Annotated in this window: 59 protein-coding genes, 1 tRNA gene, 5 pseudogenes and 1 riboswitch (2 of these 66 cut by a window edge); of the genes and pseudogenes, 45 read left to right on the top strand and 20 right to left on the bottom strand. The window is 52.5% G+C overall.

The window, feature by feature from the left end; all coding sequences use genetic code 11:
* Positions 1–100, top strand: the 3' end of a protein-coding gene (locus tag L1889_RS07080; protein WP_238664547.1) for an ATP-dependent DNA helicase. The gene continues 1646 nt to the left of window position 1, outside the view; 100 of the gene's 1746 nt are visible here — the last part of the coding sequence; its start codon lies off the left edge, out of view; it ends in the stop codon at positions 98–100.
* 21 nt (positions 101–121) lie between these two features.
* On the opposite strand, the gene L1889_RS07075 is transcribed toward L1889_RS07080, so the two are convergent.
* The 9 genes and pseudogenes from L1889_RS07075 to L1889_RS07035 all read right to left on the bottom strand — a co-directional run bounded on the left by L1889_RS07075 (position 122) and on the right by L1889_RS07035 (position 9138).
* A complete protein-coding gene (locus tag L1889_RS07075; RefSeq protein WP_238664546.1) occupies positions 122–1189 on the bottom strand; it encodes an ABC transporter ATP-binding protein in 1068 nt (355 codons plus the stop codon).
* Positions 1186–2951, bottom strand: a pseudogene (locus tag L1889_RS07070) (ABC transporter permease). Before L1889_RS07070 ends, L1889_RS07075 begins: the two are co-directional and overlap by 4 nt.
* 64 nt (positions 2952–3015) lie before the next feature.
* Positions 3016–4098: an ABC transporter substrate-binding protein gene (locus L1889_RS07065; protein ID WP_372871295.1), complete on the bottom strand. Its 1083-nt coding sequence runs from the start codon at positions 4096–4098 to the stop codon at positions 3016–3018.
* A 77-nt stretch (positions 4099–4175) separates the two neighbouring features.
* Positions 4176–4511, bottom strand: a complete 336-nt coding sequence (locus tag L1889_RS07060) for a hypothetical protein (RefSeq protein ID WP_238664545.1) — start codon at positions 4509–4511, stop codon at positions 4176–4178.
* Positions 4508–5251: an ABC transporter substrate-binding protein gene (locus L1889_RS07055; RefSeq protein ID WP_238664544.1), complete on the bottom strand. Its 744-nt coding sequence runs from the start codon at positions 5249–5251 to the stop codon at positions 4508–4510. Before L1889_RS07055 ends, L1889_RS07060 begins: the two co-directional genes overlap by 4 nt.
* Before the next feature lie 71 nt (positions 5252–5322).
* Complete coding sequence (locus tag L1889_RS07050; protein WP_238664543.1) at positions 5323–6663, bottom strand: sensor histidine kinase; 1341 nt, start codon at positions 6661–6663, stop codon at positions 5323–5325.
* Positions 6660–7337 carry a response regulator transcription factor gene (locus L1889_RS07045; RefSeq protein WP_238664542.1) on the bottom strand — a complete coding sequence of 226 codons (678 nt, stop codon included), beginning with the start codon at positions 7335–7337 and terminating at the stop codon, positions 6660–6662. Before L1889_RS07045 ends, L1889_RS07050 begins: the two co-directional genes overlap by 4 nt.
* Before the next feature lie 220 nt (positions 7338–7557).
* A complete protein-coding gene (locus L1889_RS07040) occupies positions 7558–8607 on the bottom strand; it encodes an NADP(H)-dependent aldo-keto reductase (protein ID WP_238664541.1) in 1050 nt (349 codons plus the stop codon).
* 84 nt (positions 8608–8691) lie between these two features.
* Positions 8692–9138 carry a YkgJ family cysteine cluster protein gene (locus L1889_RS07035; RefSeq protein ID WP_238664540.1) on the bottom strand — a complete coding sequence of 149 codons (447 nt, stop codon included), beginning with the start codon at positions 9136–9138 and terminating at the stop codon, positions 8692–8694.
* 375 nt (positions 9139–9513) lie between these two features.
* Between L1889_RS07035 and nhaA the strand changes: the two genes are divergently transcribed.
* Both nhaA and L1889_RS07025 read left to right on the top strand, forming a co-directional pair.
* Positions 9514–10842, top strand: coding sequence for a Na+/H+ antiporter NhaA (gene nhaA, locus L1889_RS07030; RefSeq protein WP_238664539.1), 1329 nt, complete (start codon positions 9514–9516; stop codon positions 10840–10842).
* Positions 10843–10963: 121 nt separating this feature from the next.
* A tRNA-Val gene (locus L1889_RS07025) sits at positions 10964–11040 on the top strand.
* 146 nt (positions 11041–11186) lie between these two features.
* On the opposite strand, the gene L1889_RS07020 is transcribed toward L1889_RS07025, so the two are convergent.
* Positions 11187–11549 carry a pyrimidine dimer DNA glycosylase/endonuclease V gene (locus L1889_RS07020; protein ID WP_238664538.1) on the bottom strand — a complete coding sequence of 121 codons (363 nt, stop codon included), beginning with the start codon at positions 11547–11549 and terminating at the stop codon, positions 11187–11189.
* A gap of 739 nt (positions 11550–12288) precedes the next feature.
* On the opposite strand from L1889_RS07020, the gene L1889_RS07015 reads away from it, so the two are divergent.
* Positions 12289–12621 carry an isochorismatase family protein gene (locus L1889_RS07015; RefSeq protein ID WP_238664537.1) on the top strand — a complete coding sequence of 111 codons (333 nt, stop codon included), beginning with the start codon at positions 12289–12291 and terminating at the stop codon, positions 12619–12621.
* Between the two features lie 195 nt (positions 12622–12816).
* Here L1889_RS07015 and L1889_RS07010 read toward each other — a convergent pair whose 3' ends face one another.
* From L1889_RS07010 to L1889_RS07000, 3 genes are all read right to left on the bottom strand, one after another.
* Positions 12817–12990, bottom strand: coding sequence for a hypothetical protein (locus tag L1889_RS07010; RefSeq protein ID WP_238664536.1), 174 nt, complete (start codon positions 12988–12990; stop codon positions 12817–12819).
* Between the two features lie 1138 nt (positions 12991–14128).
* Positions 14129–14707 carry a TMEM165/GDT1 family protein gene (locus L1889_RS07005; RefSeq protein WP_238664535.1) on the bottom strand — a complete coding sequence of 193 codons (579 nt, stop codon included), beginning with the start codon at positions 14705–14707 and terminating at the stop codon, positions 14129–14131.
* Positions 14708–14886, bottom strand: a riboswitch (yybP-ykoY riboswitch).
* A 70-nt stretch (positions 14887–14956) separates the two neighbouring features.
* Positions 14957–15193, bottom strand: a complete 237-nt coding sequence (locus L1889_RS07000; protein ID WP_238664534.1) for a hypothetical protein — start codon at positions 15191–15193, stop codon at positions 14957–14959.
* A gap of 407 nt (positions 15194–15600) precedes the next feature.
* On the opposite strand from L1889_RS07000, the gene L1889_RS06995 reads away from it, so the two are divergent.
* The 3 genes from L1889_RS06995 to L1889_RS06985 all read left to right on the top strand — a co-directional run bounded on the left by L1889_RS06995 (position 15601) and on the right by L1889_RS06985 (position 17271).
* Positions 15601–16122: a phosphatase PAP2 family protein gene (locus L1889_RS06995; protein WP_238664533.1), complete on the top strand. Its 522-nt coding sequence runs from the start codon at positions 15601–15603 to the stop codon at positions 16120–16122.
* A gap of 346 nt (positions 16123–16468) precedes the next feature.
* A complete protein-coding gene (locus L1889_RS06990; protein ID WP_238664532.1) occupies positions 16469–16837 on the top strand; it encodes a hypothetical protein in 369 nt (122 codons plus the stop codon).
* A 113-nt stretch (positions 16838–16950) separates the two neighbouring features.
* Positions 16951–17271: a hypothetical protein gene (locus L1889_RS06985; RefSeq protein WP_238664531.1), complete on the top strand. Its 321-nt coding sequence runs from the start codon at positions 16951–16953 to the stop codon at positions 17269–17271.
* A 100-nt stretch (positions 17272–17371) separates the two neighbouring features.
* Here the strand turns inward: L1889_RS06985 and L1889_RS06980 are convergent, their stop codons facing one another.
* Positions 17372–17656, bottom strand: a complete 285-nt coding sequence (locus L1889_RS06980; protein ID WP_238664530.1) for a hypothetical protein — start codon at positions 17654–17656, stop codon at positions 17372–17374.
* Between the two features lie 167 nt (positions 17657–17823).
* Here L1889_RS06980 and L1889_RS06975 point away from each other — a divergent pair, with 167 nt between their 5' ends.
* From L1889_RS06975 to L1889_RS19140, 4 genes are all read left to right on the top strand, one after another.
* Entirely contained in the window at positions 17824–18072 is a 249-nt protein-coding gene (locus tag L1889_RS06975) for a hypothetical protein (protein ID WP_238664529.1), read from the top strand.
* A gap of 146 nt (positions 18073–18218) precedes the next feature.
* Positions 18219–19157 (top strand): DNA/RNA non-specific endonuclease, encoded by a 939-nt coding sequence (locus L1889_RS06970; protein WP_238664528.1) that lies wholly within the window; start codon positions 18219–18221, stop codon positions 19155–19157.
* Positions 19158–19250: 93 nt separating this feature from the next.
* Positions 19251–19472 (top strand): hypothetical protein, encoded by a 222-nt coding sequence (locus L1889_RS06965; protein WP_238664527.1) that lies wholly within the window; start codon positions 19251–19253, stop codon positions 19470–19472.
* A complete protein-coding gene (locus L1889_RS19140) occupies positions 19457–19744 on the top strand; it encodes a Fic family protein (RefSeq protein ID WP_372871290.1) in 288 nt (95 codons plus the stop codon). The genes L1889_RS06965 and L1889_RS19140 overlap by 16 nt, the downstream gene beginning before the upstream one ends.
* On the opposite strand, the gene L1889_RS06960 is transcribed toward L1889_RS19140, so the two are convergent.
* Positions 19678–20124, bottom strand: a complete 447-nt coding sequence (locus tag L1889_RS06960; RefSeq protein ID WP_238664526.1) for an SRPBCC family protein — start codon at positions 20122–20124, stop codon at positions 19678–19680. The genes L1889_RS19140 and L1889_RS06960 overlap by 67 nt on opposite strands.
* A gap of 329 nt (positions 20125–20453) precedes the next feature.
* On the opposite strand from L1889_RS06960, the gene L1889_RS06955 reads away from it, so the two are divergent.
* Positions 20454–21659, top strand: a complete 1206-nt coding sequence (locus L1889_RS06955; RefSeq protein WP_238664525.1) for a serine hydrolase domain-containing protein — start codon at positions 20454–20456, stop codon at positions 21657–21659.
* A 465-nt stretch (positions 21660–22124) separates the two neighbouring features.
* On the opposite strand, the gene L1889_RS18745 is transcribed toward L1889_RS06955, so the two are convergent.
* A complete protein-coding gene (locus L1889_RS18745) occupies positions 22125–22376 on the bottom strand; it encodes a helix-turn-helix domain-containing protein (protein WP_238664523.1) in 252 nt (83 codons plus the stop codon).
* A 550-nt stretch (positions 22377–22926) separates the two neighbouring features.
* On the opposite strand from L1889_RS18745, the gene L1889_RS06940 reads away from it, so the two are divergent.
* The gene (locus tag L1889_RS06940; RefSeq protein WP_238664522.1) at positions 22927–23274 is read left to right on the top strand and encodes a hypothetical protein; all 348 of its coding nucleotides are present in this window, start codon (positions 22927–22929) and stop codon (positions 23272–23274) included.
* Between the two features lie 40 nt (positions 23275–23314).
* On the opposite strand, the gene L1889_RS06935 is transcribed toward L1889_RS06940, so the two are convergent.
* The gene (locus L1889_RS06935; protein ID WP_238664521.1) at positions 23315–24688 is read right to left on the bottom strand and encodes a 3-deoxy-D-arabino-heptulosonate 7-phosphate synthase; all 1374 of its coding nucleotides are present in this window, start codon (positions 24686–24688) and stop codon (positions 23315–23317) included.
* A gap of 268 nt (positions 24689–24956) precedes the next feature.
* On the opposite strand from L1889_RS06935, the gene L1889_RS06930 reads away from it, so the two are divergent.
* From L1889_RS06930 to L1889_RS06890, 9 genes are all read left to right on the top strand, one after another.
* Entirely contained in the window at positions 24957–25130 is a 174-nt protein-coding gene (locus L1889_RS06930) for a hypothetical protein (RefSeq protein WP_238664520.1), read from the top strand.
* A 78-nt stretch (positions 25131–25208) separates the two neighbouring features.
* Positions 25209–25625 (top strand): J517_1871 family lipoprotein, encoded by a 417-nt coding sequence (locus L1889_RS06925; RefSeq protein WP_238664519.1) that lies wholly within the window; start codon positions 25209–25211, stop codon positions 25623–25625.
* Between the two features lie 118 nt (positions 25626–25743).
* Positions 25744–26283 (top strand): ureidoglycolate lyase, encoded by a 540-nt coding sequence (locus L1889_RS06920; RefSeq protein WP_238664518.1) that lies wholly within the window; start codon positions 25744–25746, stop codon positions 26281–26283.
* Positions 26284–26570: 287 nt separating this feature from the next.
* Positions 26571–27740, top strand: coding sequence for a sulfite dehydrogenase (gene soxC / locus L1889_RS06915; RefSeq protein ID WP_238664517.1), 1170 nt, complete (start codon positions 26571–26573; stop codon positions 27738–27740).
* A complete protein-coding gene (locus tag L1889_RS06910) occupies positions 27727–28293 on the top strand; it encodes a c-type cytochrome (protein WP_238664516.1) in 567 nt (188 codons plus the stop codon). The genes soxC and L1889_RS06910 overlap by 14 nt, the downstream gene beginning before the upstream one ends.
* Positions 28294–28450: 157 nt before the next feature.
* Positions 28451–28921 carry an MgtC/SapB family protein gene (locus tag L1889_RS06905; protein WP_238664515.1) on the top strand — a complete coding sequence of 157 codons (471 nt, stop codon included), beginning with the start codon at positions 28451–28453 and terminating at the stop codon, positions 28919–28921.
* Between the two features lie 47 nt (positions 28922–28968).
* The gene (locus tag L1889_RS06900; protein ID WP_238664514.1) at positions 28969–29178 is read left to right on the top strand and encodes a hypothetical protein; all 210 of its coding nucleotides are present in this window, start codon (positions 28969–28971) and stop codon (positions 29176–29178) included.
* Between the two features lie 90 nt (positions 29179–29268).
* Complete coding sequence (locus tag L1889_RS06895; protein WP_238664513.1) at positions 29269–29505, top strand: I78 family peptidase inhibitor; 237 nt, start codon at positions 29269–29271, stop codon at positions 29503–29505.
* A 587-nt stretch (positions 29506–30092) separates the two neighbouring features.
* The gene (locus L1889_RS06890) at positions 30093–30833 is read left to right on the top strand and encodes a hypothetical protein (RefSeq protein WP_308217607.1); all 741 of its coding nucleotides are present in this window, start codon (positions 30093–30095) and stop codon (positions 30831–30833) included.
* Positions 30834–30909: 76 nt separating this feature from the next.
* Here the strand turns inward: L1889_RS06890 and L1889_RS06885 are convergent, their stop codons facing one another.
* The gene (locus L1889_RS06885; protein ID WP_238664512.1) at positions 30910–31392 is read right to left on the bottom strand and encodes a CinA family protein; all 483 of its coding nucleotides are present in this window, start codon (positions 31390–31392) and stop codon (positions 30910–30912) included.
* 336 nt (positions 31393–31728) lie between these two features.
* On the opposite strand from L1889_RS06885, the gene thrS reads away from it, so the two are divergent.
* From thrS to L1889_RS06805, 16 genes and pseudogenes are all read left to right on the top strand, one after another.
* Positions 31729–33651 carry a threonine--tRNA ligase gene (thrS, locus tag L1889_RS06880; protein WP_238664511.1) on the top strand — a complete coding sequence of 641 codons (1923 nt, stop codon included), beginning with the start codon at positions 31729–31731 and terminating at the stop codon, positions 33649–33651.
* Positions 33652–33681: 30 nt separating this feature from the next.
* Positions 33682–34230, top strand: coding sequence for a translation initiation factor IF-3 (gene infC, locus L1889_RS06875; RefSeq protein WP_238665876.1), 549 nt, complete (start codon positions 33682–33684; stop codon positions 34228–34230).
* Between the two features lie 119 nt (positions 34231–34349).
* A pseudogene (gshB, locus tag L1889_RS06870) lies at positions 34350–35307 on the top strand (glutathione synthase).
* Positions 35291–35707 carry a PTS sugar transporter subunit IIA gene (locus L1889_RS06865; protein ID WP_238664510.1) on the top strand — a complete coding sequence of 139 codons (417 nt, stop codon included), beginning with the start codon at positions 35291–35293 and terminating at the stop codon, positions 35705–35707. The pseudogene gshB and the gene L1889_RS06865 overlap by 17 nt, the downstream one beginning before the upstream one ends.
* A 31-nt stretch (positions 35708–35738) precedes the next feature.
* Positions 35739–36008 (top strand): HPr family phosphocarrier protein, encoded by a 270-nt coding sequence (locus L1889_RS06860; RefSeq protein ID WP_238664509.1) that lies wholly within the window; start codon positions 35739–35741, stop codon positions 36006–36008.
* A gap of 130 nt (positions 36009–36138) precedes the next feature.
* Positions 36139–37796, top strand: a pseudogene (gene ptsP, locus L1889_RS06855) (phosphoenolpyruvate--protein phosphotransferase).
* Between the two features lie 347 nt (positions 37797–38143).
* Positions 38144–38671 carry a hypothetical protein gene (locus L1889_RS06850; protein ID WP_238664508.1) on the top strand — a complete coding sequence of 176 codons (528 nt, stop codon included), beginning with the start codon at positions 38144–38146 and terminating at the stop codon, positions 38669–38671.
* 91 nt (positions 38672–38762) lie between these two features.
* A complete protein-coding gene (locus L1889_RS06845; protein WP_238664507.1) occupies positions 38763–39047 on the top strand; it encodes an accessory factor UbiK family protein in 285 nt (94 codons plus the stop codon).
* A 157-nt stretch (positions 39048–39204) separates the two neighbouring features.
* Positions 39205–40719 (top strand): YifB family Mg chelatase-like AAA ATPase, encoded by a 1515-nt coding sequence (locus L1889_RS06840; protein WP_238664506.1) that lies wholly within the window; start codon positions 39205–39207, stop codon positions 40717–40719.
* A gap of 277 nt (positions 40720–40996) precedes the next feature.
* Complete coding sequence (gene rpmI / locus L1889_RS06835) at positions 40997–41194, top strand: 50S ribosomal protein L35 (protein WP_238664505.1); 198 nt, start codon at positions 40997–40999, stop codon at positions 41192–41194.
* 15 nt (positions 41195–41209) lie between these two features.
* Positions 41210–41568 (top strand): annotated as a pseudogene (gene rplT / locus L1889_RS06830) (50S ribosomal protein L20).
* Between the two features lie 76 nt (positions 41569–41644).
* Positions 41645–42666: pseudogene (gene pheS / locus L1889_RS06825) on the top strand (phenylalanine--tRNA ligase subunit alpha).
* Between the two features lie 84 nt (positions 42667–42750).
* Entirely contained in the window at positions 42751–45156 is a 2406-nt protein-coding gene (gene pheT, locus L1889_RS06820; protein WP_238664504.1) for a phenylalanine--tRNA ligase subunit beta, read from the top strand.
* A gap of 9 nt (positions 45157–45165) precedes the next feature.
* Complete coding sequence (locus L1889_RS06815; RefSeq protein WP_238664503.1) at positions 45166–45486, top strand: integration host factor subunit alpha; 321 nt, start codon at positions 45166–45168, stop codon at positions 45484–45486.
* A gap of 46 nt (positions 45487–45532) precedes the next feature.
* Positions 45533–45931, top strand: a complete 399-nt coding sequence (locus tag L1889_RS06810) for a MerR family transcriptional regulator (RefSeq protein ID WP_238664502.1) — start codon at positions 45533–45535, stop codon at positions 45929–45931.
* 123 nt (positions 45932–46054) lie between these two features.
* The gene (locus tag L1889_RS06805) at positions 46055–46852 is read left to right on the top strand and encodes a ferritin-like domain-containing protein (protein WP_238664501.1); all 798 of its coding nucleotides are present in this window, start codon (positions 46055–46057) and stop codon (positions 46850–46852) included.
* 80 nt (positions 46853–46932) lie between these two features.
* On the opposite strand, the gene L1889_RS06800 is transcribed toward L1889_RS06805, so the two are convergent.
* Complete coding sequence (locus tag L1889_RS06800; RefSeq protein WP_238664500.1) at positions 46933–47613, bottom strand: anti-sigma factor domain-containing protein; 681 nt, start codon at positions 47611–47613, stop codon at positions 46933–46935.
* 210 nt (positions 47614–47823) lie between these two features.
* A complete protein-coding gene (locus L1889_RS06795) occupies positions 47824–48738 on the bottom strand; it encodes a sigma factor (protein ID WP_238664499.1) in 915 nt (304 codons plus the stop codon).
* A gap of 92 nt (positions 48739–48830) precedes the next feature.
* Here L1889_RS06795 and L1889_RS06790 point away from each other — a divergent pair, with 92 nt between their 5' ends.
* The 7 genes from L1889_RS06790 to sufU all read left to right on the top strand — a co-directional run.
* Entirely contained in the window at positions 48831–50603 is a 1773-nt protein-coding gene (locus tag L1889_RS06790; RefSeq protein ID WP_238664498.1) for an ABCB family ABC transporter ATP-binding protein/permease, read from the top strand.
* Between the two features lie 70 nt (positions 50604–50673).
* Positions 50674–51165, top strand: coding sequence for an SUF system Fe-S cluster assembly regulator (locus L1889_RS06785; protein WP_238664497.1), 492 nt, complete (start codon positions 50674–50676; stop codon positions 51163–51165).
* Positions 51166–52614: a Fe-S cluster assembly protein SufB gene (gene sufB, locus L1889_RS06780; RefSeq protein ID WP_238664496.1), complete on the top strand. Its 1449-nt coding sequence runs from the start codon at positions 51166–51168 to the stop codon at positions 52612–52614.
* Between the two features lie 13 nt (positions 52615–52627).
* The gene (sufC, locus tag L1889_RS06775) at positions 52628–53404 is read left to right on the top strand and encodes a Fe-S cluster assembly ATPase SufC (RefSeq protein ID WP_238664495.1); all 777 of its coding nucleotides are present in this window, start codon (positions 52628–52630) and stop codon (positions 53402–53404) included.
* Positions 53401–54708 carry a Fe-S cluster assembly protein SufD gene (gene sufD / locus L1889_RS06770; RefSeq protein WP_238664494.1) on the top strand — a complete coding sequence of 436 codons (1308 nt, stop codon included), beginning with the start codon at positions 53401–53403 and terminating at the stop codon, positions 54706–54708. Before sufC ends, sufD begins: the two co-directional genes overlap by 4 nt.
* Positions 54705–55952 (top strand): aminotransferase class V-fold PLP-dependent enzyme, encoded by a 1248-nt coding sequence (locus L1889_RS06765; protein WP_238664493.1) that lies wholly within the window; start codon positions 54705–54707, stop codon positions 55950–55952. Before sufD ends, L1889_RS06765 begins: the two co-directional genes overlap by 4 nt.
* A 2-nt stretch (positions 55953–55954) precedes the next feature.
* Positions 55955–56299, top strand: the 5' portion of a protein-coding gene (sufU, locus tag L1889_RS06760; RefSeq protein WP_238664492.1) for a Fe-S cluster assembly sulfur transfer protein SufU. The gene runs 111 nt beyond the window's last position; only the first 345 of its 456 coding nucleotides appear in the window; its start codon is at positions 55955–55957; the stop codon falls past the right edge of the window.

Raw genomic sequence — 56299 nt, 5'->3', positions numbered from 1 at the left:
CAAGGGTACTTTGTACTTACTTGATAACCGCTACGCTGAAAGCCGGCTCAGGGGCCTGCTGCCCAGCTGGTGGGAACCCAAGACCGTCCGGTTGCGGTAGAGGTCAGGGTTCCGTGTTTTGCTAGGCAGCATAAGCCCATAGCACTTTGGGCGGTAACTGCACAAAGTAAGTGCCAGGAGACAGGCGTTCTTTCCCGTAGGCTCGCAGCACGCTGTCGGTGTTGGGAAGCTTAAAGATATATTCCCACTTGTCTCCTAGATACATGCTGGTGGTTAAGGGAAGGGATAAGGCTCCCTCAGTGACATGGCTGCTTACTTGAGTCTGTTCCACCCGGCAGATGGCAGAAACCTCGTCGCCCACTTGCAGCGAATCGCTGGTGCTACCCCATAGCTCTCCGTATGCTGTCGTGATACAAACATCGCCGTCTTTACGAACACTTACCGTTCCGGAAATTCTGTTATTACTACCCATGAACTCGGCAGCATAGAGGCTTTCAGGAGCGCTATACATGTGCTCTGGTGTACCTTGCTGTTCGATTCTGCCTTGATTGAGCAGCAAGATCCGATCCGATATGGCCATGGCCTCGTCTTGGTCGTGTGTTACCAGAAGCGCTGATAAGTTCAGGTTAACAATGAGCTCTCGCAAAAACGCTCGCGCCTCTTCCCGGAGCTTGGCGTCCAGGTTTGACAGGGGTTCGTCCAAAAGCAAAACTGGGGGGTTATAGACAATAGCTCGTGCGATGGCGACCCGCTGCTGCTGCCCGCCCGATAGCTGGTTGGGATAACGGCTCTCCAAACCCGCCAAACCCAGGTGGGTCAAGGTTTCGCTAACCTGGCTTTTCGCCTGTTGCTCCGGCGTTCTCCTCAGTTTCAACGGATAGATGACGTTTTCTGCCACGGTTTTATGGGGCCATAGCGCATAGGACTGGAAAACCAGCCCCAGGTTTCGCTGCTCTGCAGGAACCTCCAGCTTTTGCGCTCCATCGAACACCAATTGACTTGAAATTTGAATTCGCCCGCTAAGGGGCTGTTCGAGCCCCGCTACGGCACGAAGTAGAGTGGTTTTCCCGCTGCCGGATGCGCCTAGCAAGGAAACCACTTCACCTTTGGCAATGGTCATGGAAACCCCGTCGAGCACGAGGTTTTTATCGTATGCCAATTTAATATTTTCGACGGTGAGTTCGCTCATCGCAATTTCACTCCAAATCGTAGTGCAACGCCCAGACCGATGACGACTAACACTAAGTTGATAAAGGACAGCGCAGCAACAATATCAATAGCGCCGGTAGCCCAAAGGGACACTAGCATTGATCCTATCGTTTCGGTGCCCGGGGAGAGCAGGTAAACCCCGGTTGAGTATTCGCGCTCGAAAATCAGGAACATCAGTAACCATGAACCGATAAGCCCGTATTTGGCCAACGGCACGGTAATGTGGCGAGTGACTTGTGAGGGTTTGGCTCCCGCACTGCGGGCCGCCTCTTCGAGTTCAGGCCCTACCTGCAGCAAGGTAGATGAAATCAATCGCAAGCCGTAGGCCATCCATACTACGGTATAGGCCAGCCATACGCTGAAGATAGTGCTTCGTAATGCGCGCAGTTGCGGCACAAGGTTAAGGCTGAGCCATTCTGCAAACGGTAGTCCGCTCAACCAGCCTTTAGTCAGAGAATTATCCAGCCACATGGGAACGAACAAGAACACCCACAAGAAAGCGAGGCCAGCAAGCAGGCCGGGCACGGCTCGCGGAACCAACACGCTATAGTCCATAAAGCGGGTGATAGCATCGGGCTTTCGATGCATCGCCAAGCCAATAAAGGTATAGAACACGACCGCTAAAGCGCCTCCGAACACTCCAATGGCCACGGAGTTTACGATAGCTCGTATTAGCGGTGGCTGAGAAAACACCTGGCGAAAGGCATCCATGGATAGCACGTCGAATAATGACACGCCATAGCCCCAATTCGATACAAACGCGCGTAGGGCGATCCCAGTGATTGGCAAGACAATGGTAAGGGCAAGCCATAGAGCGACAATTCCGCCCGCTACCCACCTCCATTTTCCTAGAGGGAGCAAGCGCGCTTGGGTCGCTTTTCCTTTTACTGTAATGAACCGGCTCGCGTTCTGCATTAAACGGCGTTGCAGAGCAACCAAAGGTATGGTGATAGCAATCAGAACGACAGCGACTGCCGCCATCAAGTGATAAGACGGGACCCCTAGTTTATTAGTTAATTTATAAAGGTAGGTAGCTAAAACCAAGTTGCCTTCCGGGTCGCCCAGCACGAGCACCAGCCCAAATACCTCCAGGCCGAGAAAAAACAGCAAGACGGTGGCGTAGAGAATGGCGGGCCGTACCATTGGTAAGCTTACTGATCGCATGACTTCCAGGGGGAGGCTCCCGCAGTGCGGGCGGCCTCTTCTACATCTGAACCCATGCTGCGCAGCGCGGCTGAAATATACAGATAAGCATGGGGTACATGAGTCAGTCCGGCGATGACCACAATACTGCTGAAGGCGTAAATATTCCATGGCGCCGCCCCGACCAGAGCTTCAGCCCATACGGTGAAAAATCCCACTGGGCCAGCCGCTACTATATAGCCAAAGCCCAATACCATTGGTGAAACAAAGATAGGCACCAAGATTAGCGGTTCAATCCACCGGCGGCCGGGCAGGTCGGTACGCACCATTAGAAAGGCCAGGATTCCACCTAAAGGAATAGCGATAGCTGCAAGGCCGAAGGCCATAATAAAGCCACTACGGAGGGCTTTATAAAAATCAGGATCATCAAAAATGAAACGAAAAGCATCCAGGCTCGCACTTTTTTCGGGCATGAAAAAAGGGGCAGAAAGAAAGCTCTGAACAATAATGAAACTAAGAGGAACGTAAATGGCGAGCGCGGTAATTAACACTACCACCGCACGCGGCAATGATTGCCAGTGAGTTCTTAACGCGGTCATGGGATCATCCTCGATGCAGGCCCCAAACGCCTGGGGCGCCTGGAGCACAGCTTAATGAGATGGCTTATTTGTTGGCTGCAGTGCGCCACTCTTTAATGAAGTCGAGGCGTTCCTTCTGCTTTAGAAACGTCAGTAGACTTTCATCGACCGGGATCGGTTTCAAGGTGTCGCCCAATTTTTTGGTTAAGCCATCAACGTCGTTATCACCTTCGACGTCGTCTCGTATAGAGGCAAGGTCCGATTGGTTCGCCAATACGTCCTGCCCCGCTTTGGACAACAGGAAGTCAAGGAAAACCTTGGCAGCATTCGGGTGCTTTGCGGTCTCGCTGATGAAAGCGATGCGAGACAATATCAATGTGTAATCGTCAGGATAAATAACGCCAATGACCTCGTCCGTGCGAGCGCGTGTCTCGGCGTAACCTCCCAGGATGTTATAGCCAATCAGGTTCTCGCCTGACGATACGCGCTCCATCATAGTGCCGGTCGACGACTGCAGCACGAGGTTGGCTGAACCGACTCCTTTAATGAAGTCTAGATAGTTTTCGTTCTGGATGCTGTCCTGTGCCGCCAGCATATAGCCCACCGCAGATTTCTCAATGTCGTAGGTAGTGACTTTGTTGCGAAATCTATCATTGTCTCCAGAGACTAAAGCAGCGAGATCCGAATGGTTCTTTGGTTTTTCGTCGTCGCTGATCAAGCGCTTGTTGTAGATCATGACGGTCGGTTCAAAAGTAGTGCCGTAAGCTTTATGTTCCCATATAGACCAGTCGGGAAGGGATGTTGCCTCGGGAGACTCATAAGTGGCAGCGTATGTGGTTGCCAGCTGCATGGCTGAGTCCATCGATGAGCTCCAGACGATGTCACCGCTGTTGGCTCCAGACGCTTGCTCTCCTATGTATCGGTTATAAAGTTCCGTGCTATTCATATCAAAGTATTCCACTTTGATATTGGGATACTTTTGCTTAAAGGCTTTCAGAACCGGATCGGCGGCTTTGGTGTCGGTGGTAGAGTAAATCATCACCATCCCTTCTTTGTTGGCCTGTTCGACTACGCTGTCGTATTCAGCAGGATAGTCGGCGCTAAAGGCCATGCCGCTGTAGGCGCTCGCGGCTAAAATTAGCGCTGGAATTTGGTAACGCTTTTTCATGTGTGTCTCCTCAGGGTGTTATTCAGTGCGCCTATGTCGCCTGGCGCTTCGTCTACCCATTGTGTAGACTTTCCCTGTCATCGACCTGTCAGCGGAGCAGGAGTGTCGGTGATGAGACGTTCCCAGTTTTGAATGAACCTCTGTTTTCGAGCAGGATCCAAGGCCACCAGCAACGCGGGACTCAACTCAAGACTTTGGATGGTGCCTGCCTTGGCGAGCTTGGGCGCTAAGCCAGTAGGGGTAACACCTTCAGGCTGAATGATAGAACCCAGATAAGCAGTTTCCGCTACGATTTTCTGCCCGTTATCAGAGAGCAAATAGTCGATAAAAAGTTTTGCCAGGTCGGGTCTGGGACTGCTGTTGCGTATTAAGGCTGTACGGGAAAACACCAGTACGTAATCGTTGGGAATCACGATTTCAATAGGAGCCCCTCTTTTTGCCATGCGTAGGCGTAGGACCCTAACAAGTTATAACCTACACTCAATTTGCCAGAGACCAGATCCTCGAGGATCTCGCCGGTTGTGTCGTAAAGGCGTACGCCAGCCCTACCCAGGGCGTTAGTCATGCCCCAGAAGTCGTAGGAACTCCGTTCATCGTGAACTGCCAATAAGTAACCCAGTCCGCTACGTCGTATGTCGTAAGTTCCGATACGATCGAACCAGCCATCCCGCTGTTTCTCCAGTTCGTTCAACAGGCCTGCGCGAGTCGGCGCCCGATGCGCAGGTAACAGCGCTTTTGAGTACACCAGCACGATAGGCTCAAGCGTGAAACCAAAAACCTCGTTGCGCCACTTGGCCCACTCCGGGATCTTTGCTGCATGGACCGAACGATGGGCTTGGGCGTAGCCATCATTCGCCAGTTTCAACTGCAAATCTACGGCCGAGCTGATAAGTACGTCTACATGTTCTAATTGCCCAGAGACTGTCTGTACATAGAGGTCTTGAGTATCAATGTCTTCATAATGGACGTTTACGTCGGGGTGCTTTTCCTGGAAGCCTGCCACCAGGCTTCCCACGACTTGATGATCGGTGGGCCCGGCGATATTTAACATCGGGTTAACGGATGAAGGGATAGGGGCGGGGTAAAAATAGGGCGTGTTGGCGAAAACGCGCGTGGGCAGAACAGAAGCTACTACCAGTGTGGCCGCCAGCACAGTAAGCAATACTGACGAGGCGGAGCGGAAGCTAGAATTGGAGGCCTTTATGGGGAGCTCGATGCGGACGGTTAATCCAGGTCCATAGCGCTGGCGTAGTTGCAGGCTTCCCCGTGGGCTTTCGCCACGTTTTGGGCAATGGCTAGGCCCAGACCCGATCCCAGGGTTTTACCCGCGGTACTTCCTCGTACGAATCTCTCCATTACCGACTCGGCTTCGGAAGCGCTTAGCCCTGGCCCTCGATCAGAGACGTCGAATACCAGCTTTTTCTCCAAACTAAGATACGTCCTGATTTCGACATCCGAGTCAGGCGCGTAAAGCAGGGCATTCTCAAGTAAGTTGCGCAGCATTTCACGTAGAGCAATTGGATCGCCCGCAAGCTCTGCCTGCTGTGCCGGTGGAGTGAGGTTAACGCTAATTCGCGAGCGTTCTTCCGGGCTTAACCGGGATACAGAGTCTTTGATGAGCGTTTGTGGAGCAAGCGAGCTAAAGACAGTCGTGTTGCGGCGGTGCGTAATGGTGGCATCCATAAGCATCTGATTAATCAGCTTGCTTGTCTGCGCGCAATTGCGATGTATAGCTTCCAGTAACTCATGTTGGCGTTTTTTATCAGTTTCAAGCAGCGCAAGCTCGCTTTGCAGACGCAGACTCGACATTGGTGTACGTATTTGATGCGCGGCATCGGCGACGAGTGTCTGCATGGTCTGCATAGCGTTCCCTAAGCGAAGCATAAAAGCGTTCAAGGTCTGAACTAATCCGCTGATCTCGCTAGGAACGGGGCGGGTAATGGGATTGAGATTAGTAGGTGAGCGTGTTTGTAATTCACTCTTCAAGGTGCGCAGTGGCGAGAAAGCAATACGTATTCCCAGCGCCAGAATCACAATTGCCAAGGCAATCAGAACACCCATCGGAAGCAGGCTCTGGGTGAAAAGCTCCTTGGCAAGTGTTTCTCGGGTATTGCGGGTTTCGGCCACTCGAATCGTTAGCCATTGAGGCTCTCCTTGAGAGCTACCGCTGCTGAATCGCCCAATACTGGATATGCGCAGATGAAGATTTTTATAGTGAATATTTTGATAAGCAGGCTGCTCACTGTTAGCTAGGGGAAGATCGGCGTCTAAGTCAGGGTACCCGGCAATGAGCTGTTCAGCCGATCGTACGACATAAAAAACCTTTTCATTTTTAGGCAGCATGGCCATGGCAGAGTAGGGCAACTCTACGAGTAAGGCGCCATCCTCGTTGCGGATGGCATTGGCAACTGTCAGGGCTGAGGCTGTCAACAGTCTGTCGAATGCCCGGTCTGAGGCGCGCTGAGCGTATTGGTAAGAAATCACCCCCATTGCCAGTACGGCTACGCTGAGTATCAGTAAGCCCACAATAACGATGCGTCGTTGTATAGAAAAGCCGTTGCTCATGAGGTGGAGCCGGCGAACAGTGCGCGGTAGCCTGTGCCCCGCACTGTTTCGATTTCAATGGAGGCGCCATTCAGCTTACGGCGTATGCGGGATATATGCAGCTCTATCGCGTTAGGCGTGGCGGATTCGTCAAAATTGAACAGTTGAACCATCAATCTTTCCTTAGAAACCACCTGATTCAAGCGAGCCAACAGTATTTCAATCAAACAAAATTCGCGGGGGCCAAAATCGATGGTGTGTTGATCGATGGTGATTCGCCTGCCCGCCACGTCCATACTCAAATTACCGATTTGTACGACGCTTGTGATTTGGCCTGTAGGCCGACGCATCAGCGCTCTTAATCTGGCTTCAAGCTCACGCAGATCAAAAGGTTTAACGAGATAGTCGTCTGCTCCGAGATCAAGCATGCTTACACGATCTTCGATTTCTGCGCGTGCGGTCATGACGAGCACAGGAACATGGTTGTCGTTATTACGTAATTTGGCAATGATTGCAAATCCATCGCGATCCGGAAGCATAATATCGAGCAGTATTGCGTCCCAGTCGTCTGACATTGCATATCGTATGGCTTCGGTGCCGTTGGTAACCCATTCGGTGCTGTGGCCAGTTTGCCGTAAACGGCTATGGATTGCCGACCCAAGCTCCAGGTTATCTTCGACGATTAAAATCCGCACAGTTGCTCCGTAGTTAGAATGCTGGCGTACGCGATATGTGTCGCTGCCAACGCTTCATCATTCTAGGTCTATCGGGCAGCCAAGTTGGAGGAGGGATTACCCGAGCAATAAAAGGCGCCTCAACTGCCTTGCCCTTATGAGTTGAGCATTTCAGTTGAGGCGCTTTGCAGGCGTATCGAGTGGTGAGTGTCGGGTAAAGCTAAGTGCTTATTCTCGCAGCTTATGGCGCCGGGTTCTGGTACTGACGATGAATCGTATTGATTTCATCGATAATGTCATTCGACAGCGTGATGTTCACACTCTCAATGTTTTCCCTCAGCTGCTTCAGGTTCGTTGCCCCAATAATATTACTGGTTACGAAAGGCTGCTGATTAATGAAGGCAAGTGCCATGGTTGCCGGCGGAATGCTGTGCTTGCGGGCCAGTGCTACGTAGCCCTCGGTTGCGGCTTCACACAGCAGGCTGTTGTAGCGGGTAAAGCGCTCGTAGACGGTCAAGCGAGCACCATCAGGACGAGCACCGTTCAGGTACTTTCCTGAAAGCATTCCCATTGCCAGCGGCGAATACGCAAGCAAGCCTACCCTTTCACGATGGCTGAACTCAGACAAGCCATGCTCAAAGGTACGGTTAAGCAGGTTGTAGGGGTTTTGAATAGTGACCACGCGTGGCAGATTGTGCATTTCCGCGAACTTGATGAACTGGCTCACGCCCCAAGGGGTCTCGTTTGACAGACCAATGTAGCGAACCTTGCCTTCCTGGACAAAATCATTCAGGGCCTCGAGGGTCTCGTGTATAGAGACGGACTCTTCATCTTCTACCCATGGGTAGGCCAGCTCACCAAACATATTGGTGCTCCGGTCAGGCCAATGGAGCTGGTAGAGGTCTACGTAATCAGTGTTAAGCCGGGTCAGGCTTTGCTCCAGTGCCTCACGCAAATTGGCTTTATCCAGTTTGGCTTTTCCTGGACGTATGTGCCCGGGGCGGCCAGGGGTTCGCGTTGGCCCAACCGCTTTAGTAGCCAAAAAGATCTCATGGCGTCTGTTTGACAGGCTAAGCCATGATCCTATATAACTTTCGGTAAGCCCGGCGGTGTCAGCTTTTGGGGGCACCGGATACATTTCGGCCGTGTCTACAAGGTTGACCCCTTTGGACAAGGCGTAGTCAATTTGTTCATGAGCCTCGGTTTCAGTGTTCTGTTCGCCCCACGTCATGGTGCCTAAGCCCACCACGCTCAGCTCGATTTCCGTGTTGCCCAGTTTGCGGTATTTCAATGTGTCAGCTCCGAGTGACGGGTTAGCATCTTTGCAAGGCCCTTGTAGGACCTCTAATACGGGCACAGTGTAAACGCAGAATCATCAGGCGGCTAGGTCGCGTCCTGATAAATCGTCTAAAAGGGAAAGACCGATGGCTGTGCGCAGACGCTGGCAATCCGGGTTCGGCTCGCCTCTTTCATTGTAGGGTTCATAGTCACGGCATACAGAAGGGCGAAGTTCGTAAATACCACAGCGAACGTTGCTCAGGCCAAGGTCGCCCTTTAGTCCAATACAGCGGCCGCCGCCGTCTTCTGTGCCTTTCATCGCGGCGCGCAAGGGACCGACTTGTGTAACCAGCGATACGGGTACCCAGCCGCCGGTTTCGCCTTCAAGCTCCCCACTGTAAAAAGAAACACGGAAATGACTGCAGCAGGCCCCGCATCCGTGGCAGGGGTTGAAGGGCTGCGGGCGCGAATTTGATAATTTTCTGAACCGTGGGCTGGGCAGGCTCGTGATGGTGTCGGGGTCTAGCGTTATAGCAGAGCTCATGGGCTCAACTCCATCAAGGGATAGTAAAAGTCGAAGAACGCTAACACCGTGATATGCCGCTAATTTTAATGGTTTTTATGCAGGCTTGAAAACTGATATTTACTATGGGTTAGTGTGGCGCAACGGCTGTTTGTACGTGGAAAAACAGTGTGGTGCTTGCGTATTTAATGTTCGTCGTAGTCTTGCTGTCTTCATGTCTTAAGTGCGGGCATATTGCCTTAACGCCCATTCTGATATACGCTAAAAAATGGGTGTCGGGTCAGCATAGGGCTGATCTAGGACAGATAAACGCGTTGGTCGGGCCGCCACGCATTACGTTAATTGCGTCCTATGACCCCAAAAAACCACGCCGGTTTACCGGCCGCGCAGCTATGGATGCGCACATTTCTTGGCGCGACTCAGCGCATCTTACAGATTGAAGCCGTTAGCGGTGCTGTCCTTATTGCAGCCGCAATGCTTGCGCTTATGCTCGCTAACTCGCCCGCTGCGGCCAGCTATCATGGCCTCTGGTCCAGCCACCTCAGCCTTGGTCTAGGCGGTTACTCAGTATCTCAACCCTTGCATTTCTGGGTCAACGACGCCCTGATGACGGTGTTTTTCCTGGTAGTGGGGATGGAGATTCGTAGTGAAATTCATAACGGAGCCTTGTCTACCCTGAGAACTGCCGCCTTACCCCTGGCCGCCGCACTTGGTGGCGTACTTGTACCTGCGTTTGTATACCTGAGCTTGAACACCTCAGGTGAAATCAGTAACGGGTGGGCTGTACCCACAGCCACTGACATCGCATTTGCCGTCGGCGTGCTGGCCTTATTGGGACGATCTATTCCATCAAATGTACGCATCTTGCTATTGGCTGTAGCCATCATTGATGACATTGTGGCGGTACTGATTATTGCATTCTTCTACTCGGGCGGTCTGGATGTGTCCGGCTTGCCTTGGGTAGCTGGAGGCATTGTGCTCGTGCTGACTATGCAGAAACTGGGCCTAGGTGCGGCTTATCTCTATGTATTGCCTGGTGCCATGCTGTGGTTCGGTTTATTGAAAATCGGCGCGCATCCCACCTTGGCCGGCGTTATTCTGGGATTGATGACGCCGGTTATGGCCAAGCCGCTGTTTGCATCCGCCAGCACGGTTTTAAAACAAGAATCGACTTTCTTGGCAGCCAACACAAGCGGCGTCACCGTGGCTGAACAGCAGATTGCTTTCAGCTTGAACAAAATGCGAGAGGTACAGCGCGAAATATTGCCTCCCGTGTCCCGCGTACAAATGTCCCTGCACCCCTGGGTTGCCTTCGTGGTCATGCCCATCTTTGCACTTGCCAACGCAGGCGTAACCGTGGGCGGAGTTGACCTCTCTGCCGTCGGCGCCCAATCCGTTATGCTTGGCGTTATTGTGGCTCTGGTTATTGGCAAGCCGCTGGGTATTTTCTTGCTTTGCCAAGTGGCTGTGCGCAGCGGGTTATGTCAGCTACCACCGGGCGTGACATGGGGCGGGGTGCTGCTGGTGGGTCTCTTTGCGGGAATCGGCTTTACGATGTCCATCTTTATAGGCACGCTGGCCTTTACTGACGAAAATTTGTTAAATGCTGCAAAGCTGGGTGTGTTGATCGCGTCACTGACGGCGGCACTGGTTGGCTTAGGCTGGGGTTTCTCGCTGCGTAAGCGATTGAAGAAGCAAAGAGAATGTAGCAACAACGTGCAATAGGGTGCTGTTGGCGTGTTGAGGCTGATAAGGTTAAAAGCCCCGGTGTGTTATACGGCTTGACACAAGTCATAGAACCGGGCTATTATCTTTTTCTTCGCAGATACAGAAGCAGGCGAAATATAGGCGGTTAGCTCAGTTGGTTAGAGCGCTACGTTGACATCGTAGAGGTCGCTGGTTCGAATCCAGTACCGCCTACCAAGATACCCACAGGGTACCTCTCCCTGCCACAGAAAGCCGCGCCCAGTAAGGGCTTGCGGCTTTTTTGTTGCTCGGACTTGCACAGGGCAAATCACGATAATGGGGGCAGGGGTGGGTAGCGGGGCTTTTTTGCATTTTCAGCGTTGCTAACTTCGGTCTTTGATTCGTTGGCGGTTCAGGCTCAGCGCTTCCTCCGTTGGGTTCCAGTCACTCCAGTAGCTATCGGGAATGGCTGGCCAGTCTTCTCGGCGCATACCCGAAAAGGCCGGCTTATAGCCGCGTCGCTTCATTTCTTCAATTAATTCAGCATGCCTCTGAGCAAGATAGCCAAGGCGGGTATAGAAGAAAAGCAGATGTCCTTTTCCGAGGGTATAGCAATCAGGCTGGGAGAGGGTGCCACGCGCAGCTGCTTTTTCGGCAAGGGCGAATACTCGCGGCAGCTCACGATACTCGGCAATGAGGTGAGGGCCGCTTAGCTCTTCAACAGGAACACAGTTAATTCGGGTCATGGCGTCAGTTTATTTCAGAACTGCGTTTGTATCGTATGGGCACCGCCGCTTGTTGCGGGTGTGTTGTTTTTGACTGGCTGGGCCGCGCCGCAGTCGTGAATGCATTTATTTCTGAGCGGCATGGCATTTGCATCGTCACCTGAAGAATCTACCCAAAGTCTGCTATAAGAGAAGGCTAAAGTAACTTTGTAGGTGTATGAAAGATGTCCATTCGAATGTTGAACCGATGTGGCTTATCGCTGCTTTTTATCGCACTTATTTCTGGGTGCTCTTCGAGCGGAGGTTCGGAGCGTAGTGTCAAGTGCAAGATAAGCCCTAGCAGCTGCATACATAAGGGCTCCTATGAGCCTGATGAGGAAGAGTTTGCTGAGAAGGAAGCAAAAGACCTGAACCGGGCTGCATCAAGAAAAGTGCGCCGCTCTAGCTGGTGATGGCGATCTGATTTTGCATTTAAACGTATAGCGCTTGTCACCATGCTACCTCGCTCCACACCCTTGACGGAATGGGCCGCGCTTTACACGAAGCGCGTCGACCAAGATTATGGTTGGCCGGGTCGTACGGCGCTTCGGTCTGAAGTCGAGCGGAATGTGGCTTGGTCCATCGCCGCAACGCCTGAGTAACGGCAATCACGCTGCGTTTCTCACCGCCAGACTGGCTGGTTAGGGGCATTAACGAACTAACTGACCATATATCATCAGTGGCGATAATAGAGTTGCACGACGAGGCACGCACTCCTTTTGTGAGCCAACTAGGCTGGTGCCCCGCTGTAGACGACCGCAGTTTGGTAAATGCAGATAAGCTATTCGTCAAGCACGGCTATGCTTCGTCGGAGCTCACAATGGAGTATCTGAAGCAGTGGAACCCGGATCGCGTTCTGGTCTGCGGTCTTCAAACTGAGACCTGTGTACTTGCAGCGGGCTTCGCCCTATTCGATGCAGGACTGCACCCTACGCTGGTTACTGATTTGACCGTCGGTTCGTCGCTCGACAGGTCGGGCCAGCTTGGGATTAAGCTGTGGAAACATCACCCGGACCGCGGCCCCGGGCTCTTCAGTCGGCACGATAATTGCTAGACATAGTTGGCTCATTGGAGCCAATTATTAGGAGTAAATCATGAGAAAGTTACTTGCAGTTGCGTTATGTTCATTCCCGTTGGTGGTGACAACAACGGTATACGCCCAAGGCGCAACCGAGAACCCCAGTGGAACGAGCAAGACCGGCACTTCTAACACTGACACTCGCGGTGCCAGCAGTAGTGGCGATACATCTCATACCCCTAGCAACAGCGGGTCTTCATCAGGAGGAGCGTCTACGCAATCTGGACCCAAACCTGGCGGCGACAGCCCCCACAGTACATCTGGAAGGGACAGTACATCTGGAAGGGACAGTACCAGTAGCGACACCTCGGGCACGAATAATAGAGGAAGTTCGAACGACAACAATACCGATCAACCTAAGACCGGCACTTCACATGGCAGCGGCGATTCCAGCTGGAACGGGGCAGCCACTGGAGCTAGAACTGGGCCGTCCGATGCCATCTCTTCTCCGCCCAGGACACCAGAAACAGCAAACCCGCAGCCTGCAGAAAAAACTGACAGCAAGAACCATCCGACTAAATAAGCAGATGCTGTAGTATTGCCATCGACCGAGGACAATATCACGCCATTTTACCGGTTTGGATTAGAGTGCTCGCGCTTAGTCTCAAGAGGAAGGGGTCGGAGAACTTAGAGAAAGGCGAGTAATAAGCGTGGAGCCTTAAACTCGCCTTTGTCCTGACAGATGTTTTTTATGATGCTGTAACATTCAAAAGCGGCGGTCGTTAGCTGGTTGCTGTTTTTTTCGGAAGAGAGTGCTTTTTATTTTGAAGGCATGGTTTTTACTTGGGAAGAGTCATATATAGCCCCTAAGTAATCCTCTGCATTACCAGGCCATAGCTTGAAGCCCAGACAGGACTCCCATTTATCAAACTGCTGTAACCAACATGTTCTGCATACAGAACATTGATACAGGGATTGGAGTCCTCGTTTGCCGTCTGGCTCATCTTGGAAAAGAATCCGTAAGTGCATATGAGCCACCGAGCTTGCCTTTGACGGTCCTAAGGCGCGGCACATAGAACACATGACAGCTGAATCTAGCGTACCCATTGGACTGCTCCCCTTTGGTTAACGTATCTAAATTATGCAACCTAAATACATACTGACAGAACCGAGAAGAAGCCGCAACATGCAGATACTCCCTTTTATATTTTGAGCACCAGGACTTAACTTTCGAGGCGTTTGTGTGACCGCAGTCGGCTATTCTTGCAATCTAGGGGCGGACGCTGCGCCAGTATATTGAACAGCTGCCCGGTGTTGGATCCGGCTCGGCAGCTAATTCCCTTAGTCGTTTCACTTCACGAAGAAGGGTCAGCACGTCTTGATTGCGCATGTTTCCTTCATGGGTGGTTTTAAGGTCTCGATATTGCAACATGATTATATTAAGTAGACGCAAAAAACGCCCGCTCTATGGCGGGCTTGCTCGACTCACAAAGTATTAGCGTTTAAGACTATTACTTTTACCGACTACGCCTTAAAACGGAGATCAAAACCATCCCGTGGTGCGTAAGGCCTGCCATAGCGCCAGCAGACCAAGTATGGCGAAAATACAGGCAGCAATAGAGTGAACTAAGCGTACCGGGAGCTTGTTCGCCAAACGGCCACCGACCAATACCGCTGGAACGTTCGCGAGCATCATCCCCAGGGTGGTCCCAATAACCACCGACCAAAACGCATCATATTGCGCTGCTAGGGCAATGGTGGCGATCTGGGTTTTGTCTCCCATTTCCGCAATGAAAAAGGCTATCAGCGTCGTGACAAATACACCGTACCGTGGCAGCTCCAGTCCCTCTTCGTCCAGCTTGTCTGGGATCATCATCCATCCGGCCATCAGCAGAAATGAAACTGCCAATATCCAGGTGAGCACTTGTGGGTTGAAAACAGAAGGAAGTAACGAACCAAGTGCGCCAGCCAAACCGTGATTGAGCAGAGTTGCTACCAAGATGCCCATGATAATGGGGAGTGGACGTTTAAATCGAGCGGCCAGCACAAAAGCCAGTAGTTGTGTTTTGTCGCCAATTTCGGCGAGCGCAACAATACCAGTAGAAACAAATAAAGCTTGCATGTGAACCCCTGGCCGGATGAGAGACGATTGACCGCACTACCTCTCCGGCCATATGGGAAGGCTGTACGGTCAAAGGTCTTGCCAGGCATTAAGCTGCCAGCGCCATGCGGTATGGGATACCACAAGTATGTTGACGAAGGCCTCTAGAAGAAGAGCGGCTACTCCCCAATGACAGCCGACATGGTACCAACTTAAAAATTAAAGTCCAATCTGCGGAGGCTTAGGCGGCTTTCTATAGATTTTCACGAGTTAGTTATCAATAACCGCCAGACGCGAATCGCCTGAATCCATTGGCAGTCGTACTTGCGCACGCAGCCCCAGCGTGCTGGCGTACAGTTCGCCCGAGAGCGCATCCAAAGGCCGAGGTGCTTGCCCTTTAGCCAGGGTTTCAAATTGTCGGTAGACAGAGTGGGTGTCAGACAGGCTTTCGATACCGTCGGCCACCGCGTATTGGTTGCCGCTAATGGCAGCGTCATGGAGCCGCATGGGCGTAGGTTGTGGACCAGGGCCTGGGTTAAGCGCTGGATTTGGCTCCGGCTCGGGGACAGGGCTTGGTTCCGGTGTCGGTTCAGCGTCGAGGGGTGTCTGGCGCTCCAGAGTGAGCGTTACCTCGGTATCGGTATAGAAATTGGGTTACAGTAATGGGTGCTATTGACTCAGCAAATTTACGAAAATTGATGACTAAAACCTTTGGGGACATAATTGGGGGCACGAATTAGGCTTAGAGAAAGCGGAATGCTTGGAAAACAAGGGTTTAGAGCGGCACCCTCGTTTCAGTACCGCCTACCAAGACGCTTCCCAGCAGCAAGCCGTATTGTCCAGAAAGCCGCACCCACAAGGGGCTTGCGGCTTTTTTGTTGTTCGGGCATTGACGCAGGCGAGACTTCGGAATTATGAACTTAACGATATTTTTGGCATTAAATGCAGGTAGTAGTCCCAGCCCTGCAGCGGTCGCTTTGGCATTGTTTTTCAGTAAATACGTACCTTATTGCCTAATGGCGTATTGTGCTGTTGCCTTCTTGTTCGGAGGCAAGGAGCTTCGTTTCACGCTGCTTATCACCTTGGTCGCGGCGTCAGTCGCTGCGGCCGTTAGTTGGCTCATTGGGCACTATGCCTATGTGCCTCGGCCTTTTGTCGAGGCGGTTGGCCACGCGCTGCTGACCCACAAAGACAATGCATCTTTTCCAAGCAATCATACGATGTTTATGGTGATTTTCGCCACCACGTTTTTGATGGACAAACAAAGAAAAATCGGCTTGCTCTTCAGCATCCTGGCGCTGTGCATAGGCTGGTCAAGAGTGTTTCTTGGTCTTCACTATCCAGCGGATATTGTGGGCGCAGTCGTCATAGGCATGATCGTTTCTCTGCTTGTATGGATGCTTTTGCGCCCTCGAACTCCTCATTCAGCACGGTAATTGCTAGATCCAGTTGGCTCATTGAAGCCTATTATCAGGAGTAAATCATGAGGAAGTTACTTGCAGTTGCGTTGTGCTCCTGCCCGCTAGCATTAGGGGTGTCTCTGGAGCGAAGCGCAACTATTGTAAGAGTATCAAGGCAAGACGAGGCTTTACGGAGGCCTATATCAGCAGCGACTTGAGAGCTATATAAAACCGCTGGGCTAGATTTTCTTTATATGCGATTATTGGTGAGGCGTAGCTTTTTCATCGCCCTGTATGCTCGCTGATATTCTCGAGCTCCTCAATAGACATGGTAATTGTTAGACATGGTTGGCTCATCAGAGCCAAATACCAGGAGAAAATCATGAGAAAGTTACTTGCGATTGCGCTATGTTCCTTACCGCTAGTGCTGACAACCACGGTGTACGCCCAAGGCTCTAATGCCAGCCCCCGAGGAGCAAGCTCGGGCGACGCCAAGGGGCCCGGCGCCTCCGACGCTAATATCGGCGGGGCCAGCGCCGCCGAGGTAAAGAATAGCAGGAGTGGTGGCACACCGAAGACGAATAGCGGCGGTTCGAAGGACAATAAAACCGACGAGCATAAAGAGGGCGCCGCACACGGCAGCGGCGCTCCCGGAGCGGCCAAGAACGTCAACGCTACTGGGGCATCAAGTTCGGACACTCCACTACCCAAAACATCAGAAACAGTACAACCAAAGAGCAGAAAAAACTGATGAGGAGAATCCCCGTCTAGACGGGCCTTGGCGGGGTAGGGGTTTTCTCTATGGAAGAGGTATCAGGGCACGCCTAGAATCGGACGATGCGCCGTGGTGGCGCCGGAGGCAGTATGAAAATAGTGAAGATCGGCAAACCCAATGAAGCAGAAGCAGGGGCCATTCGTGCAAAACTGCCGGGGACTCCGGAAATTCAAGTTGATGAGCGAGGCAAGCTTGCCATTCAGGTTACCGCCTGGGTACCCGATAGCGACGGCAACTCCCAACAGCATCAAGTAGTGCTGACGGATGGCGATATAGAGAGGCTACTTTCCTGCCTTTCGAATCCACGTGATTCAGAGTCGACAGAGGTTGTCGGCAAGTTTATGCAACAGAATCTAAGAAGCATTCTTCGGCTGAGTGCGCTTGGAGCAGGCACGACGCTAATCGATTAGTGAACCGCCTGTGCCGGCTTGGCTGGGCTCTCTCGGAGTCTCACCCAAGCCAGTGTCAACCGACACATCAAAGTAACTTCAGGGCATGTTACTACGCTGATCACGATTGATCGTTAGGAGACTCCTTACTCTTCTTCAGCTTCATCGGGGTGTCGTCCTTAGGCTTGAACGCAGTGGAAGGGGCGCTTTGCGGGATTGGGCTGCCATCAAATCGCGTCGCTTTCTGTCCCTTAGCCTCTTCCCGCTCGCGGGCGTCTTTCGGTTTTTTAGTTGGCGGCTCCAGATCCAGCTCTTCGCGAGGATCTGGTCTGGACTGCGTCCGTCGATCGTCCTTATTGCCTGCATGTTGGTCAGTGCGGTTTGTCCCGCTCTTGGGTTTTGACATAATGCTCTCCTTGCTTGAAAGTTAACACCAGCAAGTAATGTTCCCGGATGGACGAAGAGGCGCCGTCCAACAGCATAAAGGGTCGGAGACGACTAACAACCAGAAAGCTATGAGCAGGCACGCCACTTGCTCGAAGTGGGAAGAGCAAGTCTTAGGTGGAGGCGAATATGCGCAGACTGGGAGCTATCTTGATAATGTTGGGCACGAACATTGCAGTAGGCTCATTGGTGGCGGCCTTCTGGATGGCGTCTCTTGAATGTGCGATGGACGAGGCTGATGATACATGCAAAGAGGGGGCGGTAGTGCAGTTCATCAATCTGATGACCTCTGTTGACGGCCTTATCTATTGGGGTGTGGTTGTTGTGGGAGGCTTGGTGTTTTGGTGGGGCCAACGGATGCGGGGCAAAGCCAGCTGAGGGGCAGACTGGCCCGGCTTAGAAACCGCTGCTTAGTTACTGGGCATATAACCAGCTAAAATAGGGTGGACAAAAAAGTCGCCTATAATGAGTAGCCGTACCGGTCAGCAATTGACATCGGTTAGCCGTATCCCAGTTTGAGTAGAATGTCGATAAAGAAAAAAACAGCGCCCCGCAAAAGAAGCACAGCCAGAAAAACGACTCGTACGAGCACCGCCACCGGTAGCGTTAAACGCTTTCTGAGCACAGTCAGCGCCTCTGCAGTTATTGTATTTGGTATTGCCAGTTATTTGCTGAACCCGCAATTGCGTGACGGGGTCGATCTGGGGACGATCATTGCGCAATTGGACTGGCCTCTATTGCAGCAAGAGCAGCACGCAGCACCTGCGGCGGTCGCAACGAACGGCCATATACAGACTGTTTTTTCCCAGTGTCCGCAGTTTTTCCCAGCGAATAAGCCACCGATAGTTCCTGCAGGCAGAGCGTTGCGAGAGTTATGTTTCAGCTCCTTTGCGATTCTTCACAGTGGAAATACGAAAACGCCGGTCTTTGTTGCACAGCGCTTAAACAGGCAGATGATTGCCAGCAGCAAAGGAGTGACGAGAACGGATAAGTTTTACGCCGAGGCTCGCTTACCACAGGCAGATCGTGCGCAGCTGAACGACTATCGCGGCTCAGGCTACTCGCGAGGGCATATGGCTCCAGCGGGCGACATGCACAGCGCTGACGCCATGGCGCAGAGTTTTTCGCTGGCGAATATGGTGCCGCAGAATCAGAGGCATAACGCAGGAGCCTGGAGCAAAATTGAGAGCGACACACGCAAATACGCAGAGCGGGCAACGGGAGATGTTTATATCTTTACAGGCCCTTTCTATAACAGCACGCCGGACACAATAGGTGAAGGGCGAGTGGCTATTCCCAGTCATCTGTATAAAGTCGTGTATGACGCCAGCACGGGACGATCATGGGTGCATTGGCACATACATAGCCCAGACACAAAGGCCGGCGCGCCGATCAGCTATGAAGAATTTGTTAGACGTACGGGACTGCATTTGTTGCCGTTAAGCAGTACTTCCCGTCTCTAGCGGCAGCCACCTCGTCAGCTTAGCGGCTTAGTTATAAAATCTCCCCATAGTCCGCATATCGCGGGCTACAAAACACGGAGATATCCATGACTGATGATCAAGCCGCCTCCGTTATTCAAGCTAGGTGTCTGTGTGGTTCAGTATTTTAAAAGTGGTGAGCTTTATGCTGTGCCGGTGGGGCTGTTTGAACAGGGTGCTAAGTGGTCGTTCGAGCTGCAGGTTTTTGTGGATGAAAAGCCAGGAAACTACCAGTTCGCCAATGCCACTCATGAGATGACCGGAGCAGACGTATTCGATGCGTGGTCGTCGAAGTAGTGTTCAGGATTCATCCACTTGTTGATGGCAATGGGAGAACGGCACGTCTGTTGTTGAATTTTGAGCTGATGCGTAGCGGATATCCGATTGCCGTTATTAAGCAGCAAGATCGCCCGGAGCATTATGCGGCGCTGGATAAGTCACAGGTACAGAACAATTACACACCGGAGCCTATCGCTCCGGCTTTTTTCGTGGGTGGTTCCGTTCAATCAGGAATGTCCGGCTCTACCAGCCTTGCTAGCTGTAGCAGCGATTCTTGCCAGCCCAAATAGCACATTTCTTCAGGAATGGCTTCAGGCAGCCCCTCTTGCAGGATGCTGAGTTCGACTCCGCAAGAGACTTCGCGCAATGAAACAGTGGTATACATTTCGCCCGGTAGGTTCGGATCGTCAAAACGGTCTGAGTAGCGGAGGCTCTTGTTTGGTATCAGCTCAAGGTATTCTCCGCCGAATGAGTGCTTGGTGCCAGTGCTGAAGTTGCGGAAGGACATTTTGTACGAACCGCCTACGTGGGCATCTTGTTGGTGGATCTGGCAAGTAAAGCCGTATGGCGAGATCCACTTGGCCATTGCATCGGGCTCAAGAAAAGCACGATAGACGCGCTCTGGAGTAGAGCGTAAAACGCGATGAAGCTTAACGGTTCCGGTAGTCATGATGTGTCTGCCTTTACAGTAGAGAAGTTGGACATTCTTCTACGACCCGCAGCAGTCCTGCTAAAGCGGATGCAGCACGACAAAAGCTGCTGCGCGATCAGATAGCGTGACCTGGGGCCTCGCCCCAATCATGATTTTTACCATTTAATTTAAGCTTGGACTACCTGCGTTTCATCCTGACTCTCCGTGGTACAGCGTGTATATTTACAGGACGACCACTGTGATGAGGTTGAGACTTTTTTCTCGAGAATGACTGTTGTGTAGTGCGTCTTCGTGCGAGTATCAGTATTTAATGAGTGACTTCGACATTAACCTCCAAGGGTGAAGCCATGCGTTTTTCATTAGCTATTGCCGCTGCTGGTCTTCTTTTCAATACATTCGTTTCATCACTACATGCCGAACCGTCTCCTGTCGAGCAGGCGGTGGATGCGGTAATTGATAAAGCAATTGCCGATCAACGTATTGTCGGTACGGTCGTGCTGGTGGCAGACAAGGGGCAGATTGTCTATCGCAGGGCTGCAGGCTATGCAGACCGGGAGAAGGGCCTGCCTATGCAAGAGGATTCTGTTTTTCGCCTGGCCTCCATGACCAAGCCGCTGGTTTCGGCGGCGGCGCTACGGTTGGTTGAGCAAGGAGTGCTTGATCTGCAGGTCCCGGTGACTCGCTGGCTTCCTGATTTCAGCCCTCGTCTTCCAGATGGCAGAGCGCCGGTCATCACGATACATCAGCTGCTTACGCATACCTCCGGCTTGAGTTATGGTTTTCTGGAGACTGAAGACGGACCATATCATCAAGCGGGGGTTTCGGACGGCATGGATTTAGGGCCAGACCTTGAGGAAAATCTGCAGCGTATAGCCAGCGTACCCTTAATTTTTTCACCCGGCACAGACTGGCGCTACTCGGTGTCACTGGATGTGTTGGGAGGAGTGCTTAGCGCCGCTGCTGGTCAAAGTCTTCCCGATGTGCTGCGTCAACAAGTGACCGGTCCGCTGAAAATGGACGACACACATTTTGTTGCTCCTGAGCCAGAACGCCTGGTCACACAGTATCAGGACGGCAGGCCGCAGCCTGTCAAGATGGCGCAGGAAGCCATCATTCCATTTGGTTTTAGTGCTATCCGAATGGCACCAGCCAGAGCACTGGACAAGACTGCCTTTCCTTCAGGCGGTGCGGGAATGGTAGGTACTGCGCACGACTTTATGCGTTTTCTGCTTAGTCTCCGGGAAAACAGTCACTCGATTCTTAAGTCGCAGACCAAAGGGATGATGATGAAGGATCAGACTGGCCCGCAGGTACAGCGGCAGAATCCCGGCTGGGGCTTTGGTTACGGATGGGCGGTACTTGATGAGCCCGGGCAGGCTTATACACCCCAAGGGCAGGGAACCATCCAGTGGGGCGGCGTCTACGGGCACAGCTGGTTCTTCGATCCGGCTAATGATCTGGCCGTGGTAGCCTTAACTAACACGGCCTTTGAAGGCATGTCAGGAGCCTTCCCGGGCGACTTGCGTGATGCTCTGTATGAGGAACTCAAGTAAGCCTCAGGTGGTTGTCAGGTATCTGCTATAACAATGCAGTGAAGTCTTTTTGTAGGAATAGCTAAATGTCCGCTCAATTGGTCGGCCGGCTCAGTGTGGCACTGTTTCTCGTTGCGGTTGTCTCCGGGTGCTCTGGGCCTGGGGGCTCGAGTCGTAGTCTCGAGTGCAGGTGGGATCCGGATAGCTGCATGCATGAGGGCTCGTATGAGCCAGGAGAGGAAGAGTATGCTGAAAAAGAGGCGAAAGACCTGAATCGAGAGCCCGCACGAAAATTGCGCCGTAAATCTGGCTGGTGGTGATTCCTTCGTCAGGCAAGGCTTCTTTTCCAGCCTTCAGTGCAAGCACTGATCCCAGTCAGGTATTGGCTGACGCATGCATAGCTCATTGGAAAGACTCGCAATCGCTAAGCTGTGGCTAGTTCGTGCGTCAGGTTGGGGTGTTTAGCAAGCAGACGCAGTAAGCATATTACCCCCCGGGGGCCTGGAATCGCCCCTGTTCCCAGTCGCGCAAGGTGGCAACAGGCGTGGAAATTCGTTCGGCAAAGGCTGCCTGAGTTAGACCGGATTTCTGTCGCGCTTGCCGAACAAGGAGTTGCTCGGGAGTGGTCATACGGCCAACGCCTGCTTTTGCTTCGCTAAGGGCTTGACGCAGACCTGGAAGGACTTCGCCAGCATCGTCCTCGATGGCTCCAGCGTACCTTACGAGCTCCTTCTGCACCTGGAATGACTTCTCCGGACAGTGGGCGGCAATCCAGGTGATAAAATCGAGTCTTTCATCATCTAGTCAGATCTTACTGGCTTGCTTCTGGAATACAGCGGTTTCGATTACTGTCCGCATAAGCTGGATTGTACGGGAAACCCGTATTTTGCAATGATCGTAAATATAATGAGTGCATTGCCTTCATGATCGGCGGGTCCTTGCAATTTTGTTCGTTTTCTTAACGATTTCTATGTAATCTTAGAAGCGATATCGCAATTTGGATCACCTCGGTGAGACTTGATTGCCCACCGCAGCAGGGGAGGTCTATGTATATTGGTCGGAAGTAGGGTATGGAGCTCACTAGTCCAGCGCCCGCAAGAAAGCGAAAACATGGCGCAATTATGGATATTTGTAAGCAAACTGCAGGGGGCGAGGCTTAATGTTTCTGTTGGTTTCAGAACGCCTTCTTTGCGTTTGCACGAGGCGATGCCAGCGGATACACTCCCTTCAACCAAACCAAATCAGCCGGTTCCCGGTAATTGGAACCTGTGATTTAAAGGAATTGATTATGAAGCTCACGACCCGAATTGCACACTTTGCCATTGCAGGCGCCATGGCCTTGGGGCTGGCCTCGAATGTGATGGCTGCGGACAAGAAAACGACCAACACCATACTTGGCGCCGGGCTGGGTGCTGCCGCGGGCGCGGTGTTCTCTGAGGGCGATCCGATGTTGACATTGGGCGGTGCCGCGGCAGGCGGGGTGCTGGGCCACGTGCTAACTGAAGACCGCAAGTACAAAGATAATCGTGGCTGGCGTGGAAGTGATCGAAAATACCGTCGTGGCAACGATAACTATCGCCATGTAAGCCATAAGCATAAATATAAACATAATAAGAAGCGCCATCATCGCCGCTAAGAACTAGCAAGCTTGCGACGCCAGGTGGTGTTTCAGAGTCTTAGGGCTGCTCTGCTTCCGCAGTAATAATTGCAGCTGATAGATCATCCGTATGAACCATCAATTCACGCACCTGGCGGAGCACGGCGTATTGGTTCAGCACGGTCCGCCAACGGGCAGATTCCAGCAGCTGATACCAGACAGTCTCAAGGCTATGAGCATCCACCTCTTGTTGTTCTATTAACTTTGCTGCGAACTGCAGACTGGCCTGCGCCGACAATAGCTGCATTCTACTGGCAGCATTCAGCAGACGCGGGCTAGCGTCCGCAGGCGCATTAGAGCAATAGAGCACCATGTTGTGCAGATCAGGCTCATCGATAGACAGAGGCCGCAGCGCTGCCCCGTCCAATAGGACGGTTCCTTCCCTTGCCTCAAAAGGGTAGATGGTATCTTCGTCAGCTTGAGAGAGCAGGTCTAATCCGCGCAGCAGTCGAGGCAGGTCAGTGGTTGCAGCATCGACAGAGGCCTTGGCTTCCACCAGCATGCAAATCTTCCAGACTGGCGTGTTATCAATCGCCTTTGTTTGCTGAAGCAGAACCACGTCCCATTCACTTTTGGCGCGCTCAGGGCTGCCGGGGATGGAAGCCGGTACGTGCATTGAGCTTACGGCACGGTATCTGGTGTTAGGTTTTTGCGTCCGATTGAGCCGCTGAGCCAGTGCAGTAATCGTTTCCGCAGCCAAGGCTTCGACGGCAGCGCCACGCTGTTGTGAAAGCGAACCTTGCTTGATGGCCGCAGCGCTACCTGAGCGCGGCCCCTGCTGATTCCCGAGCGAAAGATACTGTTGCACAAGATTATCGTTGGCCAGGGTTTCAAGACGCTGCAGTCGCGTCAAGGCGGAGTCTTGCCGTATCCGGATCAAAGCCTCTTTGAAAGAGCATTCATTTGCGTTTTCTGCTGCGTCCAGAAGTTGCTGTGTGCTGGCAGAAAGCTTTGGCCAGTCTGCTGAGAGTGCGGCCGCTTGCAATCGGCTCAAGGCGTCGCGTTGCTGACCAGCCGGGATTCGTTGCAATTTGGCAGGGTGGGCAATTGCATTCACAGAAGTGAGTATCTGGCGGCGATCTTGTCCGGCTTGCGCTGCCAGCGATGCGTATTCGCGTACCTGTGCTGCACGGTATCGCAGCACCATGGTCTGGAAGGTTGGGTCTCCGTTCTGAGTGTCTGTTGCCTCCCGAATCATGCGCGCCAGGGCCTCGATAAAAGTGCGCTTTAGGGTATCGTCCGGGCTAGCGCCAAGAGACAGGGCACGGCGGGCCTGCTCTATCGTAATGGCAAGTATGGAGGCAGCACTGAGTTTCTGCGATTTCAGAGAGGGAGCGCTTAATGCTGGCAATCGATAACGGCGAGCGACGAGGCGTAGTGTCTGCTCAAGCAAAGGCTTAGCTCCTAAAGATGGCCTCGAGGAAAATTAATACCTGTAGCATAATTATGCTAGGCATGGGGAATAAACACGCATGTCTATGGGCTCACTACGGTCTTTCATTGCAAAATGGAATGTTGCATCGTTGTCACACGGTGGCCATACATGCTAAGGTCTGGCCCCTTGCTTGAACGGCACGAGGTGGCCCGTGAATATGAAGCCAGAACCCTTGATAGACCCTCTGTGCACTTGGCCATACACTATTAATAACGGCATCAGTCCGATGCAGAAACCTTCAGATTTACCTTTGCCTCCTGAACCCGATCCCTGCGACTGCTATTTCTTGGCCTGGTGGACCTTACGCATCGTCGAGCATTCGTCAGTGTCCGAGGCTCCGCAAGCGTGGCTATTAATGCAGCTTTCTATTACGACCCAAGAAAATATCAATCCCTTTTGACCCTGTAATAAGCGTATCTGGTACTTTTATAGCTAAGGCTGTTCCGCATTGTTTCTGAATTAGCATGACGGAGGTGGTATGAGACTACTGACTGCAATTTCGTTTCTTATATTCATGGCGGGATGTATGGGAGTAACGGGCGGCAGCCTGGGCAGCCGATTTGACGAGGCAATGCCTACCCCAGTTAGCCCAACCCATGCCGGGCTCTGGACAGCGGTAGAGGCTTCAGATGTGACTACCTTGCGCATAGACGAAGACGGGCGAGGCGTAGCGTGTTCTTCCCGAGATGGGAAGGATTTGCTCAGCAATCTGAAGGTGTCTGATGACACACTTTATTTTCAGGATGGGCTCAGCATGGCGTTGAACTACGGTGAAGGCTATATCGATGGGCTGGCGATAGATGCGGAGTCCCAAAACGTCCGATTCGTCCGTGATGACGGCCTGCAAAGCGCTTCGCCATACTGCCGAAATAAATTGCAGCAGCCGTATTTATAGTGCTGTTTCCTAAAGGTTCCTGGTTTCACTTGGGGGTGTCTGCTGTGGCCCACCGCTTCACGCTAAACTTCGTCCAAACTTCTCTATTTACCCTCAACTTAGGTCGTGTTGTCTAGTCATGTCTACTCTCTTGTTGCATCCCCAGCCTTTAACATCCGAGTCTTTTGCTCCTTACGGTACGGTGTTGGGAACTCCCTATACCGATGAGATTGCTGGTTTTAGTAACCCCGCCAGTGATTTCTGGCATCAACATTATTTTCAGGCCGGCCATGGCGGTGTGCCCGAAATTCTTTGGGTGAATTACAGAAATGCAGAATTGCTGATTACCGAGCTTGAAGTGCATTGGGAGACTCAGCAAGCCATTGTGCCGTTAGGGGAGCGTGGAATCATTCACGTGGTCGCCTTGTCGCATGAGGGAACACATGAACCCGATCCGCAAAGCATGCGCGCATTTTTTGTGCTGCCTGGACAGGGGATAAGCATGAACGCTGGCTGCTGGCACACGACACGTATTCTTCGCCTCGAGTCTACCTGCCTGATGCTGACGCGAGGATCAACTACCGTCGAATTGGCTGCTCATCTTCGTGAAGGACCTCAGGCTTGTGAAACAAGCTTTGCGGCAATAGATGCCCGTATTGTGGTTGACTCAGTGGCTTGATAAGCGCTCAGTAATGCTTGCTTAAGGTTATGAAAAATCAGGGTATCCCAAGGATTGCCCCGTCTCTTGGTCTTCACTAGAATGTGTAGACCGATCGGTCGATTTAGGTTGGCAAAAAAACCAGGAGGCGACATGAAGAAAAGTGCAAGTGAAGAACAAATTAGCTTGAACGGTGACGTTTTTAGCGTTGCACCAGAAGTGTCCAGGCCGCTGAGCCGTCGTGCTTTTTTAGTGAAAGGGGAGCCGTAGCGACGGCGGTGGCGGGCATAGGAGCCTCTGCAAAGGCTTTGACGGCTCAAGCTTCTGAAGCGGCTCAGCTTGAGCCGCTTACTATTCCCGAGTGGACGAAGTCGTGGGGCGCTCCTACGGCCAGTCCTTACGGTAAGCCGTCAGAGTTTGAAACGCTGGCGATACGCAATATGTACCCCGGACTAACCGAACCCATGTCTGCGTACAGTACAACCCCTCTGCAGGAGCTTGATGGTGCAATCACTCCTAATGGTCTTTTTTACGAGCGTCATCATGCCGGGGTGCCTGCCATCGACCCTGAACAACACAAGCTGGTGATTCATGGGCTGGTAGATCGTCCCTTAATGTTCAGCATGGATGAGCTGCGTCAATTCCCTTCGGTTTCGCCTATTTTCTTTATCGAGTGTTCGGGAAACCCGTCGTTTTTACCACCTTATGGGAAAACCGCAGCCGAGGTTTCCGGGCTGGTGAGCTGTGCCCAATGGACCGGAGTATGGCTGAAAACCATTTTGGAACATGCAGGAGTCCAGCCGTCGGCCACGTGGATTATTGCTGAGGGTGCAGATGGTGCCGCAATGACGCGCAGCATCCCGATGGAAAAATGCCTGGATGATGTGCTGGTCGCCTACAGCCAGAACGGTGAGCGTTTGCGGCCTGAGCAGGGCTATCCGGTGCGGCTTGTGATTCCGGGCTATGAAGGCAATATGAGTATCAAATGGCTACGGCGATTGCACGTGACTGCGCAGCCTGGCCATACCCGGGAAGAGACGGCAAAGTACACCGATCTGATGGCCGACGGCCGTTCCCGTGAGTTTTCATTTGTCATGGAGTGCAAGTCAATTGTCACTTATCCATCTGGCACGCATAAGCTCAGCCGTAAAGGCACACATGAAATGCGTGGAATTGCCTGGAGCGGCAATGGAAAGATCACCCATGTGGATGTTTCCATCGATGGTGGAAATACCTGGCATGAGGCCGTGCTTCAGGAACCTGTCATGTCTAAGGCGCTGACGGCGTTCCGGGCGCCATTTGAATGGGATGGTGAAGAGCTGATCATCATGAGCCGGGCCGTGGACGAGACAGGGTATGTGCAGCCAACCCTGGAGCAGATGGTCGCCGCCCGGGGGAAAAATTCCTTCTATCACAATAATTCCATTCAGCCTTGGAAGGTATCTGCAAATGGGGAGGTCACAAATGGACGCGCGTAAAACAGCAGCTTTGTCATTCTGTTTGGCTTTGGCTTTTTCTGGTGCCCATGCACAGAAGGTGGGCGAGCTTGGCACGCCAATAACTCACGAACAGTTTGCCTTATGGGATATTAATGTGTTGCCCGACGGTACCGGCTTACCGGAGGGCGAGGGAACCGTTACCCTAGGTGAGGCCCTTTATCAGGCCCAGTGCCTGGCGTGCCATGGTGCCAAGCTTGAAGGCGGCATAGGCACCGCTTTGGTCGGGGGCGAGGGCTCACTCGCGACAGAAAAGCCGCTTAAGACGATCGGTAGCTATTGGCCTTATGCCACCACGCTGTACGATTATGTACGACGGACCATGCCTTTTCAGACTCCGCAGTCTCTAACGGATGATGAGGTGTACAGCGTTGTCGCCTACCTTCTTCATGAAAACGACATTGTGCCTGCTGATATCATTTTAAATGCGGAGTCGCTGGCGAAAATCGAAATGCCTAACCGCAACAATTTCTACGTTGATGATCGTCCCGACACAGCCAATGAACGCTGCATGACCGACTGTCTGGATAAATAATAGCGAAGCCGCTGTAAAACATGTATTTACCTTTCTGAAACCTGTCCGGCCCCAGTTACTGTAAGCTGAATAACTGCATTTTCTATGAGGAGCCTGCGTGAACTATAAGGGGAAATAGTTCACGGAGTCTGCACTCCATCACTTACAGGGGCATTGGATGTCTGCACTGACGAGCATATGGCAAACGGTGATAAGCGAGTTCTCAGACATTGCGGACCTCAGGGAGGCTACGCTCATTGTTCTTCGCTTGGGGTTGGCAGGTGTTTTGGGTGCCGCGATCGGTTATGAACGCGAGCGGCGCGGGAAAGATGCTGGACTTCGCACCCATATGCTGGTGGCTTTGGGCGCAGCCATATTTGTGCTGGTCCCGGTCACCAGCGGCATGGACACAGCCGATGTCAGCCGGGTCATGCAAGGGATTATCTCCGGGGTCGGTTTCCTGGGTGCGGGTGCCATTTTAAAACAGGAAAAAGGGCAGCACATTAAGGGGCTGACCACGGCTGCAAGTATCTGGGTTGCCGCCGCAGTGGGTATTTCTGCAGGTTACGGCCGAGAAGCTACAGCGGTGGCAAGCACACTTGTCGCCTTATTTGTGCTCTCGGTCATCGGACGGCTGGAAAAAGAGTAGCGACCTGAGGGAAGCGGTCTGCTCTCTGTTTTTCCTAACGATTTAATATGAAAGTCTTTATTACTGCGTCAGTTCGAAAAGGCCAGCTCAAGGCAGTCGCTAACAGTGGTAATGATCCGCATGTTCATCTGATCGGGTATCTTATCCGTCAAGCCATTGGCGGGAATCAGATGCTTTTGCTGTTAAGACCAAAATATGCCGCCAGCAGGTTTGGGTTTACAGCTTGTCATACCCGGGCTGATGCTAATGGTCTATAACAAGATAAATCCAAAACAAATGAGTGGGAGATGTTTATGAAAGGTGCCGTGCTTGTTCTAGCTGCTTTAGTGTTGACAGGATGTCAGTCTATGCAAAAGGAAACCCCTGTCCAGCCTACGGAGCCGCCGACTAGCGGGTATGTCTGCAATGCTGATGAAATGCAGCACCTGGTGGGCTTTGCCGAGGATGATGTTGTTCTTGAAAGCTTGCCCGGACCTGTCCGGGTGCTACGGCCGAACTCGGTTGCCACGATGGATATGAGACCAGACAGAATCAATCTGCACACGGATGATGATGGCGTCATTATCCGAGTTACATGCGGCTAATCATGCTTTATTGATTTCTCGAAACAGACATTTGCTTCCCGTCAGCTATTAGCTAAGAAAGGGCCTGAAGGCCCTTTCTTAGCTTTTCCTTTATGTTGAAATAAACGCAGACAGGGTTTGCATCATTTCAACGTATTCTCATTGACTCTCTGTTTTAAGTGCAAACATAAATGTTCCTTTCGTTACAGGGAGCCCTCGGGGTCGTTTCATTTCATAGCTAGAATAGCTGGTAGGAACCACAGCCTTGTACGTTTGGATGATCTGGGCCTATAAGGCATGGCCTAATTCATGTTTAAAGGAAATCCTATGCGCTCTATTCTTTTATGGTTCTTGGGTATACCGATTCCCATCATCATTCTGCTTGCGTTGTTCTGGCATTAATTATTCTACGAAGTGCTCAGTGATACTAATCATTAAAAAGGACTCGTCATGCAACGAACTCAACCTGCTTCAGCGTATCCCGACAGAGTGAACCCGGTAGGGGAGTCGGCTCAGTCTGCAGTTTCCTGGGGAGCTGTTATCGCCGGTGCCGTTATTGGTGCTGCAATGTCTGCAATGCTTATGATAGGGGAAGCGGCCTTGGGTTTATGGCCGCCTCGCCCTGGAACAATGAGGGCGCCTCAGGGACGACATTGGCGGTCAGTACCATCGTCTGGATGTTTGTCACGCATATCATCGCTTATGGCATCGCGGGCTATGTCACTGGAAGGTTAAGGACCAAGTGGACAAACGTCCATAATGACGAAATTTATTTTCGTGATACGGCGCATGGTTTTCTTGTTTGGGCGCTAAGCGTCGTGGTCGGCTTGATCATACTTAGCTCTACTGCTGCGTCAATCGTCTCCGGTGGGGCCAAGGCCGGGGCCACCATGGCCGGGGCGGGTGCGGGAGCGGTAACGGCAATTGCCGGTCAGGCAGCCGACAGCGAATCCGGCGGCATCTCTCTGGATTACTTCACCGACTCGCTGCTACGCCCGAACGATCCTGCCTTAGCGAACAGAGGGGGCGACAGCCGGGAGGAAGTTGCACGAATTTTGACACGCAGTGTTGTTGATGGAGAAATGTCCGAGCAGGACCAGTCCTATTTGGTGAGCGTGGTAGCAAATCAGGCCGGACTTAGCGAGGAAGAAGCCAGGGAACGTCTAACCCAGGTAAGTGAACAGGCCAAGCAGGCTGCCGCCGATGCAGAGCAGAAAGCCCGTGAAATCGCAGATGCAGCCCGTAAGGCCGCTGCGACTTTCGCACTATGGGCTTTTGCATCCTTGCTCTTGGGGGCATTTGTAGCGAGTTTCTCGGCAACCATTGGTGGCCGGGCTCGAGACCGCTAATCACTTAGTGCCGTCAGTGCAGGCATGATAGTGCAAGGGCTGTTCCTCCAGGGGAGCAGCCCTTTTTGTTAACTAGTCAGCGTTGATGGAAGTAGTGTGGAATACGCTCCAGGGCGTAGCGGGCACTGGCTTCACGAATTTCATTGCGATCCCCAAAAAACTGTTTGGTTTCACTGAAAATCCGAACGTCGCTGGTTTGGCCTCTGAATGCCCAGGCAAAGCACTGGGTGCCGGCGGGAATAACGTCATCAGTATCGTCTGCAACCCCCGTGTTTGAAATGGCCAGCGTCGCAGGGCTGTGAGCTAGCGCGCCCATTGCCATTTCACAGGCTACTTTTTCACTGCTAAGGTTATAGTTGTCAAGGGTTTCCTGCCTGACCTCCAGGCAACGTTTTTTTGCCTCGGGCGAGTAGGTTACAAAGGCGCAGTCCAGTAACTGCCCGGCCCCTTCTATGTCGGCGATGGTGGCAGCGATTAACCCCGCCGTACACGATTCAGCCGTCACCAAAGTCAGTGATTCGCGTTGCATGAACTTTACGACTTCCCCTATGGTTTTCATGTGATTGCCCCTTTGTTGTCAGGAATATTGATTTTAATGCAATGCTGGTTGCGGGCAGTGATTCGCTTTTAAACCACACTTGCTGCTGTGACCGGATACTTTCGCGATGCCAGGGGGCCTAAACCTTGATAAAGCGTGCGTACTGTGGGCTGGGGTGTTAAACTAGCCCTATTAATCCATGTTTTAATCAGCTTTCAGGATCAACGTGATGACCACTACGCGAACCACCCGCAGGCATCAGTAGCCCGTCGCCGCATTGTGTTCGCATGCTGATTAAAGCAGACCAAATACCGAAACGCGGCTTTATTGCCGCGTTTTTTATTTTCAGGAAGTCTTATGGTTCACATCACCTTGCCTGACGGCTCGCAGCGCGAGTTCGACGGCCCAGTCTCTGTCAATGATGTCGCACATTCTATCGGCACAGGCTTAGGGCGTGCTGCAATAGCAGGACGGGTGAGCTTTGATGGTACTGACTCCCAATTGGTGGACACCAGTTACGTCATCGAGAAAGATGCAAAACTGGCCATTGTCACAGCCAAGGATGCCGATGGTCTCGACGTTATTCGACACTCCACGGCACACTTATTGGCCTATGCAGTCAAAGAGCTATTTCCCGATGCGCAGGTAACCATTGGCCCGGTAATTGATAACGGCTTTTACTACGACTTTTCGTATAAGCGTGCTTTCACGCCAGAAGACCTGGTCGCCATTGAAAAGAAAATGACCGAACTGGCGCGTAAAGATGAAGTCGTTACCCGCGAAGAATGGAAACGCGACGATGCTGTTGACTTTTTCCGCAGTATTGGCGAAGAGTACAAGGCAGAAATCATTGCCTCTATCCCCGCTGATCAAACCATCAGTTTGTATCGCGAAGGCAACTTTATCGATCTGTGTCGCGGCCCCCACGTTCCTTCTACCGGTAAGCTGCGTGTTTTCAAGCTGATGAAAGTAGCCGGCGCCTATTGGCGTGGCGACAGCAAAAACGAAATGCTGCAGCGTATTTATGGTACAGCCTGGGCAAGCAAAGACGAGCAGGCCGCTTATCTGCATATGCTCGAAGAAGCCGAAAAGCGCGATCACCGCCGTCTAGGGCGCGAACTGGATCTATTCCATTTCCAGGACGAGGCGCCAGGCCTGATCTTTTGGCATCCCAAGGGCTGGGCTGTCTGGCAGCAGGTCGAGCAGTACATGCGTAAGGTTTACCAGGAAAGTGGTTACCAGGAAGTTAAGGCACCGCAGATTCTTGATTTGTCTCTCTGGAAAAAAACAGGCCATTGGGATAACTACGCCGAAAATATGTTTACGACCGAGTCCGAGAGCCGGCTGTATGGTTTGAAGCCGATGAACTGTCCTGGTCATGTACAGATTTTTAATTCCGGTTTGCACTCGTACCGCGAGCTTCCTATCCGTTACGGCGAGTTCGGCCAATGTCATCGCAACGAACCTTCGGGCTCCTTGCATGGTGTTATGCGCGTACGGGGCTTTACCCAAGACGACGGACACATCTTCTGTACCGAAGACCAGTTGCAGGAAGAGTGCGCTAATTTCACTGCTACATTACAAAAAGTGTATGCTGACTTTGGCTTTACCGAAATTCTTTATAAAGTGGCTACCCGTCCCGAAAAACGTATTGGTTCCGACGAAGTGTGGGACAAGGCCGAAGCGGCATTAATGCAAAGCTTGGGCCATACCAATTGTGAATTCGAGGTTTCCGAGGGCGAAGGTGCCTTTTACGGCCCCAAAATTGAATACACCCTTAAAGATGCTATTGGCCGTCACTGGCAATGTGGCACGATCCAGGTTGATTTCTCGATGCCCGAGCGGTTGGGGGCCGAATACGTTGATGCGCAAGATCAGCGCCGCACCCCGGTTATGCTGCATCGGGCTATTTTAGGATCATTCGAGCGCTTTATTGGTATGCTTATTGAAAACCACGCAGGTGCCCTGCCTGCATGGTTAGCGCCGCATCAAGCTGTGGTGTGCTGTATTGCAGAGTCATCCGCCGAATATGCGCGAGAAGTGGCCCGTAATCTCACTGCCCAGGGTATGCGTGTTAATGCCGATTTGCGTGGTGAAAAAATCACTCGTAAAATTCGGGAACACAGCATGCAAAAAGTCCCCTATATTCTAGTAGTGGGCGACAAAGAAGCGGCAGCAGGTTCAGTAGCAGTTCGGGGTCGCGGCGGCCTCGATCTCGGCGTTATGTCAGTTACTGATTTTGCTGATCGTTTGAAGCTCGAAGTTGAAACTCGCCAGTAGTGGTTCAGATGCTGCCGAGTTCGCTATTTAATTTTAATTTTTTGGAGTCTTAGATATCGCAACCGAAAAAAACATCGCATCAACGGAGAAATCCGTGTCCCTGAGGTGCGACTCATTGGTATTGAGGGTGAACAACTGGGTATAGCAAAGGTGGCGGATGCTCTCGCCTTGGCTGAAGAAAACGAAGTTGACTTGGTCGAGATTGCACCGCAAGCTGCGCCACCTGTTTGTCGTTTAATGGATTACGGTAAGTTCCGTTATCAAGAACAGAAGCGTCAACAAGAAGCCCGGGCCAAACAAAAGGTCATCCATCTAAAAGAAGTCAAATTTCGTCCTGGTACGGATGAAGGCGACTATAACGTTAAGTTGCGTAATGTACGCCGCTTTATTGAAGATGGTGACAAGGTTAAAGTATCACTGCGTTTTCGCGGTCGTGAAATGGCTCACCAAGAATTGGGAATGCGCGTTCTTGAGCGAGTACGCGACGACGTTGAAGAACTGTGTCAGGTCGAATCCATGCCCAGACTTGAAGGCCGCCAAATGATTATGGTGCTGGCACCTAAAAAGAAAGCCGTTTAGTTAACCCGGCGCACTTGCTGCGTTCCGGTTTTGGCTATCCCCTGTGGGCGCGGCTTTGGCCGTGGCTATTTTCCCTTCATGATGCTGGCCGTCATGAAGGGTTTTGTTTAGAGTAGAGCATGCACGTCTTATTCATAATTGATCCATTGCCGAGTCTGTCGGCCTATAAAGATACATCCGTTGCGATGATGCGTGCATTGATTGCACGTGGGCACACCATCAGTGTGTCATTGCAGTCAGATCTCTACATTGAAGGCGGACGTGTACGCACAATGGCTCAAAGTATAGGCATTGCCGATGACGCCGACTTGCATGGGGCCGACTGGTGGTCAGTCCTGCAGCCTCAGGTCGAGCTTGAGCTAAATGCCTTCAGCGCCGTCATTATGCGCAAAGACCCGCCTTTTGATATGGAATATTCGTATTCCACCCATTTGCTGGGGTTTGCCCAGGCCCAGGGTGCGAAGGTATTTAATACGGGAGCAAGCATCCGTAATCATCCAGAGAAACTGGCCATTACCGAGTTTCCGCAGTTCACCCCCCACACTGGTCACCAGCAGCATGCAGCGCTTGCGCGCCTTTCATACGCAATACAAAGATGTCATTGTTAAGCCGCTTGACGGAATGGGTGGTTCCGGTATTTTTCGTTTGCAGCCCCACGAACCTAACCTGGGAGCCATCCTGGAGACGCTCACCGAGCAGGGACGTCAGACCATTATGGCGCAGCGCTACATTCCCGAAATTGCCAACGGCGACAAACGTATTATTCTTATCAACGGAAAGGCAGTGCCTTTTTGCCTGGCTCGCATCCCGCTGGCGGGTGAAACCCGTGGCAATCTCGCGGCGGGTGGCCGTGGCGTGGCGCAGCCATTAAGCGAGCGGGACAAGGAAATCGCTCAAACTTTAGGGCCTGTGCTGGCCAGGCGCGGCCTGCTGCTGGTCGGCCTGGATGTGATTGGTGACTATGTCACCGAAATCAACGTTACCAGCCCCACATGCTTTGTTGAAATCACTGAACAAACCGGATTTGACGTGGGTGCAGAGTTCGCTCAGGCTCTAGAGCATGCCGTCGAGCACTGAGTTTCCCCGAATTGTGCTAGTCATGCACGCACCTTTGGGAAGTGCATTGGCGGCTTGTGTCAGGCATGTATACGGCGACACCAGTCAGCTCGAGGTTATCGACGTCGGGCCTGCGGACATTTCGGAAATCCATGTGCAGCGTGTCTACGAGCTGATTTGCGCTGATGCTCAAAGCACATTGCTGCTTTGCGACCTAATGGGGGCGACACCTTTTAATATCGCTCATGCTGCAATGCAAAGGGCGCGTTCGGACGGCGCCAAGGTTAACTTGATTTCAGGTGCCAATCTGGGCATGGTGCTGAAGGCCGTCGCCGACAGACATACCGACCCACGCGATTTTGTCGAAGCGGTGCGCGACGGGGCGTTGCGTGGGATTGTTATTATCGAAGAGCACCACTAAGGTACTTTTCACTAAACAGACGTACTGGTCTATGCCATCTATCGATATAATTATCAGTAATAAATTGGGCTTGCACGCGCGCGCGGCGGCTAAACTTACGCAGCTTGCATCTCAATACAAAAGCGAGATCTTTATCGCTCGACAGCAGCAGCGGGTAAATGCCAAAAGTATTATGGGTGTCATGATGCTCGCCGCTGGCCTGGGGGTAACTGTCACCCTCGATGCCGAGGGCGACGATGCCGAGCAGGCCTTGGAAGCCATAAAAATATTATTTGACGATAAGTTTGGCGAAAACGAATAAAACACAAATGTAGAGTGGCAGGAGACAGCAGCATGATGGCAAAGCAAGCAAAAGCGGCCATGGCTACAGCTATGTTCAGTGGCCAAGGGCAGGGGTGGTTAAGGGCTATGCCATTGGACGTGCCGCGATCATGGGCGCCGCTACCCTTGAGGTGCCGCATTACCGTATTGCCAGAACGGCAGTGCAGGCCGAGTGTGAGCGCCTTTGCAGTGCGATGGATAGGGCCAGAAATGAGGTTAGTAGCCTGGCCGCGAATCTTCCTGCTGATGCGCCCAAAGAAATGGCTGGCTTGCTGGGCGTGCATGCCTTGCTGCTCGATGATCCAATGCTGCGCTCGCAAACCGAGGCACTGATTCACGAACGTCTGTATAACGCCGAATGGGCGTTGACGACCCAGGGCCAAAGCCTGCTCGAGCAGTTTTCTGTTATGCCGGACGAGTATCTGCGTGAGCGTGGTTCCGATATTCGTCAGGTTATTGAGCGCGTGCTGGGTCTGCTTTCGGGTAATCAGCAGCCGACTTTGCAATCGGATTGGAACGGCGATGAGCAGGCTGAAGCCTTGATCGTGGTTGCGCGCGACATAGCGCCCGCCGATATGTTGGGTCTGCGCGGAGCTAAGTTTGCTGCCTTTCTCACTGATCTGGGCGGGCCCACGTCGCATACGGCAATCGTGGCACGCAGCTTGAATGTGCCGGCAGTGGTTGGCCTGGGCGGCTTCAGGGCGCTCGTTCGCGATGGTGATCTGCTGATTGTCGATGGCTTTACGGGTGCGGTAATGGTCAACCCTCCCGAGACAGTGCTCAAGGAGTATCAGGACAAGCAGCGCGAATTTCTTGATGCCCGGGCGAAGCTTGATTTTCTGAGAAATTCTGAAGCGATAACTCTGGACGGGATTCGGGTTCATCTTGAGGCCAATATCGAGCTGCCGGAAGAGGCGGAGGATGCTTACGCTGCGGGCGCCGACGGAATAGGTTTATTTCGTAGCGAGTTTTTGTTCATGGGCAGGCAAACCCTGCCCACCGAAGACGAGCAGTTCCATGCCTACCGTTCAGTGCTGGAGACCATGAAAGGCAAGCCGGTAACGATACGCACCCTGGATATTGGTGGTGATAAGGTTCTGGATGGCGAGCAGACCGTGGCCACCAACCCTGCCTTGGGCTTACGGGCTGTACGTTATTGCCTGGCTCACCCGGAGCTGTTTCAGACGCAGTTGCGCGCTTTGCTGAGAGCATCGATGTTCGGCTCCCTGCGTATACTTGTACCGATGATTTCAAGCATGGCCGAGGTTATTGCAGTACGTAAGGCCTTGCTTCAGGCTCAGTCAGACTTAAGCGCAATAGGCATACCGTATCGTACGGATATTCAATTGGGAGCGATGGTTGAAGTGCCCGCTACGGCTATTGCCATCGAGCCTTTTGCTGCCAACCTCGATTTTCTATCGATTGGTACCAACGATTTGATCCAGTATGTGATGGCGGTCGATCGGGGGGATTCTGAAGTGGCCGATTTATACGATCCACTGCATCCTGCTGTCTTGCGTTTGATAGCGCACACCATTAATGCGGGCGAACGCTTTAATATTCCGGTTTCTGTTTGTGGCGAAATGGGGGTGACTCAAACCTGACTCGGCTGTTATTGGGTTTGGGGCTAACCCATTTCTCCATGCATCCCGCACAGATTTTGGATGTCAAACGTGAGATCGTTCTGGCGCATTCAAATGCATTGCGAACTCAAGTGGCTTCGGCGCTCAATCGCGCTGAACGTCTGGATCTCTCGTTTCTGGCCTGAGGCTTTAGGGCTGCGACCGTTGTTTTCTAGGCAGAACGGTCTAAGCTATAGTGGTAATAAGGCGCGTATCCCTCACTTAAGGTGCATAGTTGTTGCTAAATGTATCCTTTAGATTTCTTAACCTTGTTACGCTAGTGCTTGAAAATTAAGGCTTTAGCGGTGAATTTGGTCCGGGAAATGATTAATTTTGAAATTAGGATTTACACTGACTCTGGTTTTTCACGGTGGCTCATGGCTAGAATAGTATTCATGAACTTGTAACAATCAAGTGCTTTATGTCAGGCCCGTATGTCGCATCGGGTTTTGGCACAAGATTTAACGCGACCTAGGACCAAGTAAGGATAGCTATGAAAAAGACTCGTTCACATCTTGCCGTGATTGCCGCAGTGGCATCATTAAGCTTTTTGGCAGCTTGCTCGGAAGGTGAGGATAACGCAGCTGTCAACAACAACGCTGTTGAAACGCCTGCCCCTGTTGTCGAAACTCAGCCTGCGTCCCCGGTTGCTACCGAGCCTACAACCTCTGAAAAACTTGAAGCCGATGCCGAAAAAGCTAACGCCGAAGTTCAAGAGAAGGCCGACGAGCTAAAAGAATCAGCGGATCGCGCTGCTGATGCGACTGAAGCTAAAGCAGAAGAACTTAAAGATGATGCTGGCGACAAGGGCGATGATCTTAAAACTAAAGCAGATCGTGCGGCTGATACTGTCGGTGAGAAAGCCACAGAGCTTAAAGATGCCGCCGGCCGTACTGCCAGCGATATCGGTGACGCCATCAAAGATGGCGCATCTAAAGCAGATGATGCTATTCAAGATAAAGTGGGCAACGGCGTACAGCCTCAGGCCCCTGCACAGCCCTCAGAAGAAGCTAAGCCTTAAGTAGCTAAGACTGAGTTTATAAAATGGCTGCCTCGTGCAGCCATTTTTTCTATACACTTAGTTATATTGTTATTGAAATTCCGAGGCACTTATGAACCCACGCACTGATTGGTTTAACGAACTGCAGAAAAATATTTCTGAACTGATTGCTAAAAGCCCTGCGGCTGATATTGAAAAGAATGTTCGCGCATTGATGTCTCAAACTTTCACACGTATGGATTTGCTCACGCGCGAAGAGTTCGAAAATCAAAGCGCGCTGCTTGAGCGGGCCTTGGTGCGCATCACGACGCTAGAGTCCCGGGTGCAGGCGCTGGAAGCGAAACTCAATGCTAAAGCGTCAGCAGGCCAGCCTGATAGCGATTCAAGCCCCAGCTAATCAAACGTGCAGTTCCAGACTTGAAGGCCAGTGTATTTGCGCTGGCTTTCGTTGCTTAAGTAATCGGTAATAGCCACGCTGGAGCAAAAGCTCTCATTCTTCGTCCGTAAGTCTGCTTTGCCCGCATACTGCTTCTTCTACGAGCAGGGGTTCAGCAATGTCATTGGCCATTATTAATAGTTGTGCCTTATCGGGTATGGCGCCACATGCTATTCGTGTCGAAGTTCACGTGGGCGTTGGCTTGCCGGCTTTTACAGTAGTGGGGCTTCCTGATACGGGTGTACGTGAAAGCCGCGAGAGGGTCCGTTCTGCCATTTTAAGTAGCGGGTTCGAATTCCCTTCATCTCGAATCACGGTAAATCTGGCGCCGGCCGATTTACCCAAGGACGCCGCCCATTTCGATTTGCCGATTGCCTTGGGTGTTCTGCTGGCTTCTGGGCAAATGGCGGTGGATGAAAAAAATGTTAAACGTGCTTTACCACCAGCCCTTGAAGCGTATGTCTTTGCCGGAGAGCTTTCCCTGACGGGTGCTGTGGTCGACCTTCCTTCGCCATTGGCCCTGGCGCTCGGCGTCAAGGCGTTAGGGGCCAATACCTTGTTTATGCCTTCCTGCGTTGCCAAGAAAGCGGCTCTGGTAGAGGGCTTATCCGTATATGGGGTTAGTTCACTTAGCGAACTGGTTCAAACCCTTTGCTGTCCGGCGCTTCCCGAACCAGCAGGCGCTGCGCTGCTTTCAGCAACCATGCCGGAGGCAGGGCTGTGCTGGTCAGAGGTCAAGGGGCAGCTACGCGCCAAGCACGCCCTTGAGGTCGCTGTAATGGGCGGACATAATGTATTGCTGGTAGGCAGCCCCGGTGTAGGTAAAAGCATGCTTGCCCAACGTTTTTCTTCGTTGATGCCACCGCTTAGCGCCCAGCAGTTTCTTGAGGTGGCGGCTCTATCCACGGTGGCGGGTGAGACCGAGCGGCTTTCATGGCAACCGCCACTTCGATCCCCGCATCATTCTTGCACTGTTGCGGCGCTGGTGGGCGGCGGCTTGCGGCCCAAGCCAGGCGAGATCAGCCTGGCTCATCATGGAGTATTGTTTCTTGATGAAATTGCTGAGTTCAGTCGGAGTACGCTTGAGGCATTGCGCGAGCCGCTGGAATCTGGCGAGGTGCGTATAGCGAGGGCGGGCCGCAGCGTGACGTTTCCGGCCCGCTTTCAGTTAGTGGCGGCCATGAATCCCTGTCCTTGCGGGTGGCACGGCCATAAGACTCAGCTATGCCGTTGTACGACTGAACGCATAGAGCGTTATACGGCAAAGTTGTCAGGACCTTTTCTTGATAGGCTAGATATACGTTTGACCTTGGCTAGCGACGGAAGCTCGATGTTCGATGACGCTAGGGGCGAGACATCCGTGGCGGTACAAGAGCGCGTGATCCAGGCTCAGGCCATACAGCTGCAGCGGCAGGCTTGCCTGAATGCCCACTTAGGAGTCGCACAATTAAAGCGCTACGCCGAGATGCAGGGTGCGGCTTCAGAGCTTTTGCAGGCAAGCGCACGCAAGTGGAGCTGGTCAAATCGCACTGTTCATCGGTTATGGCGTGTGGCCCGCACCATTGCTGATGCAGGGGGCAGCAGCAAGCTTCACGCTGAGCATGTGGCTCAGGCTATACAGTACCGGGGTTAATCCGTATATTTCGGTGGCAATTATTAGACAACAGCAGCTGAATTCGATATACTGGTCTGCTTTTCATGGCTTATATTGTGTTTGTTCCTGTAAGGGAGCATCTGGCACGTGCAGTACAAACTACATGCAATACATTGCAGCAGCTTTTTTAGTGCGTGTTTGGCACGGTATTGGTTTATGTAATTAAGGAAATCAACAACAAGTGTCTTGCCGGTTATCAAGTGTATGTCAGTGTTCTTGGCTACCACCGTCAGTCACAACTTTATAGAGTGTCATCATGCCTAAGATGAAAACCAAAAAAAGTGCTTCCAAGCGCTTTAAGGTTCGCGGTAGTGGCTCCATCAAAAGGGGTCAGGCGTTCAAGCGTCATATACTTACTAAAAAAACCACTAAAAACAAGCGTCAACTGCGTGGAACAGTTGAAGTTCACAAAGCCGATGTGGCTTCTGTGAAAGCTATGATGCCTTTTGCCTGATAACGGAGATCTACTATGTCACGCGTAAAACGTGGGGTTAATGCCCGCGCTCGTCATAAAAAGTCTTAGCTGAAGCTAAAGGCTTTCGCGGCCGTCGCAGTACGGTCTATCGTGTAGCTAAGCAAGCAGTGATGAAGGCCGGTCAGTATGCATACCGTGACCGCCGTAATCGCAAACGTGTATTCCGCGCACTGTGGATCACACGTATCAACGCCGCTTGCCGCGAACTCGATCTTACATACAGCCAGTTTATCGCTGGTATGAACAAAGCTAATATCGAACTCGACCGTAAAGTATTGGCCGATATGGCAGTAAATGATAAAGCCGGTTTTGCAGCAGTCGTAGCACAAGCTAAAACTGCCTTAGCTGCTTAATCAGTTTTATTCGATTCTGTATGATTACAAACGGGGCTCCGCATGGGCTCCGTTTGTTTTTGGGACAAGCAAAACCATGACCTTATCGGTAGACGATTTAATTTCTCGTGCCCAGGCGCAATTCAACGATGCCAAAGATGCTGCCTCATTAGAAAACGCGAAAGCTCGTTTTTAGGTAAGCAAGGCGAAATTACCGCGTTGTTAAAAGGGCTGGCTCAGCTTGCTCCAGAACAGAAAAAAGCCGAGGGCGCTCGCATAAACCAGTTAAAGCGCCAGATAGAAGAAATGCTCAACGAGCGTCGGGCTGAAATGGCCGAAACTGAGTTGCAGCAGCGGCTGGCCTCTGAAAGTATTGACGTCACGCTTCCGGGGCGTGGTCACGGGGTAGGGGGCATACACCCCGTTATCCAGACATGGCAACGCGTTGAAGCGATATTCCGCTCTATTGGTTTTGATGTGGCCGATGGCCCCGAAATCGAAAACGACTGGACCAATTTCACGGCGCTTAACAACCCCGAGAATCACCCGGCCCGGTCCATGCAAGATACTTTTTACGTCGACATGAATGACGAAAAAGGCTTGCCTTTGCTGTTGCGCACCCATACCAGCCCCATGCAGGTACGCTATGCGCGCATGCACAAGCCTCCCATCAAGGTGATCGCTCCCGGACGTACCTACCGCGTTGATAGCGACGCCACGCATTCACCCATGTTCCATCAGGTCGAGGGCTTGTGGATTGCAGAAGATATCTCCTTTGCTGACTTAAAAGGCGTATATACCGATTTTCTGCGGGCCTTTTTTGAAACCGACGACCTGGTAGTGCGATTCAGACCGTCGTTTTTTCCATTTACCGAGCCGTCTGCAGAAATCGATATGATGTTCAGTTCGGGACCAAATCAGGGGCGCTGGCTGGAAATCTCCGGTTCGGGGCAGGTGCATCCGGACGTGGTGCGTAATTTCGGCCTGGATCCTGAGCAGTATGTGGGCTTCGCCTTTGGCTCCGGGCTAGAACGGCTCACCATGCTGCGTTATGGTGTCAATGATCTGCGGCAATTCTTCGAGGGCGATTTGCGCTTTTTGCGTCAGTTTGCCCGTTAATCTTCGCTACGATGGTCAGGGTCTTGTACGACACCGCTGGTACGTGCAGGATTACAGCACTTAATAAAATTCTACGCTTTCATCATGCTACTTTCTGAATCTTGGCTACGCTCCTTTGTTGACGCATCACTCGATGCCGACACGCTTTCGCATCGTTTGACGATGGCAGGTCTGGAGGTCGAAGATGTATGCACCGCCGCCCCCGCTTTTACTCAGGTGGTGGTGGGTCACATAGTTGATGTCAGTCCTCATCCGGACGCCGATCGTTTGCGTGTATGCAAAGTCGATGATGGCTCGGGTGAGCTGCTGCAAATTGTTTGTGGCGCACCCAATGCAGCCGTCGGGCTAAAGGTACCTGTCGCGCAAGTCGGCGCCGAGCTGCCCGGTGGGCTTGCAATTGGTCCGGTTAAAATGCGCGGCGTTGCCTCTGCGGGCATGCTGTGCTCAGCCAAAGAGCTGGGCTTGTCAGACGAAAATGCAGGCTTGCTTGAACTCGCACCTGATAGCGAGCCTGGCGCAGATATACGCACATTGTTAGATCTAGATGATGTGGTGTTTGAGCTCAAAATGACACCCAATCGCGCCGACTGCCTATCGGTGCTGGGCGTCGCGCGCGAGGTCTCTGCTCTGACCGGCGCGCCTTTGCAGCAGCCTGACTTTAGTCCGGTTCCGGTCAGTATTGATGACACGCTTAAGGTAAAGGTAGAGGCTCCTGATTTATGTGGTCGCTTTGTCGGGCGTGTCATCCGTGGTGTCAATGCACGGGCGGCGACTCCTGAGTGGATGAAAAGAAGACTAGAGCGCTCGGGGCAGCGGTCGTTGTCGGCACTGGTTGATATTTCGAATTACGTGATGCTCGAGCTGGGACGCCCCTCTCATATTTTCGACCTTGATAAGGTTACTGGCGAACTTGAGATTCGCTGGGGCCGTGATGGTGAAGAGCTTGAGCTGTTAAGCGGAAAAGTAGTCAAGGTAGATGCCAGTGTGGGTGTCATTGCCTCGGCGGGCAAGGCTGAAAGCCTTGCCGGTATAATGGGTGGCGAAGATACGGCGGTCACACTGGAAACCAGCAATATTTATCTTGAGTCGGCCTTCTGGTGGCCAGAGGCCATCATGGGCCGCGCCCGTCACTATAAATTCAACTCGGATGCCAGCCATCGCTACGAGCGAGGTGTAGACTTTGAGCACATAGTCGAGCATGTCGAGCGCATTTCAGCCCTCATTCTGGAGATCTGCGGTGGAGACGCCGGCCCCGTAGACGATCAGAAAATCAAGGTTCCTGCGCGTGAGCCGGTAAAAATGCGCCTGGCAAGATGCCATCGTATTTTAGGGGTCGGGGTATCAGCTGATGAGGTTACGCAGATTTTCGAGCGTTTAGGCTTCAGTTTCGAATATAGCGACGGGGTGTTTACGGTTGTTCCGCCCAGCTTCCGTTTTGATATTCGCATTGAAGAAGACCTCATTGAAGAAGTGGCAAGGATTTACGGTTTTGAGCGTATACCTGATGTACCGCCTCGGGCCCGGGCCTCAATGCGCATTGAGGCTGAAAGCCTGCGCGGCCCTCACGCCTTGCGCGCAGCGGTAGCCGCCCTTGATTACCAAGAGGTGATTAATTTTAGTTTCGTGGAAGAGCGCTGGGAGCATGATTACCACGGTAATGCCGACCCCATCCGTCTGCTTAATCCCATTGCCAGTCAGTTGTCCGTCATGCGTTCATCATTGATTGGTGGTTTGCTGGCCAACATCGAACATAATGCCAAGCATCGGCAGTCGCGAGTGCGGGTCTTCGAACTCGGACGGGTATTCAAACGCGACACAAGCGTTCCTGACGCCGATCTAAGCGTTGCCGGAGTGGCACAGCCCACGTTCCTGTCGGGCGCAGCATGGGGGCCCGCAAATCCGGAGCAATGGGGAGTGCCCAATCGCGCCGTCGATTTTTTTGACGTGAAGCGCGACGTTGAAACCCTGTTTGGTGTCCAGGCTCAGGCATTGCGTTTCGTGGCGGTGGAGCATCCTGCCTTGCATCCGGGCCGTAGCGCCAGAATTGAGATTCAAGGTTCCGTAGCGGGCTATATAGGCGAAGTGCATCCCAAATGGCTGCAAGACTTTGATCTGCACGGCGCCCCGGTGGTGTTTGAGCTCAATACCCAGTTTCTGTCGCACGTTGGCCTTCCCGAAGTATTGCCTCAATCCAGGCAGCCTATTGTGCAGCGTGACCTTGCTTTCTGGGTCGATTCCTCAACGAATTATCAGCAGTTAGTAGATACCTTGAACAGCACCGTGCGTAACCATGAAAATCTTGGTATTGTTAAAGAAATTCGTTTGTTCGACATTTGGCGCGAACATCCTGATGCAAAAGAACAAAGCATGGCATTGCGATTCTGGTTGCAAGATCCAAAGGCGACGCTAGACGAAGCCACTGTAGAAAAAAGTATGCAGCAGCTGTTGCAAGCGCTTGTCGACGCCCATAACGTGCGTCAACGCGCATAAGGAGTTTTCATGAATCCAAGTCGTACGCTTACCAAAGCAGATCTTACTGAAATGCTGTTTGATCATGTAGGGTTGAATAAGCGCGAAGCAAAAGATATCGTCGACACATTTTTTGCTGAAATTCGTAACACCCTCGAAGAGGGTTCTGAGGTTAAGCTATCAGGGTTTGGTAATTTCCAGGTTCGCGATAAGCCCCCTCGTCCAGGGCGCAACCCGAAAACAGGTGAGGTCATTCCTATCTCGGCACGCCGTGTTGTTACTTTTCATGCTAGTCAAAAATTAAAAGCTGCCGTTGAGAACACTGAAATTGTGCCTGAAACGAAGCCCTGACTTTGATTTAGTATTACCCTAGGTTCGAACACTTTATCTATCCATCATGACGAATACAGAAAAAGCGGTTACGTTGCCTCCCATTCCTGCAAAGCGTTATTTCACTATTGGTGAGGTTAGCGAGCTATGTTGTGTTAAACCACATGTGCTGCGCTATTGGGAGCAAGAATTTACGCAGCTTAAGCCCGTAAAGCGTCGTGGCAATCGGCGCTATTACCAGCACCACGAGGTATTGCTGATTCGTCGCATACGCAATTTGCTGTATGACGAAGGCTTCACAATTAGTGGTGCCCGTAATCGCCTGGGTGACGGGGTGGATGTACCCTTTGATGCTGAAGCCGCTGTGCGTCTATCGGGTAACGAGCTGCAAAGTTTACGCTCTGACCTTGAAGGCATTCAGGCTGCGCTGACTCAGGTTCTGCAAGAAACCGAAGTACGAACCTAAGCGTCTACTTACATGTTCCATGAGGTCCGGCTGATGCCGGACTTTTTACCGCCGGGCCACCCCAAGATGAAAAACGCCACTTGAGGGCAGCAAGCCGAAGGCGTGGTGTGGAGGCTTCATTTTATGACCTTAGTTTGCATTCGAGAACAAGCGTTCCATGCGTTGGTGCAGCCTTGCCCTGTACGCAAGTCTGAGCTTGTGCGACAACTGCACCATCGTCGCCATCCCTATGTTGAGGTCAAGACCTGCTACCCGGACTCAGCGGCTGTTCCCGGGCGACCGGACTTGCCACTTATCGTTCCGCCGCAGCAAGTGAAGCACCGTGGGCTGGGTACAGTAGAGGGGAGGGCAGCGTTAATTCATGCGCTGGCGCATATTGAGTTTAATGCAGTCAACTTGGCTCTGGACATCATGTGGCGTTTTCCGAACATGCCCAGTGTTTTTTATGGTGGATGGTTAAGCGTTGCCTACGAGGAAGTCGTGCACTTCAACTTGCTGGCGGATCATTTACAGGTGTTGGGGTTCAGCTATGGCAGTTTCGCAGCTCATGATGGGTTGTGGGACATGGCAGAGCGTACTAAAGACGATGTCATGGCGCGTCTGGCACTGGTACCGCGCACCCTTGAGGCCAGGGGGCTGGATGCATGCCCTATCGTCAGGGCTAAACTGGCCAATGCGGGTGATCATGCCGCTGCAGCCATACTGGACATCATCTTGCGAGATGAGGTGGGCCATGTGGCGTTAGGAAACTACTGGTATCGGTGGCTGTGCCGCCAGCAGCATTTAGACCCTGTGGCGATTTATCCGGAAATGGCGTTGCAGTATCGTGCACCGCGCCTGCGCGGGCCGTTCAACAAGCCAGCTCGATTACGAGCTGGCTTTATGCCCGAAGAGCTTGTGTGGTTAGAAGAGCAAGCCTAAAGCAACGGCTAGCTTAAGGGCTACGCCGCAGGGTGAAGAGCATTGCGCAACGGGCTGTGGTGCCTCTGGCGGACCTGCTTTCAGGATGTTTCAGTAACTGCCGGTTGCACCGGCACCGGGGCATCGCCAAAGCGAACCAGGCGTCCTATGAATAGCACAGGCCCGCTCGGCATCTCTGAGACGGCGCCCCCTTTGCTTTCAAGGGTGATCTCAAAAATCTGACCGGTTTCAAGCTCTCCAATTAAAGGGGCCGGGATAGCAACGGGGCGATTGGGATCAATTAATCCCAGTGAGCGAGGCGTAGCAGAGGCCGCTGTTTGCGTCCAGAGTTGCACGCTTTGGGTCTCCAGCACTTCCGTTTCCACTTGGGGGCTCAGTAGCACGTTGCCCTCCGGGTCTACCGTGAGGACCCATCCAGGGGTTGACGACTGACCAGGTGCCTGAAGGACCGCCGCTTGGGTGGGGGCCATCTCAATGACATTAATGGGTGGTTCAGCAGGCGTCAAAGCTATTTTTGCGCCTAAGCCTAGAGCAGTGACAGCGAAAATAAAAGCGACGCTACGCCACAAGGCAGGCCCAGCTTTCTGCCGCTTGCCTGGTTCGTCGTTTGAGTCAGGCTCAATTGGAGTTCGTCGGACTGGCGGAGTCGGAGGCGGACTCTGCGGTTTAGCGGGTGGTGTGGCAATTGGCTCAACGATGATGTCGCTGGGCGGTGGGGTCTCGTCGGGATCTGTACTTGTGGCGTTGCCGTTGCCGTGCAAAGAGGGCTCTGTTTTAGTGCTGGAGCTTTGGGCAACAGGCACCTTTTTGGAAAAAGGCGGGCTAAACCTGCGCCGAAGGCCATGGCTATCGAGGAGGGGCTTTTTCTGGAGTCTCGCTTGACAGATCGACGGCTTCCTCGGTTGATTGTGTCGAGGCCAAAAGCTCTGCCGAGGGAGATGGCGTTACTGAGGGTTCCTTGTGAGCAGCCTCTATGCGGTCAGGAATCGAGAGGCTTGATGCAGAATCCGCACGCAGCAATTGAGGAATGAAGGTGGTGTTGTTGGGCGGTTCCAGCTGTTCTTTTTAAGGTAATCCGCTGAGCGCTGCAGTGTTGACGGGGAGCTTTCCGTGGTTTCGTGTCCGAGCGCTGTCTGTATGCGCCATAGCAGTTGGTCAGACGGCCTGACAGGGTGCAGGCCATCGCAGAAAGCCAGCAGCTCGTATTCCCACGCCAGAGCGTCTTGGGCCGCCTGGTCATCATGTTGCAGCAAGCTTTGAATTTGCTGGTGCTCAGCAGAGGGTAAAAGGCCGAGGGTGTACTCGGCAATAAGCAATTGCTGCTCGCTTAAGCTGCGGCCGCGCAAGGTGCTGATTGAGTCGCGCAGTTGCCCTACTGCGGCGCGCAGACGGGAGCGGGCCTGATTGGCCGGCAAAGATAGCCGCTGCCCGATATCGTGGTACCCGCTGCCTTGCAGGTAGGCTATGAGCAGTATTTGACGGGAGACAGAGTCGAGACGAATGACGCTGCGCAGGAATGCTGTAGCCCCCGAGTTGGGCGATGGCAGCGAGGGCGCGTGCCGGGTATTGCCGCCAGAGCCTCGCTGGCGCAAACGTGCCTGCGCCCTATAGCGGAAAATGCTGTAGATCCAGGCACGGCCATCGCCAAGCGACGCATCAAAGCCCAGAGAGTTTTTCCAGCTTAAAATGAAGGTTTCGCGTACCAGCTCTTCGGCTTCACTTGGGCTTTCCAGCAACGATAGCCCGTAGGCGAGCATCTGTGAGGCTTCATGTTCATAAATACGTTTAAGTGCTGCGTTTTTGCCCTGCGCGCACTGATGTAGTGCGGTATTGAAGTCGAAGCGAGTGGATGCCATGAGCCCTGCGTCCAGATTAAATAAAGTCAAAGGTCTCTATTGTAGAGGCTACGCTTACAATGTTGTAGTAACAGAGTGCAGCCTATCGCGCTTTAGCGAAATTGGCCTTAAAAAAGAGAAATATGAATTCAGGAAAAGAGGCGAGTGCGCCCAAAAGCAATGATGCGTTGAAGGCAATACGCTCTGTTCTTCCGTATATCTGGCAGTACAAATGGCGTGTGGCTGTTGCCATGGCGTGCCTGATTGGCGCCAAGCTGGCCAGTGTGGTGATGCCTTTATATCTGAAAGACATTGTTGACGGACTAAGTCTGCCCGGGACTGCACTGGTGCTCCCTGTGGCTGCCCTGATCGGCTATGGCTTTTCGCGGCTGTTATCAAGTGTGCTGGGTGAGCTTCGAGATGCTTTTTTTGCACCGGTAACGCAAGGTTCGATACGACGTATTTCAACTCAGGTGTTTCAGCATTTGTTTGCCCTATCCTTGCGTTTTCACATGAATCGCCAGACGGGTGGCTTAAGCCGTGACATTGAGCGCGGAACCAAAGGTGTTAGCTTTCTTCTGAATTTCACCTTATTCAATATTTTTCCTACGCTATTGGAAATTGTCATGGTGGCAGCCGTGCTGCTGTGGCGCTTTGAAATTCAGTTTGCCCTGGTAACGCTGGCTTCCATCATTACGTATATTGTGTTCACTTTGGTTGTGACTGAAAGACGTATGCGCTTCAGGCGCGAGATGAACGAGCTTGATAGCTGGGCCAATACGCGTGCGGTAGATGCCTTGCTTAACTATGAAACGGTTAAGTATTTTGGCTGTGAAGATTATGAGCATCGTCGCTATGACGAAAATCTGGCACAGTGGGTTCATGCGGCCATACGTAATCAGGTGTCGCTAAACCTCTTGAATATGGGGCAAGCCGTCATTATCACGGCTGGCGTCACGGCACTGCTCTGGATGTCGGCCACAGGCGTAGTGAATGAAGAGCTGAGCGTTGGGGACGTGGTGCTGGTGTCTGCCTATCTGACCCAGTTGTATGCACCTTTGAATTTCCTGGGCTTTGTGTACCGGGAAATTCGGCACGCCCTGACGGATATGGAGCGCATGTTCAGGCTGCTTGAGCAAGGGCAGGAAGTCGCCGACTTGCCTACTGCTACCGAATTACACAGTCCTTCTGCAAGTGTGCAATTCAAAGACGTGAGCTTTGCCTATGATGAGCGCCGGCAGGTGATACGTAATTTGAACTTTGAAATTCCCGCAGGCAAGACGCTCGCGGTAGTGGGGGCTTCAGGGGCGGGTAAATCAACCCTGGCAAGACTGCTGTTCAGGTTCTATGACGTGAGTCACGGACAGGTATGTGTCAATAATGTTGATGTGCGCCATTTTACCCAGGCCAGTCTTCGTCAGCACATCGGCATCGTGCCTCAGGATACCGTGCTGTTTAACGACACGATCTACCACAATATCGCCTACGGCAAGCCTGACGCTACGCGCGACGAAGTGTTAAGCGCTGCGCGAGCTGCCCGTATTCACCTTTTTGTCGAGCAATTGCCCGATGGTTATGACACCAGGGTAGGGGAGCGCGGCTTGAAGCTCTCTGGCGGTGAGAAGCAGCGGGTGGCCATTGCCCGCACCTTATTGAAGAATCCGCCAATCCTGATTCTCGATGAAGCAACCAGTGCCCTGGATACCCATACCGAGCGTGCCATTCAGGATCAGCTAAAAGTGATCGCCAAAGACCGGACCACTCTGATTATTGCCCATCGCCTCTCGACGGTCATTGATGCAGACGAAATTGTGGTGATGGACCGGGGTGAAATCATTGAGCGTGGAAATCACCGCTCGTTGCTGTTGAAGCAAGGTAAATACGCTGCAATGTGGGCTCTGCAGCAACAAAGCTGAAGGCAGTGTTTGACGCATATAGTACCAAAGCGGTACTATATGGGTATTGCGACTTAAAAGAGATTGTTAAATGCTGCGGATCAGCAAGATTATCGATTACGGCACCCTAGTGCTGACGCACATGGGGGTCGACCCCGAGCGCGTATACAGCGCGTCTGAATTGGCGACGACGCTGGGTTTAGGGCAGCCCACGGTAAGCAAAGTGCTGAAGCTTTTGAGCCAGGACAACCTTGTAACCAGTACGAGGGGTGCGCGGGGCGGCTATGCTCTGGCCCGGCCTGCTGATCAAATAAGCGTAGCGCAAATAATAGATGCTTTAGACGATCAACCTTTTGGGCTTACGGAATGTGTTGCCACCCCAGGGGCCTGCTCGGTCGAGCCCGACTGCCATATACGCAGTAACTGGCAGCGAATAAACGACATTGTACGGCGAACTCTCGAAGATGTCAGTGTCGCCGACATGATCCGTCCATCGCAGACAGAATTCCCGCTAACACGCAAGCCTTCTACCCTAGATAAATCCCAAGTTACGGCACACATTTCCAAAGTGGAGCTTTCCTAAATGAGTACTGTCAACGAACACCTAGATACGTTCCTCGATCGCGAGTACGAAGCAGGTTTTGTTACCGATATTGAATCGTTCACGATTCCCAAGGGCTTAAGCGAGGATACCATTCGCTTGATTTCTGCCAAAAAGAAAGAACCCGAGTTCATGCTCGAGTGGCGTCTGGCCGCATACCGTCATTGGTTAACCATGACCTCCCCTGAATGGTCGGTCGTTAATTACCCGGCTATCGATTTTCAGGACATCAGCTATTTTTCGGCGCCCAAAAACAAGGCTGACGGTCCCAAAAGCCTGGACGAAGTCGATCCTGAGCTATTGCGCACCTACGAAAAGCTGGGCGTTCCCTTGCACGAACGAGCCCGATTGGCAGGGGTTGCTGTCGATGCTGTGTTTGACTCGGTTTCTGTGGCCACTACCTTTCGTAAGCAGCTTGAAGAGGTTGGTGTTATTTTCTGTTCCTTCTCCGAGGCTGTGCACGAGTACCCGGATCTTATCCGCCAGTACCTCGGTACCGTAGTGCCTCCCGGCGATAACTTTTACGCGGCTTTGAACTCGGCTGTGTTTTCCGACGGTTCTTTCGTATATATCCCCAAGGGCGTTAAATGCCCTATGGAACTGTCCACGTATTTCCGTATTAACTCACCCGATACCGGGCAGTTCGAACGCACGCTGATCATTGCTGAAGAAGGTGCTTCAGTCAGCTACCTCGAAGGCTGTACCGCGCCCATGCGAGATGAAAACCAGTTGCATGCGGCGGTGGTCGAACTGGTAGCGTTAGACGATGCGAAAATTAAATACTCAACCGTTCAAAACTGGTATCCCGGTGACAAAGACGGTGTAGGTGGTATTTATAACTTCGTGACCAAGCGTGGTGAGTGTCGTGGCAAACGTTCGCACATCTCCTGGACACAGGTCGAAACTGGGTCAGCCATTACCTGGAAATACCCCAGCGTGGTCTTGCGCGGTGATGACTCTGTGGGCGAGTTTTACTCGGTGGCCTTGAGTAATCATCGCCAGCAGGCCGATACGGGCAGCAAAATGATTCATATGGGTAAAAACACCCGCAGTACGATCATTTCCAAGGGGATTTCAGCCGGTGAGGGCATGAACACTTACCGTGGTCTGGTGCGTATCACCCCTAAAGCTGAAAATGCACGTAACTTCACGCAGTGTGATTCCCTGCTCATTGGTAAACGGTGCGCAGCGCACACGTTTCCAACGATGGAAGTACAAAACCCCACCGCAAACGTAGAACACGAGGCTACTGCCTCACGTATTGGTGAAGACCAGTTGTTCTATGCCATGCAGCGCGGCCTAACAGCCGAAGATGCGGTGTCAATGATCGTTAACGGTTTCTGTAAAGACGTTATTAAAGAGTTGCCCATGGAATTTGCAGTCGAGGCTCAAAACCTGCTCGGCGTAAGTTTGGAAGGCAGTGTAGGTTAAGGAGATCTCTACCATGTTGAATATTAAAGATTTACACGCCTCTATCGAAGGCAAACAGATTTTGCGCGGCTTGAATTTGCAAGTCAACGCTGGTGAAGTACATGCCATCATGGGCCCGAATGGCTCGGGTAAAAGTACGCTATCCCAGGTGCTTGCCGGACGCGAAAGCTACCAGATAGACAGCGGTTCGGTTAGCTATAACGGCCACGATCTGCTTGATATGGCCGTCGAAGAGCGTGCCCGTGAAGGCCTGTTTATGGCTTTTCAATATCCTATTGAAATCCCGGGCGTATCAAATGCCTACTTCTTGCGTGCTTCGTTAAACGCTATTCGTCGCCAGCGCGGCGAGTCCGAGCTTGATGCAATCGATTTTCTGAAACTGGTCAAGGCAGAGATGAAAACCGTGGGCATGCGCGAAGAGTTTCTCTACCGCTCTGTCAACGAAGGTTTTTCTGGCGGCGAGAAAAAGCGCAATGAAGTGCTGCAAATGAGTTTGCTTGAACCCAAGCTGGCCATTCTGGACGAAACCGACTCGGGGCTTGATATTGACGCATTGCGCGTAGTGGCCGATGGGGTAAACCGTTTGCGTTCACCTGATCACGCGCTGGTCGTCATCACTCACTACCAGCGTTTGCTTGACTACATCGTGCCTGATTTTGTGCACGTGCTGTCAAACGGTCAGATTATTCGTTCAGGCGACGCCAGTCTTGCGCTTGAGCTGGAAGAACGAGGATACGGTTGGGTCAAAGAGCTGGCGGCCGAAGCTGCCACCAAAGGAGCCGCCGTATGACTACGCTTCCCACATGGATTTCTGAATTCGCAGCTCAGGCTCCGAAGCAGTCCAGTGCCGAGGCGTCGTGGTTAAAAACACGCCGGCAGCTGGCGCTGGAGCGTTTCGCAACTGAAGGGTGGCCCACTAACAAGCTGGAGGCCTGGCACCATACGTCTCTGGCGGCAATGGAGCAGCAATCGTATCGCTACGTGGCCCCGGTAGAAGTTGCAGAGCAAGTCAAAGCAGTGCGTAACAACGAAGCGGGCCATTGGCTGGTTTTTGTTAATGGCGTATTCGATGCAGGCAGCTCCGATATTGGCGAGCTGCCCAAAGGTGTTCAGCTGGGCTCACTGGCCGAACGTTTGAATAGCGATGCTGATTCGGTTCAGGCGCTGTTTGGTGAAGCCCAGGACGGAGCCAGTCCGGCAGCACTGAATCTAGCCTTGGCGACAGATGGTGCGGTGGTGCAGGTGGCCTCCGGGCACACGCTTGAGCTCCCGGTACACCTGGTATTCATCAGCACTGAAGCTGAAGGCGCCAGTTTTCCGCGTAACCTGATCGCTCTTGAGGCAGGTGCATCGGCAACTGTGGTCGAACACTACCTGAGCCACGGTGATGTGCCCACGCTGACGAATGCAGTGACGCGAGCCAACGTGGCGCAAGATGCCAAGCTGGTGCATTTGAAGCTGCAGCAAGAGAACGCGCTGTCAACGCACATCGCAGACATCACGGTAGAGCAGCAGAAGGCGTCTAATTTCGAGTCGCATTCAATGTCTTTTGGCGCCAAGCTTGCGCGCAACAACATCAACACCATTTTCCATGGTGAGCGTTGCGAGACCTTGTTCAACGGCTTGTACTATGTCAACGGACGCCGCCATGTCGATCACAACACGGTGATCAATCATGCGTCGCCAAACTGCGTTAGTCACGAGTACTACCGTGGTATTTTGTCAGACATGGCCCGAGGTGTATTCAGTGGCCGCATCAAGGTTGGCAAGGGCGCCGATGGCACAGATGCGGTTCAGCGTTCTGATAGCCTGCTGTTATCCAAGCTGGCCCGATCCGATGCTCGTCCTGAGCTTGAAATCTACGCTGATGACGTTAAGTGTGCTCACGGTGCCACCGTGGGCCAGCTAGACGAAGAAAGTCTGTTTTACCTGCGTACGCGTGGCCTGAACGAAGCTGATGCCCGCGATATACTTATTTACGCCTTTGCCGCTGCAACGCTTGAGCGCATTGAGTCAGAAGTATTGCGCGCACGTGCCACTGCGGGTATTTCGGCATTGCTGCCGGGCGGTCTGGCACTTGGAGAGCAGGCATGACACTTGAAACGCCGATCGTAGCGCCTGCAATGCAATTAGATCGGCGCGCCGATTTTCCTATACTTCAGCAGCAGGTGCGAGGTCAGCGGCTGGTGTATCTGGATAATGGCGCGACCACACAGAAGCCGGGTGTGGTCATTGAGGCTGAACGCGATTTTTACGAGAAGTCCAACGCCAATATCCATCGGGGCGTGCATTGGCTTTCTCAGCACTCTACCGATTTGTACGATAACAGCCGGGAAATCGCGCAGGCCTTCTTGCATGCAGAGCGGGTTGAAGAAATCGTGTTCACGAGCGGCACCACCGAGGGGATTAACCTCGTCGCAGCCACTTGGGGGCGCAAGCATATACAGGCCGGGGATGAGATCATCCTTACAATGCTGGAGCATCATTCGAACATCGTCCCCTGGCAATTGCTGGCGGAAGAAAAGGGCGCTGTTATCAAAGTAGTGCCTATACTCGAAAATGGTGAACTCGACATAGAAGCCTATCGCGGCCTTTTAAGCGATAGAACTAAGTTTGTCGGTCTGGTGCATGTGTCCAATGCCCTGGGCACGATTAATCCGGTTAAAGAAATGACGGCGATGGCCCACGAGGTCGGTGCAGTTGTACTGATCGACGGTGCTCAGGCTGTGGCGCACAAAGTTGTAGACGTCAAAGACCTGGATTGCGATTTTTATGTCTTTTCCGGACATAAGATCTTCGGTCCTACCGGTACGGGTGTGTTGTACGGCAAGTACAAGCTGCTTGACGCGATGCCTCCCTGGAAAGGCGGTGGTGATATGATTCACACCGTCAGTTTTTCCGGTAGCACCTACGCTCCTGTGCCACAGCGTTTCGAGGCGGGTACACCGAATATTGCGGGTGTAATCGTTTTGGCGCGCGCCCTGCAGTATGTTCAGGAAGTGGGGCTGGAGGCGATCGCTGCTCATGAAAACGCACTGCTCGAGTACGCGACAGCACTGTTGGCTGAAATGCCGGGCATCAGTATTGTGGGTACCGCCGAACACAAAGCGGGCGTATTGTCATTCCTCGTCAAGGATATTCATCCGCACGATCTGGGTACGATTCTTGATATGGACGGCGTAGCCATTCGGGCAGGTCATCATTGCGCCATGCCGTTAATGACACATTTAGGGATTCCAGGCACGGCACGAGCGTCGTTTGCGTTATATAACTCATTTGAGGATGTTGACGCCCTGGCCTCCAGTTTGAAAAAAGCACAAAAGCTATTTGGAGTTTGATGATGAGCGACCCCTTTAACGGTCTGCGAGAGCTCTACCAGGAAGTTATTTTCGATCATAATCGAAATCCGCGTAATTTCAGGGCCCTGGACGAAGCCACCCACTCGGCTGACGGGCACAACCCGCTATGCGGTGACCAGCTTACTGTATATGCACGTCTGAATGACGGCGGGGTCGTCGAAGATCTCAGTTTTATTGGTCATGGCTGTGCAATCTCTAAAGCGTCTGCTTCCCTGATGACCGAAATCTGCAAGGGCAAGAGCAAAGACGAAGTCGAGCTTCTTTTTAATGATGTGCACGCGATGCTGACCGATAAGCACCCGGATCGTGATCTGGGCAAGCTCGAG

It is taken from the genome of Paenalcaligenes niemegkensis, assembly GCF_022230885.1.
Classification (GTDB): Bacteria; Pseudomonadota; Gammaproteobacteria; order Burkholderiales; family Burkholderiaceae_B; genus Paenalcaligenes; species Paenalcaligenes niemegkensis.
This window is presented reverse-complemented; position numbering and strand designations above follow the sequence as displayed.

Excerpts from the sequence above, each read along its gene's own strand:
- L1889_RS07075 (WP_238664546.1), bottom strand. The coding sequence starts at position 1,189 with ATGAGCGAACTCACCGTCGAAAATATTAAATTGGCATACGATAAAAAC.
- L1889_RS07065 (WP_372871295.1), bottom strand. The coding sequence starts at position 4,098 with ATGAAAAAGCGTTACCAAATTCCAGCGCTAATTTTAGCCGCGAGCGCC.
- L1889_RS07050 (WP_238664543.1), bottom strand. The coding sequence starts at position 6,663 with ATGAGCAACGGCTTTTCTATACAACGACGCATCGTTATTGTGGGCTTA.
- L1889_RS07035 (WP_238664540.1), bottom strand. The coding sequence starts at position 9,138 with ATGAGCTCTGCTATAACGCTAGACCCCGACACCATCACGAGCCTGCCC.
- nhaA (WP_238664539.1), top strand. The coding sequence starts at position 9,514 with ATGCGCACATTTCTTGGCGCGACTCAGCGCATCTTACAGATTGAAGCC.
- L1889_RS07020 (WP_238664538.1), bottom strand. The coding sequence starts at position 11,549 with ATGACCCGAATTAACTGTGTTCCTGTTGAAGAGCTAAGCGGCCCTCAC.
- L1889_RS07005 (WP_238664535.1), bottom strand. The coding sequence starts at position 14,707 with ATGCAAGCTTTATTTGTTTCTACTGGTATTGTTGCGCTCGCCGAAATT.
- L1889_RS07000 (WP_238664534.1), bottom strand. The coding sequence starts at position 15,193 with ATGCGGCTCCATGACGCTGCCATTAGCGGCAACCAATACGCGGTGGCC.
- L1889_RS06995 (WP_238664533.1), top strand. The coding sequence starts at position 15,601 with ATGAACTTAACGATATTTTTGGCATTAAATGCAGGTAGTAGTCCCAGC.
- L1889_RS06990 (WP_238664532.1), top strand. The coding sequence starts at position 16,469 with ATGAGAAAGTTACTTGCGATTGCGCTATGTTCCTTACCGCTAGTGCTG.
- L1889_RS06985 (WP_238664531.1), top strand. The coding sequence starts at position 16,951 with ATGAAAATAGTGAAGATCGGCAAACCCAATGAAGCAGAAGCAGGGGCC.
- L1889_RS06980 (WP_238664530.1), bottom strand. The coding sequence starts at position 17,656 with ATGTCAAAACCCAAGAGCGGGACAAACCGCACTGACCAACATGCAGGC.
- L1889_RS06975 (WP_238664529.1), top strand. The coding sequence starts at position 17,824 with ATGCGCAGACTGGGAGCTATCTTGATAATGTTGGGCACGAACATTGCA.
- L1889_RS06970 (WP_238664528.1), top strand. The coding sequence starts at position 18,219 with ATGTCGATAAAGAAAAAAACAGCGCCCCGCAAAAGAAGCACAGCCAGA.
- L1889_RS06965 (WP_238664527.1), top strand. The coding sequence starts at position 19,251 with ATGATCAAGCCGCCTCCGTTATTCAAGCTAGGTGTCTGTGTGGTTCAG.
- L1889_RS06960 (WP_238664526.1), bottom strand. The coding sequence starts at position 20,124 with ATGACTACCGGAACCGTTAAGCTTCATCGCGTTTTACGCTCTACTCCA.
- L1889_RS06955 (WP_238664525.1), top strand. The coding sequence starts at position 20,454 with ATGCGTTTTTCATTAGCTATTGCCGCTGCTGGTCTTCTTTTCAATACA.
- L1889_RS06940 (WP_238664522.1), top strand. The coding sequence starts at position 22,927 with ATGAAGCTCACGACCCGAATTGCACACTTTGCCATTGCAGGCGCCATG.
- L1889_RS06930 (WP_238664520.1), top strand. The coding sequence starts at position 24,957 with ATGCAGAAACCTTCAGATTTACCTTTGCCTCCTGAACCCGATCCCTGC.
- L1889_RS06925 (WP_238664519.1), top strand. The coding sequence starts at position 25,209 with ATGAGACTACTGACTGCAATTTCGTTTCTTATATTCATGGCGGGATGT.
- L1889_RS06920 (WP_238664518.1), top strand. The coding sequence starts at position 25,744 with ATGTCTACTCTCTTGTTGCATCCCCAGCCTTTAACATCCGAGTCTTTT.
- L1889_RS06910 (WP_238664516.1), top strand. The coding sequence starts at position 27,727 with ATGGACGCGCGTAAAACAGCAGCTTTGTCATTCTGTTTGGCTTTGGCT.
- L1889_RS06905 (WP_238664515.1), top strand. The coding sequence starts at position 28,451 with ATGTCTGCACTGACGAGCATATGGCAAACGGTGATAAGCGAGTTCTCA.
- L1889_RS06900 (WP_238664514.1), top strand. The coding sequence starts at position 28,969 with ATGAAAGTCTTTATTACTGCGTCAGTTCGAAAAGGCCAGCTCAAGGCA.
- L1889_RS06895 (WP_238664513.1), top strand. The coding sequence starts at position 29,269 with ATGCAAAAGGAAACCCCTGTCCAGCCTACGGAGCCGCCGACTAGCGGG.
- L1889_RS06890 (WP_308217607.1), top strand. The coding sequence starts at position 30,093 with ATGGCCGCCTCGCCCTGGAACAATGAGGGCGCCTCAGGGACGACATTG.
- L1889_RS06885 (WP_238664512.1), bottom strand. The coding sequence starts at position 31,392 with ATGAAAACCATAGGGGAAGTCGTAAAGTTCATGCAACGCGAATCACTG.
- thrS (WP_238664511.1), top strand. The coding sequence starts at position 31,729 with ATGGTTCACATCACCTTGCCTGACGGCTCGCAGCGCGAGTTCGACGGC.
- L1889_RS06865 (WP_238664510.1), top strand. The coding sequence starts at position 35,291 with ATGCCGTCGAGCACTGAGTTTCCCCGAATTGTGCTAGTCATGCACGCA.
- L1889_RS06860 (WP_238664509.1), top strand. The coding sequence starts at position 35,739 with ATGCCATCTATCGATATAATTATCAGTAATAAATTGGGCTTGCACGCG.
- L1889_RS06850 (WP_238664508.1), top strand. The coding sequence starts at position 38,144 with ATGAAAAAGACTCGTTCACATCTTGCCGTGATTGCCGCAGTGGCATCA.
- L1889_RS06845 (WP_238664507.1), top strand. The coding sequence starts at position 38,763 with ATGAACCCACGCACTGATTGGTTTAACGAACTGCAGAAAAATATTTCT.
- L1889_RS06840 (WP_238664506.1), top strand. The coding sequence starts at position 39,205 with ATGTCATTGGCCATTATTAATAGTTGTGCCTTATCGGGTATGGCGCCA.
- rpmI (WP_238664505.1), top strand. The coding sequence starts at position 40,997 with ATGCCTAAGATGAAAACCAAAAAAAGTGCTTCCAAGCGCTTTAAGGTT.
- pheT (WP_238664504.1), top strand. The coding sequence starts at position 42,751 with ATGCTACTTTCTGAATCTTGGCTACGCTCCTTTGTTGACGCATCACTC.
- L1889_RS06815 (WP_238664503.1), top strand. The coding sequence starts at position 45,166 with ATGAATCCAAGTCGTACGCTTACCAAAGCAGATCTTACTGAAATGCTG.
- L1889_RS06810 (WP_238664502.1), top strand. The coding sequence starts at position 45,533 with ATGACGAATACAGAAAAAGCGGTTACGTTGCCTCCCATTCCTGCAAAG.
- L1889_RS06805 (WP_238664501.1), top strand. The coding sequence starts at position 46,055 with ATGACCTTAGTTTGCATTCGAGAACAAGCGTTCCATGCGTTGGTGCAG.
- L1889_RS06790 (WP_238664498.1), top strand. The coding sequence starts at position 48,831 with ATGAATTCAGGAAAAGAGGCGAGTGCGCCCAAAAGCAATGATGCGTTG.
- L1889_RS06785 (WP_238664497.1), top strand. The coding sequence starts at position 50,674 with ATGCTGCGGATCAGCAAGATTATCGATTACGGCACCCTAGTGCTGACG.
- sufB (WP_238664496.1), top strand. The coding sequence starts at position 51,166 with ATGAGTACTGTCAACGAACACCTAGATACGTTCCTCGATCGCGAGTAC.
- sufC (WP_238664495.1), top strand. The coding sequence starts at position 52,628 with ATGTTGAATATTAAAGATTTACACGCCTCTATCGAAGGCAAACAGATT.
- sufD (WP_238664494.1), top strand. The coding sequence starts at position 53,401 with ATGACTACGCTTCCCACATGGATTTCTGAATTCGCAGCTCAGGCTCCG.
- L1889_RS06765 (WP_238664493.1), top strand. The coding sequence starts at position 54,705 with ATGACACTTGAAACGCCGATCGTAGCGCCTGCAATGCAATTAGATCGG.